At 43.4% G+C, this 57,671-nt stretch carries 53 protein-coding genes and 1 pseudogene (1 of these 54 only partly in view); 4 read left to right on the top strand and 50 right to left on the bottom strand.

What is annotated here, in order from left to right:
- Nucleotides 1–173 precede the first annotated feature (173 nt).
- From M1K46_RS09475 to M1K46_RS09455, 5 genes and pseudogenes are all read right to left on the bottom strand, one after another.
- A complete protein-coding gene (locus tag M1K46_RS09475; RefSeq protein ID WP_256225854.1) occupies nt 174–446 on the bottom strand; it encodes a DUF2277 domain-containing protein in 273 nt (90 codons plus the stop codon).
- A 242-nt stretch (nt 447–688) separates the two neighbouring features.
- On the bottom strand, nt 689–1,036 hold the full coding sequence (locus M1K46_RS09470; RefSeq protein WP_256225825.1) for a VOC family protein: 348 nt from the start codon (nt 1,034–1,036) through the stop codon (nt 689–691).
- 295 nt (nt 1,037–1,331) lie between these two features.
- The gene (locus M1K46_RS09465) at nt 1,332–1,706 is read right to left on the bottom strand and encodes a YciI family protein (RefSeq protein WP_256225824.1); all 375 of its coding nucleotides are present in this window, start codon (nt 1,704–1,706) and stop codon (nt 1,332–1,334) included.
- 88 nt (nt 1,707–1,794) lie between these two features.
- Nucleotides 1,795–3,044 (bottom strand): annotated as a pseudogene (locus tag M1K46_RS09460) (RNA polymerase sigma factor).
- Nucleotides 3,045–3,058: 14 nt separating this feature from the next.
- Complete coding sequence (locus M1K46_RS09455) at nt 3,059–3,466, bottom strand: YciI family protein (RefSeq protein ID WP_256225823.1); 408 nt, start codon at nt 3,464–3,466, stop codon at nt 3,059–3,061.
- 486 nt (nt 3,467–3,952) lie between these two features.
- Here M1K46_RS09455 and M1K46_RS25815 point away from each other — a divergent pair, with 486 nt between their 5' ends.
- Complete coding sequence (locus M1K46_RS25815; protein WP_375162179.1) at nt 3,953–4,129, top strand: hypothetical protein; 177 nt, start codon at nt 3,953–3,955, stop codon at nt 4,127–4,129.
- A 261-nt stretch (nt 4,130–4,390) separates the two neighbouring features.
- Here the strand turns inward: M1K46_RS25815 and M1K46_RS09450 are convergent, their stop codons facing one another.
- The 7 genes from M1K46_RS09450 to spoVK form a co-directional block, all read right to left on the bottom strand.
- A complete protein-coding gene (locus tag M1K46_RS09450; RefSeq protein WP_062231881.1) occupies nt 4,391–4,657 on the bottom strand; it encodes a GlsB/YeaQ/YmgE family stress response membrane protein in 267 nt (88 codons plus the stop codon).
- Nucleotides 4,658–4,973: 316 nt separating this feature from the next.
- Nucleotides 4,974–5,297 carry an antibiotic biosynthesis monooxygenase family protein gene (locus M1K46_RS09445; RefSeq protein WP_256225819.1) on the bottom strand — a complete coding sequence of 108 codons (324 nt, stop codon included), beginning with the start codon at nt 5,295–5,297 and terminating at the stop codon, nt 4,974–4,976.
- A gap of 388 nt (nt 5,298–5,685) precedes the next feature.
- On the bottom strand, nt 5,686–7,020 hold the full coding sequence (glnA, locus tag M1K46_RS09440) for a type I glutamate--ammonia ligase (RefSeq protein WP_091005538.1): 1,335 nt from the start codon (nt 7,018–7,020) through the stop codon (nt 5,686–5,688).
- Between the two features lie 45 nt (nt 7,021–7,065).
- The gene (locus M1K46_RS09435; protein ID WP_053358269.1) at nt 7,066–7,458 is read right to left on the bottom strand and encodes a MerR family transcriptional regulator; all 393 of its coding nucleotides are present in this window, start codon (nt 7,456–7,458) and stop codon (nt 7,066–7,068) included.
- Between the two features lie 126 nt (nt 7,459–7,584).
- Nucleotides 7,585–8,847: an aminotransferase class I/II-fold pyridoxal phosphate-dependent enzyme gene (locus M1K46_RS09430; RefSeq protein ID WP_256225818.1), complete on the bottom strand. Its 1,263-nt coding sequence runs from the start codon at nt 8,845–8,847 to the stop codon at nt 7,585–7,587.
- Between the two features lie 12 nt (nt 8,848–8,859).
- Complete coding sequence (hflX, locus tag M1K46_RS09425) at nt 8,860–10,095, bottom strand: GTPase HflX (RefSeq protein ID WP_091005533.1); 1,236 nt, start codon at nt 10,093–10,095, stop codon at nt 8,860–8,862.
- Nucleotides 10,096–10,135: 40 nt separating this feature from the next.
- On the bottom strand, nt 10,136–11,074 hold the full coding sequence (gene spoVK / locus M1K46_RS09420; protein WP_248254652.1) for a stage V sporulation protein K: 939 nt from the start codon (nt 11,072–11,074) through the stop codon (nt 10,136–10,138).
- A gap of 318 nt (nt 11,075–11,392) precedes the next feature.
- Here spoVK and M1K46_RS09415 point away from each other — a divergent pair, with 318 nt between their 5' ends.
- Nucleotides 11,393–12,004: a YitT family protein gene (locus M1K46_RS09415; protein ID WP_256225817.1), complete on the top strand. Its 612-nt coding sequence runs from the start codon at nt 11,393–11,395 to the stop codon at nt 12,002–12,004.
- A 125-nt stretch (nt 12,005–12,129) separates the two neighbouring features.
- On the opposite strand, the gene M1K46_RS09410 is transcribed toward M1K46_RS09415, so the two are convergent.
- Complete coding sequence (locus M1K46_RS09410) at nt 12,130–12,705, bottom strand: YhcN/YlaJ family sporulation lipoprotein (RefSeq protein WP_256225816.1); 576 nt, start codon at nt 12,703–12,705, stop codon at nt 12,130–12,132.
- Between the two features lie 136 nt (nt 12,706–12,841).
- Between M1K46_RS09410 and M1K46_RS09405 the strand changes: the two genes are divergently transcribed.
- Nucleotides 12,842–13,822, top strand: a complete 981-nt coding sequence (locus M1K46_RS09405; RefSeq protein WP_256225815.1) for a tyrosine-type recombinase/integrase — start codon at nt 12,842–12,844, stop codon at nt 13,820–13,822.
- A gap of 320 nt (nt 13,823–14,142) precedes the next feature.
- Here the strand turns inward: M1K46_RS09405 and hfq are convergent, their stop codons facing one another.
- The 7 genes from hfq to miaB all read right to left on the bottom strand — a co-directional run bounded on the left by hfq (nt 14,143) and on the right by miaB (nt 22,876).
- Nucleotides 14,143–14,370, bottom strand: a complete 228-nt coding sequence (gene hfq, locus M1K46_RS09400; RefSeq protein ID WP_256225814.1) for an RNA chaperone Hfq — start codon at nt 14,368–14,370, stop codon at nt 14,143–14,145.
- A 17-nt stretch (nt 14,371–14,387) separates the two neighbouring features.
- Entirely contained in the window at nt 14,388–15,350 is a 963-nt protein-coding gene (gene miaA / locus M1K46_RS09395; RefSeq protein ID WP_256225813.1) for a tRNA (adenosine(37)-N6)-dimethylallyltransferase MiaA, read from the bottom strand.
- Nucleotides 15,351–15,479: 129 nt separating this feature from the next.
- Nucleotides 15,480–17,378, bottom strand: coding sequence for a DNA mismatch repair endonuclease MutL (mutL, locus tag M1K46_RS09390; protein ID WP_256225812.1), 1,899 nt, complete (start codon nt 17,376–17,378; stop codon nt 15,480–15,482).
- A gap of 13 nt (nt 17,379–17,391) precedes the next feature.
- Nucleotides 17,392–19,965 carry a DNA mismatch repair protein MutS gene (mutS, locus tag M1K46_RS09385; RefSeq protein WP_256225811.1) on the bottom strand — a complete coding sequence of 858 codons (2,574 nt, stop codon included), beginning with the start codon at nt 19,963–19,965 and terminating at the stop codon, nt 17,392–17,394.
- Nucleotides 19,966–20,095: 130 nt separating this feature from the next.
- Nucleotides 20,096–20,668, bottom strand: a complete 573-nt coding sequence (cotE, locus tag M1K46_RS09380; RefSeq protein WP_091005522.1) for an outer spore coat protein CotE — start codon at nt 20,666–20,668, stop codon at nt 20,096–20,098.
- Between the two features lie 256 nt (nt 20,669–20,924).
- Entirely contained in the window at nt 20,925–21,356 is a 432-nt protein-coding gene (locus tag M1K46_RS09375) for a RicAFT regulatory complex protein RicA family protein (protein WP_053354419.1), read from the bottom strand.
- Complete coding sequence (gene miaB / locus M1K46_RS09370) at nt 21,353–22,876, bottom strand: tRNA (N6-isopentenyl adenosine(37)-C2)-methylthiotransferase MiaB (protein ID WP_053354420.1); 1,524 nt, start codon at nt 22,874–22,876, stop codon at nt 21,353–21,355. The genes M1K46_RS09375 and miaB overlap by 4 nt, the downstream gene beginning before the upstream one ends.
- Before the next feature lie 212 nt (nt 22,877–23,088).
- Between miaB and M1K46_RS09365 the strand changes: the two genes are divergently transcribed.
- Nucleotides 23,089–24,282, top strand: a complete 1,194-nt coding sequence (locus M1K46_RS09365) for an MFS transporter (protein WP_256225810.1) — start codon at nt 23,089–23,091, stop codon at nt 24,280–24,282.
- A gap of 31 nt (nt 24,283–24,313) precedes the next feature.
- Here the strand turns inward: M1K46_RS09365 and M1K46_RS09360 are convergent, their stop codons facing one another.
- The 30 genes from M1K46_RS09360 to M1K46_RS09215 form a co-directional block, all read right to left on the bottom strand.
- The gene (locus M1K46_RS09360; protein ID WP_053354422.1) at nt 24,314–25,180 is read right to left on the bottom strand and encodes a 2-oxoacid:ferredoxin oxidoreductase subunit beta; all 867 of its coding nucleotides are present in this window, start codon (nt 25,178–25,180) and stop codon (nt 24,314–24,316) included.
- Nucleotides 25,181–26,917, bottom strand: coding sequence for a 2-oxoacid:acceptor oxidoreductase subunit alpha (locus M1K46_RS09355; protein ID WP_256225809.1), 1,737 nt, complete (start codon nt 26,915–26,917; stop codon nt 25,181–25,183).
- Nucleotides 26,918–27,237: 320 nt separating this feature from the next.
- Complete coding sequence (gene spoVS, locus M1K46_RS09350) at nt 27,238–27,498, bottom strand: stage V sporulation protein SpoVS (protein ID WP_053354424.1); 261 nt, start codon at nt 27,496–27,498, stop codon at nt 27,238–27,240.
- 129 nt (nt 27,499–27,627) lie between these two features.
- Nucleotides 27,628–28,422, bottom strand: coding sequence for a TIGR00282 family metallophosphoesterase (locus M1K46_RS09345; RefSeq protein ID WP_053354425.1), 795 nt, complete (start codon nt 28,420–28,422; stop codon nt 27,628–27,630).
- Nucleotides 28,423–28,479: 57 nt separating this feature from the next.
- Complete coding sequence (rny, locus tag M1K46_RS09340; protein ID WP_053354426.1) at nt 28,480–30,045, bottom strand: ribonuclease Y; 1,566 nt, start codon at nt 30,043–30,045, stop codon at nt 28,480–28,482.
- Between the two features lie 415 nt (nt 30,046–30,460).
- Nucleotides 30,461–31,510 (bottom strand): recombinase RecA, encoded by a 1,050-nt coding sequence (gene recA, locus M1K46_RS09335; RefSeq protein ID WP_062231842.1) that lies wholly within the window; start codon nt 31,508–31,510, stop codon nt 30,461–30,463.
- Between the two features lie 124 nt (nt 31,511–31,634).
- A complete protein-coding gene (locus M1K46_RS09330) occupies nt 31,635–32,876 on the bottom strand; it encodes a competence/damage-inducible protein A (protein ID WP_256225808.1) in 1,242 nt (413 codons plus the stop codon).
- Nucleotides 32,877–32,960: 84 nt separating this feature from the next.
- Nucleotides 32,961–33,539 (bottom strand): CDP-diacylglycerol--glycerol-3-phosphate 3-phosphatidyltransferase, encoded by a 579-nt coding sequence (gene pgsA, locus M1K46_RS09325; protein ID WP_053354429.1) that lies wholly within the window; start codon nt 33,537–33,539, stop codon nt 32,961–32,963.
- A gap of 48 nt (nt 33,540–33,587) precedes the next feature.
- Nucleotides 33,588–34,472: a helix-turn-helix domain-containing protein gene (locus M1K46_RS09320; protein ID WP_256225807.1), complete on the bottom strand. Its 885-nt coding sequence runs from the start codon at nt 34,470–34,472 to the stop codon at nt 33,588–33,590.
- A 25-nt stretch (nt 34,473–34,497) separates the two neighbouring features.
- Entirely contained in the window at nt 34,498–35,271 is a 774-nt protein-coding gene (locus tag M1K46_RS09315) for a DUF3388 domain-containing protein (protein WP_053354431.1), read from the bottom strand.
- A 157-nt stretch (nt 35,272–35,428) separates the two neighbouring features.
- Nucleotides 35,429–35,686 (bottom strand): DUF3243 domain-containing protein, encoded by a 258-nt coding sequence (locus M1K46_RS09310; protein WP_053354432.1) that lies wholly within the window; start codon nt 35,684–35,686, stop codon nt 35,429–35,431.
- A gap of 98 nt (nt 35,687–35,784) precedes the next feature.
- Entirely contained in the window at nt 35,785–36,510 is a 726-nt protein-coding gene (gene ymfI, locus M1K46_RS09305) for an elongation factor P 5-aminopentanone reductase (protein WP_091005505.1), read from the bottom strand.
- Between the two features lie 59 nt (nt 36,511–36,569).
- Nucleotides 36,570–37,859, bottom strand: a complete 1,290-nt coding sequence (gene yfmH / locus M1K46_RS09300; RefSeq protein WP_256225852.1) for an EF-P 5-aminopentanol modification-associated protein YfmH — start codon at nt 37,857–37,859, stop codon at nt 36,570–36,572.
- A 1-nt stretch (nt 37,860) separates the two neighbouring features.
- The gene (gene yfmF, locus M1K46_RS09295; protein ID WP_053354434.1) at nt 37,861–39,144 is read right to left on the bottom strand and encodes an EF-P 5-aminopentanol modification-associated protein YfmF; all 1,284 of its coding nucleotides are present in this window, start codon (nt 39,142–39,144) and stop codon (nt 37,861–37,863) included.
- Nucleotides 39,145–39,272: 128 nt separating this feature from the next.
- Nucleotides 39,273–40,235, bottom strand: a complete 963-nt coding sequence (locus M1K46_RS09290) for an ABC transporter permease (protein WP_256225806.1) — start codon at nt 40,233–40,235, stop codon at nt 39,273–39,275.
- Nucleotides 40,235–41,290, bottom strand: coding sequence for an ABC transporter permease (locus tag M1K46_RS09285; protein ID WP_053354436.1), 1,056 nt, complete (start codon nt 41,288–41,290; stop codon nt 40,235–40,237). Before M1K46_RS09285 ends, M1K46_RS09290 begins: the two co-directional genes overlap by 1 nt.
- Entirely contained in the window at nt 41,287–42,816 is a 1,530-nt protein-coding gene (locus M1K46_RS09280; RefSeq protein ID WP_256225805.1) for an ABC transporter ATP-binding protein, read from the bottom strand. The genes M1K46_RS09285 and M1K46_RS09280 overlap by 4 nt, the downstream gene beginning before the upstream one ends.
- A 133-nt stretch (nt 42,817–42,949) precedes the next feature.
- The gene (locus tag M1K46_RS09275) at nt 42,950–44,020 is read right to left on the bottom strand and encodes a BMP family lipoprotein (RefSeq protein WP_062231830.1); all 1,071 of its coding nucleotides are present in this window, start codon (nt 44,018–44,020) and stop codon (nt 42,950–42,952) included.
- An 89-nt stretch (nt 44,021–44,109) separates the two neighbouring features.
- Nucleotides 44,110–44,835, bottom strand: coding sequence for a GntR family transcriptional regulator (locus M1K46_RS09270; protein WP_256225804.1), 726 nt, complete (start codon nt 44,833–44,835; stop codon nt 44,110–44,112).
- Between the two features lie 214 nt (nt 44,836–45,049).
- Nucleotides 45,050–47,404, bottom strand: a complete 2,355-nt coding sequence (locus M1K46_RS09265) for an FtsK/SpoIIIE family DNA translocase (RefSeq protein ID WP_256225803.1) — start codon at nt 47,402–47,404, stop codon at nt 45,050–45,052.
- 94 nt (nt 47,405–47,498) lie between these two features.
- Nucleotides 47,499–47,729, bottom strand: coding sequence for a YlzJ-like family protein (locus M1K46_RS09260; protein ID WP_053354441.1), 231 nt, complete (start codon nt 47,727–47,729; stop codon nt 47,499–47,501).
- The gene (locus M1K46_RS09255; protein ID WP_256225802.1) at nt 47,726–48,469 is read right to left on the bottom strand and encodes a ClpP family protease; all 744 of its coding nucleotides are present in this window, start codon (nt 48,467–48,469) and stop codon (nt 47,726–47,728) included. Before M1K46_RS09255 ends, M1K46_RS09260 begins: the two co-directional genes overlap by 4 nt.
- A 97-nt stretch (nt 48,470–48,566) precedes the next feature.
- Nucleotides 48,567–50,240, bottom strand: coding sequence for a ribonuclease J (locus tag M1K46_RS09250; RefSeq protein ID WP_256225801.1), 1,674 nt, complete (start codon nt 50,238–50,240; stop codon nt 48,567–48,569).
- A gap of 221 nt (nt 50,241–50,461) precedes the next feature.
- A complete protein-coding gene (gene dapA, locus M1K46_RS09245) occupies nt 50,462–51,334 on the bottom strand; it encodes a 4-hydroxy-tetrahydrodipicolinate synthase (protein WP_256225800.1) in 873 nt (290 codons plus the stop codon).
- Between the two features lie 47 nt (nt 51,335–51,381).
- Complete coding sequence (gene dapG, locus M1K46_RS09240) at nt 51,382–52,632, bottom strand: aspartate kinase (RefSeq protein ID WP_062231818.1); 1,251 nt, start codon at nt 52,630–52,632, stop codon at nt 51,382–51,384.
- Nucleotides 52,633–52,652: 20 nt separating this feature from the next.
- Complete coding sequence (gene asd / locus M1K46_RS09235) at nt 52,653–53,699, bottom strand: aspartate-semialdehyde dehydrogenase (protein ID WP_091005485.1); 1,047 nt, start codon at nt 53,697–53,699, stop codon at nt 52,653–52,655.
- A 195-nt stretch (nt 53,700–53,894) separates the two neighbouring features.
- Nucleotides 53,895–54,482 (bottom strand): dipicolinate synthase subunit B, encoded by a 588-nt coding sequence (gene dpaB / locus M1K46_RS09230; protein WP_256225798.1) that lies wholly within the window; start codon nt 54,480–54,482, stop codon nt 53,895–53,897.
- Nucleotides 54,482–55,381 (bottom strand): dipicolinic acid synthetase subunit A, encoded by a 900-nt coding sequence (gene dpaA / locus M1K46_RS09225; protein WP_256225797.1) that lies wholly within the window; start codon nt 55,379–55,381, stop codon nt 54,482–54,484. Before dpaA ends, dpaB begins: the two co-directional genes overlap by 1 nt.
- 288 nt (nt 55,382–55,669) lie before the next feature.
- Entirely contained in the window at nt 55,670–56,908 is a 1,239-nt protein-coding gene (locus M1K46_RS09220; protein ID WP_091005482.1) for a M16 family metallopeptidase, read from the bottom strand.
- 86 nt (nt 56,909–56,994) lie between these two features.
- A protein-coding gene (locus tag M1K46_RS09215) for a polysaccharide deacetylase family protein (RefSeq protein WP_256225796.1) crosses the window boundary here: on the bottom strand, nt 56,995–57,671 show its 3' portion. 307 nt of this gene lie beyond the right edge of the window; 677 of the gene's 984 nt are visible here — the last part of the coding sequence; the start codon falls outside the window, past its right edge; the stop codon is at nt 56,995–56,997.

Here is a 57,671-nt window from a genome sequence, read left to right as displayed (position 1 = left end):
AATATCTTGTAAAAGGGAACAACATCGTAGTACAGTGAAATGACGAAACTTCATTCAAGTTATTTTATGAAACATTCTAGATGAGCGCTTATCCTTACTCAAGGATAGCGCCCTATTGCAGAAGATCAACAATAACACAATTGCTTTAACTCTTTTCTATTCTTTATTCGTCGCTAACTTGTACCAAACCTTTTAGCTGCTCTGACACGAGCACGCTCAGCTTCGACCTCACGATTGCGAGGTTCTGCACTGGTTTCCAGAGTGTTCAATAGATTCCTAGTAACCATTGCTACTTCATTGACTGCGCGATTAAACGCCTCCTCGTTCGCCTTTGAGGGCTTGTTATAGCCCGTTATCTTTCTGACATACTGAATAGCTGCTGCATGAATCTCTTCATCGGTAGGTGGCGGGTCGAAATTAAATAATGTTTTAATGTTTCGGCACATAAATTTCTCCTTTTTGTTTTCATTTATCCTACATTCCATTCCACAAGGGATCCTTACTATCCTTTTCTACGTAAAAAGCAACTACAATTTTTTTAGAAGCAGAAAAGTGTTCTGGACTACAAGGATTAACTAACAAAGATGTTAATTTAAATGATCCTAGTTTGATAGTCTTAAAACACTTAATCACTTTTCTTGTTGAACTATCGCACCCGTTAGCTCAATAGCAAATGAATTACAACTAGCTATTTCTCCCATAGCTCGACCAGTCGACCTTCTGGGTCTTCAATCCAAATAAACTTTCCAAATTCACTAATCTCTTTTTTCTTTACAAGAGGTACACCAATTTGTTCAAGATGCTTAATAGTCTCGTTTAGATTATGTACTTGGAAATTTAACATCACTTGTTGTTCAGTTGGAAAATACTCGTTATCCTCGGTAAAGAAAGAAAAGATAGTTTCATTTCCCAATTGGGGTTTTATCATAGTCCCATTCCAATTTTCTATTTCAATCTTCAACACTTCACTGTACCATTTTTTTACAACTTCAAGATTCTTAGTTCTCCAAAATATTCCTCCGAAACCTTTTATCATCTTATCTAACTCCTGTCTGTCATCAAATTTTTAGTTAATACCTTGTTCAACAGTCCTGCCCGTTTGTTCAATAAGTTAAATTCAAAAAAAATAGGTGTTAATCCTTCATAAATTAACACACCCAATCGTTGAATATATGCTCACGGGAAATTATCGGAGGTTAAAAGTTTTTTTCGGAAGGAGCAAGCATGAGTCTTACACCTTGCACTTTGATCGCTTACCATTGGTTAGAAAATAGCTTGAAATAAAAAAAGAGGCACCCTCTATCACTAGGAAATGCCTTTTTTATGGTAACTCATTTATCGTTCTTAAAGTAATGAACAGGACGAATTTCTAAGCGCCAGCCAAAATCTTCTCCACTGCTCACTTGTGTTGTCGGATGAAGAGAGGCCAACTGGATCGCTTCATCCATGTCCTCAGCTTCGATAAGGAAGATACTGCCGATCAGCTCTTTCGTTTCTGTAAAAGGACCATCTGTTACGGTTACCTTACCATTCACACGTCGTAAGCTTTTTGTCTCTAGCTCCAGACCGGCATCGATTAACACATTTCCGCTATCATAAAATTTCTCGAGGTGTGGCTGGCATTCACTCATAACTGCCTCAATCTCTGCATTTGGTCGAGCATCCATTTTTTCAGGGATTAAATAACCCATACATAAAAATATCATAATCATCTCCATATTACTCGAATTTTTTTGTATCTATTAATATGTCGATCATCAAACTGTGAAGTCGACAAAACTTTAATATATTTTTTTATTCCATACAAACTTTAGCCTGTTTCAATAGGAATTTCTGTTCCTGTACATTTTGTGTTAACGAAGCAGCACGCTGGAATTCTTCAAATGCTTCCCTCTTTCTCCCTAGCTTTAGGAGAAGATTGCCCTTTACGTCGGAAGCAAATGATAGTTCTTCAACGCCTGATCCAAAAGTAGAGAATCAACAATCTTTAACCCTGCCTCTGGCCCAAATGCCATCAATATAGCAACCCCACGATTCAATTCCACTATGGGAGATGGTGCCACCTGGGCAAGGGCATCGTATAGTGCGGAAATTTCTTGCCAATCCGTTTCCGATGCCGTTCGTGCCTTGGCGTGACAAGCAGCTATACATGCTTGCAGTGAGTACGGACCATAGGCACCGCCGATTTGCTCAATCCGCTTAAGCGCCGAAAAGCCGCGGTGAATCAAAAGATCATCCCAAAGAGCCCGATTCTGATCCTGAAGTAATATCGGCTCTCCCGATGGACCAATGCGAGCTTTGAAACGTGAGGCCTGGATTTCCATGAGAGCAATCAGGCCATGTACTTCCAGTTCCTCAGGGAGAATTTCCGCCAGAATCCGGCCAAAACGAATGGCTTCACTGCACAGCGTTGGACGAATCCAGTTCTCACCACCAGTTGCGGCATATCCTTCATTAAACATGAGATAGATCACATCCAGAACTGATGACATCCGGTGTGAAAGCTCAAGTCCACAGGGAACTTCAAAAGGTACCTTTGAAGCAGAAAGTGTACGCTTAGCTCTGACGATTCGTTGTGCAATGGTTGATTCAGCCACAAGAAAAGCTTGAGCAATTTCATCTGTCTTTAAGCCGCATAACAATTTAAGCGTTAGAGCGACTCGAGCTTCCCTGGAAAGTACCGGATGACAAGTGGTGAAGATGAGACGTAAAAGATCGTCATTGATCTCCTCTTCAATTGAATCATAGTCCGTTTTTATTTTGAATTCCATATTGCGCCCGATTTCCTCATACTTTTGATCACGTAATTTGTTTCGACGCAGATGATCAATCGCCCGACGTTTGGCAACAGTCATGAGCCAGGCTCCCGGTTTTTCCGGTATGCCTGACTCCGGCCATTTTTCAAGTGCAATGGCCAACGCATCTTGCGCTAAATCTTCTGCAATACTGACATCTTGAATAATTCGGGCAACACCGGCTATGATTCTGGCTGATTCGACGGTCCAGATTCCTTCAATGGTACGATGGGTTCTATAGGTTGTCACTATGGTCTTCTTTTCTATGATTTCTCGTGTAATTCAGCTTCTTTTGCCAACATTTCGGTCAGCTCTCGCGCCTCATATACTTGACGCAATTCAATCTGACCTTCCCCATGTCCCATCGGGTCCGGCATCCGCATGGCCCACTCGATGGCTTCTTCCCTCGATTTCACATCAATCAGAATGAACCCGGCAATCAATTCTTTCGTTTCCGTAAATGGGCCATCCGTAACCACCGGCTTTTCCCCTGGTTTAGGATACGAAATACGAATTCCATTTGAACTTGGATGAAGTCCTTTAGCCGCAACCCGCACGCCTGCCTTAACTAATTCCTCATTGTACTTCCTCATGGCTTCATTGAGCTCTGAGCTCGGGCGATTTCTGCCTTCCGAATTCTTCGAGGCTTTGACAATCAGCATAAATAGCATAAAAATTTCCTCCTTTTTTTAGAGGCAAATCCCCTAATTGACCTCTTTATAAATACAACGAACGGGAAACTCCAAAATCGACACAATGAATAAAAATCTTAAAAATTCTTTTCAAAATTATCTATATAGAAATAGGGCAAGTTTGATACATAATAGAATAGCTTTTATTTGACAGAAAAGCTTATAAAGATCATGATGACCTCATTGTGAAACTTTTAGCTAAGATTTATACTGAATTTCGGATCGACGACACAATGTTGCGCTTAGTACAGTTTGGACTATTCTTCTTCCACAATCCTGTTCTATTGTTCAATAAAAAGGTGTAGATCTCCTTCTTAAAGAAACAACCCAAATTTTGAATATATTACATTGTTTCATTTAAATGTATTAATCGATCAGACATTGTGCAGATCTATTAAAAGAAGGTGAAAAAATCATAAAAGGCTTATTTGACGCTTTTTCTGATGACAAATCAACAAAAACAACATGTTACTTCCAGTTGAATTTAGAAATATTATTGAACAAAAAGACCGTATGATAGCAGATTACATATTAGAAATGATGGATTCATTTGCTATACAAGTGTTTCAAAACTTGTATGAAAAAAATTCCCTAGAAGTCATTTATGATGCAAAATACTTCAGTCAATATAATAGAAAATAGTTCTGTCTAAACACAAGGGGCTGTCCAGAAAGTCAGTGTAAACTGACTTTCTGGACAGCCCCTTTTCTATGAAATACATGGTTAGAGTGATTTGTGTTGTCCTCTTGAAAGGACAAAACCCTTTCTCTTAGCTTAGGGACTAAAAGAAAGGGCTGTTAAGGAACTTGAAGGTGTTAGGCTCAAATTTATTTTAACATCTGTGGAAATCAAAAAATAACAAAAAGGGACTTTTTTATAAACTCTTTACAATCATCCCTTCTATTATATATGGGTGCCTGATCTTCTCCTTGTTTTTCTCATAATCCAACTTACAATCAAAACAAAGACGATCGCTCCTAAAATGGCCGGTATAATAGCAAAACCTGCAACAACAGGTCCCCAACTGCCTAAGACTAACCCTCCGAGCCAGGCTCCTACAAAGCCCGCGATGATGTTTCCAATAATACCTCCTGGAACATCACGTCCAATAATGACTTGAGCAAGCCATCCAATAATACCTCCGATAATAAGTGCCCAAATAAAACTCATTATAGGAAAATCCTCCTTTAAATTGATAAGATTTATTAATCGATTCCCAATGGGCATCAAATATAAACATCGGATTAGCTAGAGAGATTGATTTCATCAGAGAATTAAGAGACTTTGGATTTGATGACACTTATTTATGTCCCCATAACCATACAGAAGGCTGGTATATTGAGTCTAGTTAACATAAAGACAGTTTTCGGAAGCAAAAAAACCGATCTTATCAATAGATCGGTTTTGCTCTTCAACTATCGCGCCCGTTTCTTGAGGATTGTTTCTAAGTCCTTATATTAGCTTAAAACATTAGTACAAATGAAATTTAGATACTCGTATAGTCTCTTTCTACTTTACAAATACGTGTTGTATAGCCAGAATACCAATCATTTTTACCTTTCTCTTGAACTTTTTTATGTGAATTATTTTCTTTCCAGTTTTTTATAGCATCTAAAGAATCCCAATAAGAAACAGTAATACCTAATCCATCTTTATCTCTTGAGCTCTCTACGCCTAAAAAGCCCTCTTGCTTAGAAGCCCTATCAACCATTAAATTCGCAGTCCGTTCATATCCTTCATCATCCTTTTCTGTTCTTTGAGAAGTAAAAATAACCGCATAATAAGGTGGTTCAGGTGTATTAGCAAACATTATCTTATCGCCTCCGGATACAGTTTAATGGTTTTTCCATATTCAATATACCATTTTGTAATGAAATTATAGATGTGTTATAAAGTTTTCCTTATTCAAGAAAATGGCCCGATAGTTGAGGAGTCAGTATCCTACTATCTCAAAAAGATAAGCTGCCTGACATATCAGCTATATAATGTAAAACTGTCCGTTAATCCAAAAAAAGTAATTCTTAATTAATATTTAGAAAGTAACCCGTGAATAAATTTTAATAATCAATTTAAAAAACTTAAAACTCTTAAAATTTGGTGGTCAAAATGTGGTCAATGATTATTCCGACAAATAAAACTGATCACTAAAACCACAAACAAAAAACCCTTAACACCAATGGTGTCAAGGGTTTTGGATCTTAATACATGGATAGGTATTGTTCTCTTTCCCAAGGGTGAACTTGTGTGCGGAACATATCCCATTCGATTTCTTTCGCTTCAACAAAGTGCTCAGCCGCATGTTCGCCAAGGGCTTTAATCAGCACTTCGCTTTTCTTTAAGCGGTCAACTGCTTCTTTTAATGTAGCAGGAAGATCTTTAATTCCTTCTGCTTCGCGCTCTTCTTTATCCATCACATAGATGTTGCGGTCAACCGGTTCTGGAGTTTGCAGCTTGTTTTTGATTCCGTCAAGACCAGAAGCCAGCAATACGGCCATCGCAAGGTATGGGTTTGCCGTAGGGTCTACACTACGGACTTCTACACGTGTGCTTAGTCCGCGGGAAGCCGGAATTCGGATAAGCGGGCTGCGGTTTTGCATAGACCACGCTACATAACAAGGAGCTTCATATCCAGGAACTAACCGCTTATATGAGTTAACTGTCGGGTTTGTGATCGCGGTGAAATCTTGTGCGTGCTTTAATATCCCTGCCAGGAACTGCATCGCTGTTTCACTTAGTCCTGTTTCATTGGACGGATTAAAGAACGAATTGTCTCCATCCTTAAACAAGGACATGTTCGCATGCATACCGGAACCGTTCACGCCGAATAGCGGTTTTGCCATAAACGTCGCATGAAGGCCGTGTTTGCGTGCAATGGTTTTAACAACGAGTTTAAACGTCTGGATGTTATCACAAGTAGTGATCGCATCTGCATATTTAAAGTCGATTTCATGTTGTCCTGGAGCTACTTCATGGTGGGAAGCTTCGATTTCAAAGCCCATGTCTTCTAGCTCTAGAACGATGTCACGGCGGCAGTTTTCGCCAAGGTCAGTCGGCGCAAGGTCAAAATATCCGCCTTTATCGTTTAGCTCAAGTGTAGGCTCGCCCTTTTCATCGTTTTTAAAGAGGAAGAATTCCGGTTCTGGCCCAATGTTAAAGTCAGTGAAACCAAGGTCTTCCATTTCTTTTAATACTTTTTTAAGGATTCCGCGAGGGTCTCCGGAAAATGGAGTGCCATCTGGATTGTAGATGTCACAGATCATACGTGCTACTTTCCCTTTTTCAGATGTCCAAGGGAAAACAACCCATGTATCTAGATCAGGATATAAAAGCATATCTGATTCTTCGATACGAACAAATCCTTCAATGGAAGAACCGTCAAACATCATCTTATTGTCTAATGCTTTTTCCAATTGTCCTACAGGAATTTCAACGTTTTTAATGACACCTAATAGATCGGTAAACTGAAGGCGAATGAAACGTACGTTTTCATCTTTAGCGATTTGCATGATGTTTTCTTTAGTAAATTTAGCCACTTGTTACTCCTCCTTAGTAATTGAATACAGCATTCTTTTTTAAGATTAGTGGAAAAAGCGGGATAATTCCCCTTGGATCAATGAAGTTTTGCCAAGACGCCCTGCATGCATAAGCTCCCGTTTTAAACGGCGATGCAGTGCTGCTTCAGACATTTGCTCGTTCTTAACCTCATCTTTCAGTATGTTAACGGCTTGTCGGTTGAGTTCAAAAACTCGTTTGATGCCAGCCAGGTTAACTCCCTGTTCGATCAGAGTTTTGATCTCCAGCAGTATATCCACATCGTTGAAAGAAAACATTCTCCGGTTTCCGTCGGTACGGGCCGGATGAATCAATTCATGTTCTTCGTAATATCGAATTTGCCGGGCAGATAATTCAGTCAGTTTCATAACAATACTGATCGGAAATAAAGGTTGATTCCTTCTCGTATCATCGTTCATCATCATAAGCCCTCCTTCCAACTACTTTTATCTTATGTTACAAAACCTCACATGTCAACCTTATGTCAGAAAAAATAACATAAAAAACATCCGGCATTCGTATACCGGTTATTTTTACCTTTAAAATTAGATTAAATTCTCCTGTATCAAATGGTCTGCAGCGGTTAGTATAGCAATCTTGACATGTTCGTATGTCAGTCCGCCCTGGACAAAAGCAATATATGGCGGACGGATCGGTCCGTCAGCTGTCAGTTCAATGCTTGCTCCCTGTATAAATGTACCAGCTGCCATGATGACATCATCCTCATAGCCCGGCATGTATGCCGGATAAGGAACCGAATGGGCATTCACAGGAGAGACGAGCTGGATCGCCTGGCAAAAAGCGATCATCCGTTTTTTATCTTCTAATTTGACGGATTGGATCAGGTCTGTCCGTTTTGCATCCCATGATGGATTGGTTGACATTCCCAGGCTTTCAAGAAAAGCAGCTGTAAACACCGCACCTTTTAAGGCCTGTGCTGTAACGTGAGGTGCTAAAAAGAATCCTTGGTACATTTCGAGAAGACTGTAAAGGGAAGCACCTGCTTCTGCACCGATGCCAGGCGAAGTCAAACGATAGGAACACCTTTCGACGAGTTCTTTCTTGCCGGTGATATACCCGCCTGTTTTGGCGAGTCCGCCTCCAGGGTTTTTAATGAGTGAACCTGCGATCAGATCAGCCCCGACTTCGCATGGTTCTTTTTCTTCTACAAATTCACCATAGCAATTATCAACAAACACGATGACATCTGGTTTGATCTCCTTCACATAGGAAATTATTTCACCGATTTCTTCTATAGTAAATGACGGCCTGTCTGCGTAACCTTTTGAGCGCTGAATGCCGATCATTTTCGTTTTGCTGTGAATGGCTTTTGAGATGGCGTTGAAGTCAGGTCTTCCCGTTGGAGTAAGTTCTGTATGGGAATAGGTAATGCCATACTCTTTAAGCGACCCTGTCCCTTTTCCGCGTATCCCTACGATTTCTTCAAGTGTATCGTATGGTTTTCCTGTGATGTACAGCAGTTCATCACCAGGAAGCAGCACACCGAACAATGAAAGAGAAATGGCATGTGTTCCTGAAATGATCTGTGGCCTTACGAGGGCTGCTTCCGCGCCAAACACTTGAGCAAACACCTTTTCGAGCGTATCGCGGCCAGCATCATCATAGCCATACCCTGTTGACGGGGTAAAATGAAAATCACTTACCTGATGATCACGAAAGCTTTTTAATACTTTTAACTGATTAAATTCAGCTCTCTGTTGAATGCTGTCATGCTGGGACCGGATCTTTTTCTCCGTCTCTTGTGCTAATTTTTGTAGTCGATCTCCGTTTTGAAACTGTGAAAACATAAGGTGCTCCTTTTATTGTAATTTCATGGACGGCAGGGCATAGCCTCTGCATTCGTAGCTTTGTGTATCTTCAATGAAAACCTGTTCCAGCAGGATGGTGCTGTTTTTCAGCATCGACAGTTTTCTTCCTTCTGCTGCCGGAACAAAAATATGATAGTATTCCAGCTGCTTCTTCACTTCGGTTTCGATCACATCTTTTAAAAGAAGCAGATCCTCTTGTTGAAAAGCCGAGATGGAGAAGGAAGCTGTTGTGGGTATGAAACCTTCTTTAAACTGATCTTTTTTATTGTAGACTGTAATCATCGGGATGGAGGCAGCGTCAAGATCCTTCAAAATGGAAAGCACTGTGGATTCATGCTGATCACGGTCTTCGCTTGAGCCGTCAATGACATGGATGAGAACGTCTGCTTCCTTTACCTCTTCAAGCGTTGATCGAAATGCGGCAATCAGGGATGTGGGAAGGTCTTGAATAAAGCCGACCGTATCTGTCACAAGCACCTGGAGACCTGCTGGCAGCCTCATTTTTCTTGTCAGCGGATCCAATGTGGCAAACAGTAAATTTTCTTCATAGCTGTCTGCAGAGGTTAGCCCATTGAAAATGGTAGACTTGCCTGCATTCGTATAGCCGACCAGCGCTGCCTGGATCGCCTGATTTTCTTTTCTTCTTTCTCTATACCGTCCACGATGGCTGACGATATCTTCGAGCTGGCGTTTAATCTCAGTGATCCTGGAACGGATGTGCCTTCTGTCTTTTTCAAGTTTGGTTTCCCCGGGACCTCTTGTACCTATACCTGCTCCAAGTCGTGACAAAGAAACCCCGATACCCGCCAGCCTAGGAAGAATATATTGCAGCTGTGCAAGTTCAACCTGAAGTTTCCCTTCTCTTGACCGTGCGCGTGTTGCAAAAATATCAAGGATGAGCTGAGTTCGGTCAATGATCCTTGCGTCAAAAAAGCGGGAGAGATTTCTGTTCTGTGCAGGTGTCAGTTCGTCATTAAAAATAATCAGATCCGGCTCCAGTTCCTCTACGAGTGCCAGTATCTCTTCAATTTTACCTTTACCTATAAATGTAGCAGAATCATACCGCTCCCGCTTCTGGGTGACAGAAACGATAGCTTGTCCCTGAGCCGTTTTTGTCAACGACTCCAGCTCTTCCATTGAATAAAAAAATCGCTCGTCGGTTTGCCCTGGTAACTGGCAGCCAACGAGGATGGCTTTCTCTAAATGAGAATGCTTGATTTCTTCCAAATAACCTACCTGCTTTCCTATTCATTATATAGCTATCATATCAAATTCCATGTTTTTCTTCCAGATGAAGGTCATCAGCGATCAGACTCATCAATGACTTCTTATCTGTCCTCTCTTCTCTCAGTAAACGAACTGATTGTTTCCTGACGGCTTTTTCAATGATATTCCGGATATATCTGCCGTTGCTGAAGGATTTCTCTCCAGCTGCACAAACCCGCTGAAGATGCTGCCGGAGCTTCCATTCTGAATCTTTCGCCATGATATATTGACGCTCAGCTACCATCTTTCTTGAGATTTCCATAAGTTCATCGACGGAATAGTCGGGAAAGGAAACCATAATGGGAAATCTTGACGGCAGACCTGGATTCAATTTAAGAAAACGGTCCATTTCCCCTGAATACCCCGCAAGGATAAGAATAAAATCATGCTGCTGATCCTCCATTGCTTTGACAAGCGTATCAATGGCTTCTTTCCCGAAATCTTTTTCTCCGCCGCGTGCCAGTGAATAGGCTTCATCAATAAAAAGGATGCCCCCCATAGCTTTCTTTAGGAGCTCTCGTGTTTTTTGCGCAGTGTGGCCGATATATTCTCCCACAAGATCCGCTCGCTCTACTTCAATCAGATGTCCTTTTGACAAAACATTCATCTCATGAAAAAGGTTTCCGAGCATCCGTGCAACCGTCGTTTTCCCGGTGCCTGGATTTCCTTTAAACATCATATGAAGCACTTGTTTTTCCACTTTCAGTCCTTGTTCCGCTCTGCATTTATTCACATAAAGCCAGGCATAAATTTCTTTAATAAAGCCTTTTAACTCTTCCATTCCAACGAGCGATGCCATTTCCTGCTCCATCTTCTTTAATGGAAGGTGCTTTTCAAGCTGTCTTTCTTTCGCAGAAGGACTCGCTTCTTCTTCAACACGATCTCTTTCATTATTTTGGTTCAGAATAATATTAATTTGCGTCTTCTTTTTAAATGTCATGGAATCATGCAAGAGATTCACCTCTCTTTAGCTGTCTAGGATTATTATACTCATGACATTATTTATGGTGACAAATGCCCATCGTTTAGCCCTCATTCTAATGTATTCTCAAGAGTTTCAATTATACGGGCTTACTCTCGGGTTGAAATATTAATCTTTATTAACCAATATGAATATTTATTCAAAATAGTTATCTAAATCATCTAATAAATCATATTTTCAGAATATTTAATGTATATTTAATCAAATTTATGTATTGACTATTTTTTCTTGCTGCCTTATTCTTGAAAATAGCTGCATAAAAAAGGAACGATGAATATGTATTTTTTGAAAAAAGCCCTTTTAGTTCTTATGGGGCTGTTCTTAACTGCTCTCGGAACTAAACTTCTTACCGTTTCCCACCTGACATTTGGTGGAACAGCGGGGATTTCCACCCTGCTGACCTTCTCGACCGGTGTTTCATGGGGTGTCTGGTTTTTCGTGATCAATCTCCCTTTCTTTATTTTATCTGTAAAAAGGCTTGGGATTTCCTTTTCGGTGTATACACTTCTCTGTATCTCGCTGATTTCATTGATCAATGAATTTCTTAAGATTGCTCCCTCGCCTGGAATGCATCCTCTTCTCATTGCGATTGTATCAGGACTGATTATCGGAACAGGAGTCGTGCTCGTGTTGAACAATGGTGCATCACTTGGCGGCATTCACATTTTGGCTGTCTATATGGATCAGCATCTTTCAATCAACCGCGGGAAAACATTATTTCTGACCGACTTTATTATTGTTATTTCTGCAAGCTTAATGGTCGGCTTTGTACACGCACTCTACTCCATCGTTACAATTACGATCGCAAGTTACCTTGCCGGCAAGTTCAAACCGCAAGTAACGAAAAATGATGATGAAAACGATCTGACGATCGAAGCTCAGGCATAAATAACGCAAAAAACCACTCATTCGATAATGGGTGGTTTTTTTAGGTTCTGTGTTTTCGAACGATCTGCAGATATGCAATAATCAAGCGGTTTTTTGTCAGTTCCTGCGCTTATCCGGGAAATAATCTATTCGTAGATTTGCCTGCCCATATTATTTTGCTTCGTCCGGTCGAGGTCTTTCTGATAATTCCGTTTCGCCTGATTTGAAACTGGAGTAATTTTACCAATCAGTATTCCTAATTTATTATAAACATCATCCGTATAAAGATTGTCACCTGCGTCGATCTTTCTTTGAATCGCCCTCATTTCCCTGATCAAGGAAGGGGCGGTCGTGATGGCTGCGTTCTTTCCATGTTCATTTCCTTTAATGGTCTGATAAACCCTCAACCTCAGATGATCACTTTTTCCCTTTGTAAGGTGATGATCCGGTGTGATGCCTACCAGCGTATAAATCCCGCTCACAATTACATCTGCATTTTTGACCCCAGGTACCGTCTCTGCCAAATCCGAAATTTCTTTTGCATTTTTTGATTCATAATTTTTTTCATTTACGTTCGGGGCATCATTCTGGGAGTTGGGTAAGTTCTTCATGTTGACTTTCGTAGGAGCTTTATAGCTCTTATCTTTATCGAGATCCAGTTCGTTCTGCGAACAGCCGGATATCCAAAGTACAGCCGCTGCAGCCAGTACATATCGTTTCATGGAAATAACCCTCTCTTTTTATCATCGATAAGGTTAGTGTTCAAACTTAACGGTCCAAATATTCATTTGGATTTAAAAGTGCTTCTCTAGGAGGAAGTTGGTATAATTAAACAAAAACGCCAAACGGAGGTAACCCATGTTTCCGCTAATCGATTCCTTGCCCAGCTATTCGGCAGTGTATTTAGAGACCTTGGAGAAGAAAGGCAGACAGGAAAGTACCATCAGGCGCTATTTTTACGATCTGAACGACTTTTTAGCGTGGATGAGAGTCGTTAAAGAGGAGGACAGCTTTTCTGTATTCCAATCTCTGCGAACAGAAGACTATCAGTCCTATTTTGACTTTTTGATACATGAAAGAAATTATTCGCTTCGAACATTGCGCCGGGTATTGACGGTGTTAAAACAGCTTGTACAGTTTCAGATTACGATCGGCAAACTTGCCTACAATCCGGTAAACGGAGTGGATCTTGGGATTGGGGAGGAAACTGAATTTACAGATGAGGACTTTATTTCTTCCGAGGAATTGGACAAACTCTTTGAGGTCATTAAATCGTATGAAGGACTGACGGAGAACCAACAAAAATACCGGCATCTTCTGATCAGCCGCAACCTTTCCATCGTCATTCTTCTTTCTCGTTATGGCCTGACATTACTTGAATTGACATCCTTGAAGATGAGACACATCAATTTTACAAAGGGAATCATACAAGTACCTTCTGAAACGAGCCTCCCCCGAAAAATAAAGATAGAACGAGAGGATCAAGCGTTTCTTTATTCTTATTACGAAACGATCCCTGCTGCGGTTCGTCCTGCCTGGCATTCCAATGATTCGTTCTTTGCCGCCTTTGATTACCAGCGTGGAACCTACCGCTGGGTCTACAAGACCAATTCACCCAAACCGCTGACTGAGATCGCTGTACAAAAAATGATCCGTCTCGAAATCAAAAGGTCTGGGTTGCGAAAAGGCATCTCCGCACAGCACATGAGACGAACTTGCATCCTTCGTGAACTTCAAACGGAGAAAGAACCCGAACAGATCAAAGAAAAATTTGGGTTCAAGTCCTCTTTAAGCCTCGAACGCTATTATAAATATCTGCAATCTATTTCGAAGACATAAGAGAAAAACCTTGCTGAGTGAACCCAGCAAGGTTTTTCGTTTACGAAAGTAAAAAAAGTAAAAAATTTCAGCTTCATTGATGTACTGTCTAGCTCCAGTGCCCAAGGCTGAAAACGAACTTCAGTTTTCAGCATAAAGGATGAAATATGAATCTTATTTCATCCCTGGTCCTCGGAGGACGAATTGAAAAACACAATTCGTCTTTGGTCGCTTCGCTCTTCCCCCTCAACACAAAAAGCATGTTGCTGGGGAAGAACTCCAGCGCTTGTCGGACCAAACACGGGCGCTTGCGCTTTTCTTGTTCCCAACAAACCTATGTATTAATTTTCAGCCGGCAGCTCGACCGGACGATGAGGCGTAAAAGTTGAGATGGCATGCTTGTATATTAAGTGCTGCTTCCCATCTGATTCCAGGATGACCGTAAAATTATCGAACCCTTTCACCATTCCTTTTAATTGAAAGCCATTCAGTAAATATACAGTCACATAGATGTTTTCACGTCGTAATTGGTTTAAATACTGATCCTGGATATTGATCGCTTGCTTCATGTATACAGTCCTCCTCATTAGCCATTAGAATAATCATTCGACAGGTTCTTTAATTTTCCTTCTACAAATAATCTGATTTCTTTAAAATTATCATAAAAGTTTTGTGAGGACATATCAAACCATTCGATGTCCATCTGATTTCTGAACCAGGTATACTGCCGCTTGGCATATCGCCTGGAGTTCCGCTTAAGAAGTTCGACCGCTTCATCCAACGTCAGCCTGCCCTCAAGATACTCGTAAATTTCTTTATACCCGATGGCTTGGACGGATTGGCAATCACGCACTCCCTCTGAATATAAACGATGGGCCTCTTCCACCAATCCTGATGCTACCATCTCATCCACCCTCTGATTGATCCGCTCATACAGAAGTTCACGATCCATCGATAATCCAATCAAAACAAGTTCGTAAGGTGATTCCTCGTGTGTTTGCTGTTCTGCGAGCGTATCAGACATCGTCTTGCCAGTGCTATGATAGATTTCAAGAGCCCGGATTACTCTTCTTATATTATTAGGGTGAATTTTTTCTGCACTTTTAGGGTCGTTCTTTTCGAGGAGAGCATGAACATGCACCTCGCCTTTCTCCCTTGCAAGCTCCTCCAGTTCCTGGCGGTAGCCTTCATCCCCGGGAGCCGATGAGAATTCATACTGATGTGTGACCGAACGGATATATAATCCGGTACCGCCAACGATAATCGGTACTTTTCCTCTTTTGTTAATATCAGAAATGCTTGTTCTGGCCAGCTCCTGAAACTCAGCTGCTGAAAATGAATCACAAGGATCTTTAATATCAATCAGATGATGAGGAATTCCTTCCATTTCCTCTTTTGAGATTTTTGCTGTGCCTATGTCCATACTGCGATAGATCTGCATGGAATCACCGCTGATGATCTCACCATCAAACGCTTTGGCGAGTTCGATACCTGTTTTCGTTTTGCCGACAGCCGTCGGACCGACAATCACGAATAATCTTTCTTTCATAAAAACTCCTATCATACCGTTTGTTTTATTTTTCAATTGATATCTTTATCATAACGCGAACATGAGGAAAAATCCAAAAAGGGAAGGAATAAAAAACGGCGGCCTTCTAAAAGGACACCGTTTTTACGATCACATAACTCTTTTAAACATCTTTTCCATCTCATACGTCGAAAAATGGACGATGATCGGCCGGCCATGGGGGCAGGTGTAAGGATCTTCGCTTTTTCTAAGTGTTTCAAGCAGCATGAAGATCTCATCGCTGCGCAAATGATGGTTAGCTTTAATCGATCCTTTGCACGACATCATAATGGCGGCTTTTTCTCTTAACTTTTTGATATCAGCCTGCTTTTCTGCCAATACCTGTTCTATGATTTCTTCGATGCTTTCTTTCTCATGCCCTGTTGGAAACCATTGAGGATGTGCTTTCACGATATACGTTGTTTGGCCGAACGGCTCGAGAAAGACCCCTACCTTTTCCAGTACTTCAAGATTTTCATTAATGATTAAGGCTTCCTTATTTGTAAACTGGAATGTAATAGGAACAAACAGCTCCTGAAGCTCTGAAGCTACCTGTCCTACCTTTTCTCTGAAGAATTCGTATTTAATTCGTTCCTGTGCTGCATGCTGATCGATCAAATACATGCCCTCTTCATTTTGAGCGATGATATATGTGCCATGCATCTGGCCAATCGGATACATCACAGGAATTTTGCTGGGATCCTCTTCCGGGAGTTCCTTATTTTCAGGAGAAAGCGCCGGATTCAGAGAAAACGGCTCATCCTCCATAAAATGCTGGTCCTCTTTTATTTGATCTGGAAGCTCTGTTTCCTCCTCTAAAATCCTCTCAGTAAACATAGGATCCGCAGAGATTTTTTCAGTTGGAGGCATTATCTTCTTATGATCATCCATCACATTTTCCATAGCTTTCTTCTCAGTACGCTGAGATGGCTGCGTTCCATGATTAAACGTGAAGGTTCTTTGTTCTGAACGGTCTTTCTCCAGTTTCCTTACAGCAGCTGAAGACGAAGGTTCGGGAATCAGCCTCAGCTTCCGCAGCACGTACCTTACTTCTTCTTCCACTAAAGAGTTGAGTTCCGGCTCCTTGCTCAGCCTTGCTTCTAGTTTTGATGGATGGACATTCACATCGATGATAGACGGATCCATCGTGATCGACAGGACGACAAGCGGGTATCTGCCGATGGGAAGAAGCGTGTGGAACGCCTGCTGAACAGCACGCTGGACCGCGTAATTCTTGATATATCTTCCGTTCATGAACAATGAAACGTAATTTCTTGATGCTCTCGTAATCTCAGGTTTTGAGATATATCCTTCAATTTCATAATCGAGGGACCTGGCAGTTACAGGAACCATATTCCTGGCCACACTCATTCCATATACAGCAGCAATGACATTGAGCACGTTTCCGCTTCCGTTTGTGTTTAATAGATCCCGTCCATTATGCCTGAGCCGGAAAGAGATTTCAGGATGGCCCAGTGCCAGCCGGTTGATAACGTCAGTTATATTGCCGAGCTCGGTGTTGATCGTCTTCATGTGCTTCAATCTTGCAGGTGTATTGTAAAACAGGTGGCGAACTGTGATATCGGTGCCTTTTCTGGAATTTGTTGAAGATACGGATTGAATCTGCCCGTTCATGATCGTCAGAGCAGTACCCGGGCCTGAGCCTGTCCCTGTTTTCATTTCCATCTGGGAAACCGAAGCGATCGAGGGGAGCGCCTCCCCCCGAAAACCCATTGTTCGGATTTGAAACAGATCCTGCTCTTCTTTTATTTTACTCGTTGCATGCCGGCTGAATGCCAATTGACAATCATCAGGTTCGATCCCGTCTCCATTATCAATGATCCGAATTAAAGACAGGCCCCCCTCTTCAAGCTCGATCTCGATTCGGCTGGAATGAGCATCGATGGAATTCTCAACAAGTTCCTTGACCACAGAGGCCGGCCGTTCTACTACCTCGCCGGCAGCGATTTTATTAGATAGGTGATCGTCCAGTTGGATTATCTTTCCCACTTGATCGTCTCCTTTATTTCACTTTTTTTTGCAGATGAAACAGAGCGTTCATTGCATCCAGTGGTGTCATTTCCAAGAGGTTCATCGTTTTCAAAAACTCTTCCACTTCCGATTTTTCATGTTTCCTTTTTGATATGTTGTCTGCAGCGTTTTCTTCTATAAATAGACTCAGCTGGGTATCAGCCTCGATCGCTGCCTTTTTTGGAGAACGCTCGTCCGATTCAAATTCCTCTAAAATGAACTTAGCCCTCTCGATTACTGCTGAAGGAAGCTCTGCAAGCTGTGCAACATGTATCCCAAAGCTCTTGTCAGCTTGTCCGTCGATCACCTTATGAAGAAACACAAGCCTTCCTTGTTCTTCAATCGCTGATACATAAACATTTTTCAACGAGTTGAGCTGCGTCTCCAGGACCGTTAACTCATGATAATGCGTCGAAAAGAGCGTCTTTGCTCCGATATGGTCATGAATAAACTCTACGATGGACTGAGCGAGCGCCATTCCGTCATAAGTAGATGTTCCCCTCCCGATTTCATCGAGCAAAATCAGACTTTGGTCTGTTGCTTTATTTAAGGCATACCTTGTTTCGAGCATCTCAACCATAAATGTACTCTGCCCGCCGACAAGGTCATCCGCGGCTCCAATTCGGGTAAAGATCTGATCAAAAAGCGGAAGTTCTGCATCATCTGCCGGCACGAAACAGCCAATCTGCATCATGACAGAAGTGAGTGCAAGCTGCCGCATGTATGTGCTCTTACCGGCCATGTTCGGACCTGTGATCAGAAGCATCGACCGCTCATTATTCAAATAGATATCATTTGGAACATACTCCTGGGCATCCATCACCTTTTCCACGACGGGATGACGGCCGTTAGCAATAGCCACGCGGTTATCAGAAGAGATGACAGGCTTCACATATCTTTGTTCCTCACTGACCACAGCAAATGCCTGAAGTACGTCGATCTCGCTGAGCTGCTTAGCCAGTTGCTGCAGCGATTGAATATAGCTCTTCACATGCTCCCTTACCTGCAAAAACAGCTCGTATTCGAGCGAGACCATTTTTTCCTCAGCCTCTAGGATTAGCCTTTCTTTTTCTTTAAGTTCAGGGGTTACAAACCGTTCGGCGTTAGCCAGTGTCTGCTTTCTTTCATAGCGTCCCTCGGGGATCAGAGAAAGGTTCGAGCGGGTAACTTCAATATAATAGCCAAAAATCCGGTTATAACCGATCTTTAACGATTTTATGCCGGTCTCACTTCTTTCTCTTTGTTCAAGCGACGCGATCCATGCTTTACCGTTCACACTGGCATCCCGGTATGTATCAAGTTCGTCATGATACCCATCCTTGATCAGTCCGCCTTCTTTTATAGAAAGAGGAGGATCGTCATGCAGAGAGCTCTCAAGATAGTGATACAGTTCTTCATGGCTGTCCATCTTGTCTGCCAGATCTCTGCTGTACGGGTTGGATAACTGAGAGAGGGTCTGTTTGATGCCCGGTACGCTTCCCAGTGTCTGTTTTAATTGGATGAGGTCACGGGCTGTAATATTGCCAAACGAAACTTTACCCGCCAGCCTTTCCAGATCATACACCCTTTTTAATTTGTCACGCAGTTCCTCGCGCACAAAAAATTCCTTGATCAGCTCATCCACAACATTCAGCCGCTGTTCAATCAGCGCAGTGACGAGAAGAGGCTGCTCAATCCATTGTTTCAGTCTTCTGCTTCCCATACCAGTCACTGTCCGGTCGAGGAGCCATAGAAGTGATCCTTTTTTTCCTTTTGAACGGTTTGTTTCAACAAGCTCCAGATTCCGCTTGGAAAAGCTGTCGAGCTTCATGAATTCGTTAATATGCTGGATGCTTAAAGGCTGCAGATGCTCCAATGATCGTTTTTGTGTATGGAGCAAATAATGAAAGAGACGTCCGCATGCTTTCTTCAGCAGCTTTCTTTCGTTTTCTTGGACTAAATGCTGAAAAGGATCTGGCACCTCACTCTGGTCCTGAATGGAACTGACGATCTGATATCTCATTCGAACAATTTCAGCAATCTGTTCATAAAGTTCAGACGACATGATGACTTCTCTTGCATGCATGGCCTGAAGCTCCTGTATGAGCATAGATGTATCACCTTTATAAACGTATCCTTTTAATTCCCCGGTAGAAAGATCGTTCAGTACGATGCTGTATTCTTCATCGTTATATGAAACGGCTGCAATAAAATTATTCTCGGTTTCTTTAAGCAGGTTATGGTCCATCACGGTTCCTGGAGTAATGATCTGGATGACTTCCCGCTTCACGACCCCTTTTGCGGATTTAGGGTCTTCTACCTGCTCGCAGATTGCCACCTTGTGACCGGACTCAACGAGCTGTTTAATATAATTGGCAGCGGAATGGTGAGGTACCCCGCACATCGGTATGCGTTCAGAAGTTCCACCTTCCCTGCTCGTCAGTGTAATTTCAAGCAGCTGGGATGCTCTTGTCGCATCCTCAAAAAACATTTCATAAAAATCACCGAGCCTGAAAAATAAAAAAGCGTCACGGTGAGCCGATTTTATTTTTAAATATTGCTGGATCATGGGTGTGTATTGTGCCATGCCTTTCACCTAACTTCTAAGTTCTTTTTTCAATAGTTCATTATAGCATAGGATGCAGATTTGGATTCAAGAAAACAATACCCCTAAAACATAAAAAAGCAAGGAAGAAGATATCTTCTTCCTTGTTTCGTTATTCATCCAGCTCACCCATGAAGAATTGGTCAATATCTTCAACATCTTGATCATCCAGTCCGTAGTCCCAGTCTTTTTGTTCCCAATCATCAAGCGCACCGTCAGGGTTCACATATACACATACTTTGGTCTCCCCGATTACGTCACAGGTGAATTCACGTTCACATTGAATGACCATGCGGCTGCCATTTGGAGAGATCGTTGCTTCTAAAGTGTTTGGAGCCTGAATGCATCTGGCAGATATTTCAAGATCTTTTCCTGTCGCATGCTCATCTCTTGTACTAAGTACGATCGAATCCTTATACCCTACTGTTTCCGTAACAACTTCGGTCTTTGTGTTATTGTTGTATGAATACCAGACGTTAATATCATAATGGCCTTCCACTTCAACCGTGTCATCACTTTGTCTGGAAGCTTTATATGAATGATTGATGATCCAGCTTCCAAGGATACTCGTAGGTCTATGGCTTGGAGTGATCGTATGTGTTGACTGAGAGAATTTCCGCCCCTTGCCGCATACTGCTTTGCAAATTATCTCTCTGTAATTCAGATCTTGATCTATGTTTGACATAGACTTAATCCCTCCTCTTCCAATCTTCATTTCATCCTATGCAGGGCAAATGACTAGTGTGCTAAAAAACTTTTTATGATTCCGTTAATACAGTTTATGTAAGATGCCCAGATGGTGACCTATTTTTAAAAATTTTTATTAATAAAATACGGTACGTGAAATTACAAAGACGGTTAACTGTATTACTTTCTTTTATACTGTTGGTTTTCAAACAAAAAAAGATCAGAAGAATGTTAGATTCTCCTGATCTTTCCTATTAATGACAGCCGCAGCTTCCGGTTGAACATCCGTCCGCAGAGCCTGTTGTTCCTTTTAAAAGGTCTCCGCCTGTAGACTCGATGATCTCATCGGTGACTGTATTAGAAATCGTATGGGAAACCATCTGCAAAATATCGTTCACATCAGCCTGAGATTGTTTGAACTCCAGGACTACCGGAATACTGTCCATTTCCTTCATCAGGTTATCGATCGTTTCTTCGACTTCTTTGTGGGCTTCCTGCTTGCCGTAATGCTGAAGGTTGACCGCTTCTTTCTGCAGCTTTTTAATCTGTGCGATCAAGAAGGAAACGGTGCCGTTTTCGTTGATCTGCTGCTCCGCCTTTTTGAAAAAATCAACTTCCTCTGTTTGTGCAATCATTTCTGCCAGCTCTTTTGCTTTGTCTAAAATATCACTTTTTGTATAAGTCATCCCTCTAACACTCCCGCCTTTTCTTCTAGTAGATCCCCGCTTAACGTCCACGTTTTCGCATCTTTAATATGAACCTTTACAATCTTTCCGATGAGATGTTTCGGCCCTTTAAAGTTCACCACTTTATTCGTTGTGGTATGCCCTGATAATACATCTGGATTCTTCTTGCTTTCCCCTTCAACGAGCACGTCAACGACCGTGTCGAGGTAAGCTTGGTTCTTGCTCAGCGAAATATCGTTTAAGATTGAATTCAAACGCTGCAGTCTTTCTTTTTTCGTTTCTAAAGGCACATTATCAGCCATCTTGGCGGCTGGTGTTCCTTCCCGCGGTGAATAAATAAAGGTATAGGCAGCATCGTACTCGACTTCTTTTACGAGCGACAGCGTTTCCTCAAACTGCTCTTCTGTCTCGTTCGGGAAACCAACGATGATATCTGTCGTCAAAGCGGCATTTGGAATGGCCTTCTTAATTTTTCCAACGAGCTCAAGATAGTGATCACGCGTATACTTTCTCGCCATAAGCTTTAAAATGTCACTGTTGCCGTGCTGGACAGGAAGGTGGATATGTTCGACCAAGTTTCCGCCCTTCGCGAGTACTTCAATCAGATGATCATCAAAATCCCGCGGATGACTTGTCGTAAAGCGGATCCTTGGAATGTCAATCTTACGGATCTCATCCATCAGGTCACCGAGACCGAATTTAATATCTTCAAAGTCTTTTCCGTAAGCGTTCACGTTTTGCCCCAAGAGAGTTACTTCCTGATAGCCGTTGCGGGCAAGGTGCCTTACTTCTTCAATGATATCTTCCGGACGGCGGCTTCTTTCCTTCCCTCGCGTATAAGGAACGATACAGTATGTACAGAACTTGTCGCAGCCGTACATGATGTTGACCCATCCCTGAATGTTGCCTTTTCGCACACGCGGAAGATTCTCAACGATATCTCCCTCTTTGGACCATACTTCAACGACTCGTTCTTTTGAAAGATAAGCTTCTTTCACGATCTGCGGAAGTCTGTGGATGTTATGGGTACCGAATATCATATCCACCTGATTATAGGTTTTCAACAATTTATTGACAACAGATTCTTCTTGAGACATGCAGCCGCAGACCCCGATCAATAGATCAGGTTTGTCCACTTTCAGCGGCTTGAGATGTCCCAGTTCACCGAAAACCTTATTCTCGGCGTTCTCTCGGATGGCACATGTATTAAGCAGGATTAGATCGGCATCCATCACTTCTGTCGTAGCTTCATAGCCCATGTCTCCGAGAATTCCGGCCATGATTTCCGTATCATGCTCATTCATTTGGCAGCCATAGGTCCTGATATAAAATTTCTTGCCATTTCCAATTCTTCGTAAATCCTCATCAATTACAAAATCTTTTACAATCTTAATTTCTTCTTTTCCGCGTTTTTTAGCGTCCTTTAAGGAAGGCGGCTGGTACGTAGTTTGAAAATAGCTGGCGTAATCCTTAGAGGTTTTATTTTTATCTTTCACAGGATTCGATCCCTGTTGGTTCATTGCAATTTCCTCCCTTGCAAACAGCGAAACTCTAGAGGTGTTTTTCTCTGATAACTTCAATATTATAACAGACTTCGATTGTAAAAGGAATGATTGGTGTCCCTTCAAAATATCAATAATACTTAATAATTAAGAATACTTAAATTTCACTTTATTAAATGATAGGAGTAAAATAAAAGGCAGAAACCGTATATGAAAGAGATGATGCTGCAATGTATTGGAAACGATCACTTTGGATTCTTTGGCCGGCCAATTTTCTGATCGCCGCAGGAATGAGCTTGATCATCCCCTTTTTGCCACTATATATTGAAAAACTTGGTGTTTCAAATATTCAAAGTGTTGAACATTGGACAGGTTGGATTTTTTCTGCTCAGTTTATCACTTCTTTTTTATTTCAGCCGCTATGGGGCTCACTTGCTGACCGATATGGACGAAAGGTCATGCTCATCCGTTCTGCTATAGGGATGGGAACTGTCACAGCGTTAATGGGGCTTGTGACAGGGCCGGAACAGCTTCTCGTATTGCGTCTGATCAATGGTCTGTTCTCCGGTTTTATCTCCATGTCCATCTCCCTCCAGGCTTCCGTCACACCAGACAAAGATGCAGGAAGGTCCCTCGGCACACTGCAGACCGGCCAGATTGTCGGCACACTGATCGGTCCTCTAATCGGAGGCTTCCTGTCTGAGATCTTTGGGTTTGAAGGTGTCTTTTTTGTCACAGGAGGACTTATTTTGATCGCAGGGATGGTCGTCATGTTCTTTATTAAAGAAGATGTAGCTGTTAATAAGGAAAGAAGCATCAAAAAGAAAAACGAATGGGGAGCACTTAAACCCCTGTTTCCTGTATTTATCGCGGCTGCCGTCACCCAGCTGGCAATGATGAGTATCCAGCCGATCATCACCCTTTACACCAGGACCATTTACCATGGCAGCCATTTGACTTTAGTCGTAGGGCTGATCAGTGCCGTAACGGGTATTGCTAACCTGATCGGGTCACCGATCCTTGGAAGAATCGGCGACCGCTATGGACAGCGGAAAGTTCTCATTTTCTCTTTGATCATGGCTGCATTTGCTTTTCTGCCTCAAGTTCTGGCTACCGATGTAAAGGTCCTGTTAGCAGGCAGATTTTTATTAGGCCTATTTATCGGAGGAATGATACCTTCACTGAATGTTCTCGTAAAAAAACTGGCACCTCCAAACCTGCAGGCTACCGCTTTTGGAATTAGCTCTTCTGCCCGTTTTCTCGGGAACCTGTTCGGCCCATTGCTGGGAACCTTTGTAGCTGCGGCCTATAACATTAAAGATATCTTTTATATCACGATGATTTTCCTGCTCATCAATATGGTCTCCATTGTCAGAAACAAAAAACTTGAACTTGCGCTGCGCAATCATAAAAAGGCATCCTGAACATGAATGTTCAGGATGCCTTTTTTATTTATTACATAAATTCAGCAAGTAAGCCGTTAAATTTCTCTTCATCCATCTTCAAGTCCGCTTTGGATAATGCATCCTTGCTGTATCCGTGGGCAAGGTCCTGATAGGAAGGTTTTACTGTATTCTGATAGATGATGCCTTTGACGAGTCCGTCGTTTTCCATCAGAGTCTGCATCGCCATCATCCGATTGGAAGGATCATAGCCTTCGATCGTATCAAGGCTTGTTAGGTGTTCTTTGAACCAGTCATATGTGTTTACCTTATTATAGGTTACACAGGGAGAGAACACATTGATCAATGAGAAGCCTTTATGTTCAATCCCTTTTTGTATGATCGCAGTCAGTTCTTTCAGGTCGCTTGAAAAGCTTTGCGCAACGAACGTTGCACCTGCTGTAAGAGCAAGTTCCATCACTCCGATAGCGGACTCTACAGAACCTTCCGGCGTACTTTTCGTTTTAAACCCTTCAGCAGAGCGGGGAGAAGTCTGCCCCTTCGTTAATCCGTAGATTTGGTTGTCCATTACAATATAGGTTACGTCAATATTTCTTCGGATCGCATGAACGGTATGGCCCATTCCGATAGCGAATCCATCACCGTCTCCTCCAGAGGCAATAACTGTCAGATCACGGTTGGCCATTTTCACGCCTTGGGCGATTGGAAGAACACGGCCGTGAATGCCATGGAAGCCATAGGATTTAATATAACCGGAGATACGCCCGGAACAGCCGATCCCCGAGATCACTGCTAGGTCGTTCGGTTCCAGCCCGACGTTTGCTGCCGCCCGCTGTATGGATGCCTGCACGGAAAAGTCGCCGCAGCCAGGGCACCAGTTCGGTTTTACTGAATTTCTGAAGTCTTTAAACGTCGCCATTTAAACCAGCTCCTTGCATTTATTGAAAATTTCAGAAGGAAGAAATGGATTACCGTCATATTTTAAGATGCTCTCAATCTTGTGATGAGAACCCAGGTTCATTTTCAGGATATTGGCCAGCTGTCCAGTAGCATTATTCTCAATGACCGCTACCTTTTTCGCTGAATCAATTAAAGTATTCATCTCTTCAACCGGGAATGGATGAATCAAACGTAGATGTGCATGGTTTACTTTGATTCCTTCCGCTTCCAGACGAGGAATAACCTCCTCAATCACGCCTCTTGTGGAGTTGAACCCGACAAGCAGAAGATCAGCCTCTTCATTCGGGGTATATTTTACGACCGGCGTGTTGAATTTCAGGTTCTTCAGTTTTCGGAGACGCTTATCCATCTGCTTCAAGCGGTTTGCAGCAACTTCTGACGGCTTGCCCGTTTCGTCGTGCTCGACGCCTGTCACGTGATGAATGCCGTTTTTCATGCCCGGGATGACACGAGGAGATACTCCGGAATCCGTCAGTTCATAGCGTTTATAGTAGCCGCCTTCTTCTTCAGGAAGCTCTGCATTCAAATCCAGGGTGCCGCGGCGGATTTCAACTTTGCTGAAATCAAGCGGTTCTACGGATTGCTTGCCTAGAGAAAGCTGAAGATCAGTCAGTAAAATAACCGGGCATTGGTACTCTTCTGCAATATTCAATGCTTCTACAGCATCATAGAAAGCTTCTTCAGCTGTGCTTGGCGCCATGACGACCTTTGGAATCTCACCATGTGTACCGTAGATCATCGCCATTAAATCCGACTGTTCCTGTTTGGTCGGAAGCCCTGTACTTGGACCGCCGCGCTGTGTATCAACGACGACGAGCGGTGTTTCTGTCATTCCTGCAAGGCCGATGGATTCCATCATGAGGGATAAACCAGGACCCGCAGAAGAAGTCACAGTACGTACACCAGCATAGTTAGCGCCGATGGCCATTGTACAAGCTGCGATCTCATCTTCAGTCTGGATAACGGTTCCGCCAAACTGAGGAAGTTTTTTAATGAGGTATTCCATAATCTCAGAGGCCGGAGTGATCGGATAAGCCGCCATGAAGCGGACACCGCCAGCTACAAATCCAAGAGCGATGGCATCATTGCCGATCATAAACATACGTTTTTTTCCGTCAGCTTTATTCAGCTGGAACCCCTCGAGCGGACCGCCTGCTGCTTCATTAAAGAACTCAGCGCCTTTGCGGATTGCATCCATATTCTTTTCTACGACTTTAGCGCCTTTTCTTGAAAAGATTTCCTCAACCACATCTATGTACGATTCAGCCGGCAGATCGAGCACTGCACTCGTAGCGCCGATGGCCACCATATTCTTCATCAAGGAAGTGCCAAGCTCATTCGCTATTTCCGTGAACGGGACTGAAAAGAGCCTTACTTTTGAGCCTTCCGGAACAACTGGATTAAACTTCGCGTCGCCGATGACGACTCCTCCGTCCCGCATCTCATGAATATTTACATCAATGGTTTCCTGGTCAAACGCGATTAAAATATCAAGATCATCCGAGATCGACCTTGTTTGTTTCGTGCTGACACGAATCTTGTTGTTCGTATGTCCGCCTTTAATACGTGAAGAAAAGTGCCGATAACTGTAGAGATAGTATCCAAGACGATTTAAGGCCATTGCAAAAATTTCTCCGGTACTGTCTATCCCTTCCCCTTGCTGTCCGCCAACTTTCCAGGAAAGTTGATCAATCATGAACTCCACCCCTTCTATGCTTATCATTCTATATACTCACCAATTGCGTTTTCTGGAGAAAACATAAGTCTCCATGTATAAAAATACGCTATTTTCCGAAAGAAAATAAGCGCGCTGATCACTAAGATGGGTATAAAGATGGTTGTTAAAAAATATGTACTAAACGTTTACAATTCTAGACCTAACTTCACAAAAAAGCAAGTATTCATTGAAAAATTAATAGGTGGCGTCAGTGAATTTTAGTATGCTCTCACCCACATTTATGCACTCAAAAAAACCTGTTTGCGCAAAAAGGCAAACAGGCAGCTTACTGTTTTTAGTTAACGTGGCTCGACAATCAGCTTAATCCCAGTTCTTTCTTCTCCATCAATCAAAATATCGGTAAACGCAGGAATACAAATGAGGTCAACTCCGCTAGGCGCTACAAATCCTCGTGCGATTGCTACTGCCTTAACGGCTTGGTTTAATGCACCGGCCCCAATTGCTTGAATTTCAGCTCCTCCTCTTTCACGAAGAACTCCGGCGAGTGCACCAGCTACAGAATTAGGGTTGGATTTTGCTGAAACTTTTAATATTTCCATTAATTTGTACCTCCTTAGAGATATGATACCAATTCTACTATATTCATTGGTAAGAGCCCGTATTCCTGCAGTATGGAAAAGTTTACAACAATATGCTGGCAAGCGTAAATTGTTATACCAAAAGTACTCTTATTCAAAAAACGGGTGGTCGTCGTTAATCAAAATGGTCTTGATCGTTTTCGCTTTTCCAGTTGCAGGATCACACTCTATTAAGACGCCACTTAACTGTTCCCTTCCGGAAGAAACTTCAAACCTTACCGGTAAACTGGTAAGAAACTTTTTCAAAACAGCTTCCCGATCCATCCCTAATATCCCGTCATACGGGCCGGTCATCCCTACATCTGTCAAGTAAGCGGTTCCTTGTGGAAGAATTCGCTGATCCGCAGTCTGGACATGGGTATGCGTGCCAACGACCGCTGTTACTTTGCCGTCGAGGAACCAGCCCATCGCTTGCTTTTCACTTGTTGCTTCTGCATGAAAATCGACAAAGATAATCGGCGTCCGCTTCCGCAACTCTTCAACCAGTTGTTCAGCCTTTTCAAAAGGGCAGTCGAGAGGAGGGAGAAATGTCCTTCCTTGTAAATTAATGATGCCGATTTCAAGCTGGTTCATCTTAATGAGAGCTGATCCGTTGCCTGGTGTCCCAACAGGAAAATTGGCTGGCCTAACCAATTGGGGAGTAGTGTCGATGATCTCAAAAATCTCTCTATTGTCCCACGCGTGATTTCCGAGCGTGATGGCCTGTGCCCCCGCTTCAAAAATCCCCTTTACGATCTTTCCGGTAATCCCCCTGCCATGGGCAGCGTTTTCACCGTTCACAATCGTAATAAGCGGCTGATATTTTCGTTTTAATTTAGGCAAATACGTGTCGATCATCTTTCTACCTGGAGATCCAACGACGTCCCCTACAAATAAAATCTTCATGAAGAACTCCTTTTACTGCATTCTGTATAAAAACAAAATAAAGTGGTATACACCACTTTATTTTGCGTACTCAACAGCTCTTGTTTCCCGAATGACTGTTACTTTAATATGTCCTGGATAATCCAGTTCATTTTCAATTTTTTTCGTAATATCCCGTGCTAAACGGTAAGAAGCCAAATCATCGACTAAATCTGGTTTAACCATGATTCTGATTTCTCTTCCGGCCTGGATCGCAAATGATTTTTCCACGCCGTCAAACGACTCGGAAATCTCTTCGAGTTTTTCCAGACGTCTGATATAGGTTTCCAACGTTTCACGTCTAGCTCCAGGTCTTGCTGCTGACAATGCATCAGCGGCGGCAACAAGAGTAGCGATAATTGAAGTAGGTTCAGTATCTCCGTGATGGGAAGCAATTGAATTGATAACTACTGGATGTTCCTTATACTTGGTTGCCAATTCCACACCGATATCGACGTGGCTGCCTTCTACTTCATGATCAATCGCTTTCCCAATGTCATGAAGCAAACCAGCACGGCGGGCCAAATGAACATCTTCTCCAATTTCTGCTGCCATCAAACCGGCGAGGTACGCTACTTCCATTGAATGTTTCAATACATTTTGGCCGTAGCTTGTACGGTACTTCAAACGCCCTAAGATCTTAATCAAATCAGGATGAAGTCCATGAACTCCTACTTCAAAAGTAGTCTGCTCACCTACTTCTCTGATATACTCATCCACTTCACGGCGAGATTTTTCAACCATCTCTTCGATTCTGGCAGGATGAATTCTGCCATCTTGAACGAGCTTGTCAAGCGCCATACGGGCAATCTCCCTGCGGATTGGGTCAAAACCAGAAAGAATGACGGCTTCAGGCGTATCATCAATAATCAAATCAATGCCTGTTAGCGTTTCCAACGTACGGATATTTCGTCCTTCACGCCCGATAATTCGGCCCTTCATCTCATCATTTGGCAAGTTCACGACAGAAACTGTCGTTTCAGCAACGTGGTCAGCCGCGCATCGCTGGATAGCAAGAGAAAGAATCTCTTTTGCTTTTTTATCCGCTTCTTCTTTAGCGCGATTTTCCATATCCTTCACCATCATAGCCATTTCATGAGAAACTTCGTTTTCTACCTCGCCCATGATGATCAGCTTGGCTTCTTCACGCGTAAAGCCGGATATACGTTCCAGTTCTCTTTGCTGCTCTCTGAGCAGCTCCTCCACTTTGCTTTCAATCTCTTCAATTTGTCGTTGTTTTTTGGTGAGAGACTCCTCACGTTTCTCCAATGATTCCTCTTTTTTATCAAGAGTCTCACTTTTCCGGTCAAGAATCTCTTCTTTTTGTACCAATCGTTGTTCTTGTCTCTGAAGCTCATTTCTGCGTTCACGAATGTCGCGCTCTGCTTCTGTTCTTAGCTTATGGATTTCATCCTTTGCTTCAAGCAGGGCTTCCTTCTTGCTCGCTTCCCCATCTCGCTTTGCTTCTTCAACGATCTGAGCAGCAGCATTTTCCGCGCTTGAAATTTTTGCTTCGGCAATTTTTTTCCTAACAAGATATCCGACAACTGCACCGACACCTGCTGAGACAAGCAAACTGGAGATGAAGACAATAATGTTTTCCATGTTTCCACCTCCTCTTGCTATCTACTTTTTTTACTGGGTCATAAGCATCATTCGTGTAACAAAGTGTTGTGCACAAGTCATGCCATTCTCATTTCAGGTTATATCTTTTAATTTCAAATGAAATCAAAGTATATCTCCATTTTATAAAGGACAGCACGTTATGTCAAGAGATGTCAAATTATCTATGATAAATCTTCCTTTCAAAATTGGCAAGTTTTATTTATATCCAATCAAAGGAAATTATCGGACCATGAGCAGACAGGGCAGTGCCCCTGTCCGGCCGCGGCCGCCAAGCGTGAACCGCAGCTTTTTGCAGATATTACGCAATCTATTTATCCCACAAATCCCTTTAAAACTAATACTTTCCTATCCTTCTAAAAAAACCGTACATAGCAGGTATGTACGGTCTAAAATGTTATTCGGATAATTCAAACTCCTCTGTTTCTTCCTTTGTTGCAGGTTCTGGAGTGTTGGCTTCTTCACCGAGGCGATAGTAGCTTCTGATCTGTGTAATGATCTCTTCTGCTACTTCCTTGTTCTCTTTCAGGAATTGTTTGGAATTCTCTCTTCCCTGGCCAAGGCGGTCTCCTTCAAAGGAATACCAGGCACCGCTTTTTTGAACGACGTCAATATCGGAACCGATATCAAGGATTTCACCTTCTCTTGAAATCCCTTCACCGTACATGATGTCTACTTCCGCCGTCTTGAATGGAGGAGCCACTTTATTCTTAACCACTTTAATTCTTGTTTTGTTCCCTACCATATCCGTGCCCTGTTTCAATGTTTCAGCACGGCGTACTTCCAAACGGACGGAAGAATAGAACTTTAATGCACGGCCCCCAGGTGTAGTTTCCGGGTTCCCGAACATCACGCCGACTTTTTCACGGATCTGGTTAATGAATACCGCGATGGTTTTTGATTTGCTGATCGCTCCGGAAAGTTTTCTTAATGCCTGAGACATCAGTCTTGCCTGAAGACCTACGTGGGAATCTCCCATTTCTCCTTCGATCTCTGCTTTAGGAACCAAAGCCGCAACCGAGTCAATGATCAGAATATCCACTGCTCCGCTTCGGACAAGGGCTTCCGCGATCTCAAGAGCCTGTTCGCCAGTATCCGGCTGAGATAAAAGAAGCTCATCAATGTTTACGCCGAGCTTTTGGGCATAGACAGGATCAAGCGCATGTTCTGCATCAATGAACGCAGCTTGTCCGCCGTTTCTCTGCACTTCTGCAATCGCATGCAGAGCAACTGTTGTCTTACCGGATGATTCAGGTCCGTATACTTCGATGATCCGCCCTCTTGGATATCCGCCTACGCCAAGTGCGATATCAAGCGCAAGAGATCCGCTGGAGATGGTGGAAACTCTCTGTTCAGCCTGCTCGCCAAGTTTCATGATGGATCCTTTTCCGAATTGTTTTTCAATCTGGCGCAAGGCCATTTCCAATGCCGCTTTGCGGTCGCTCATGTAATCACTCCTCAAATTTATATCATTGCACATGTAAGTACATTGTGATGTCATTTCCTATAGCTTTATTTTACTTCTTTTTTCACCGTTTGCCAATCTTTTTGCGAACATTTATTCGATTTTTTTATTGTCCTTTTTTGACCTTTGATAATAAGTAAAACAATCCGTACATCACAGACCTCTCTCTGACAGCGGTCCTCGAACCGGATAATGCCAGCGGGTACACCTCGGTGCCTGTTTCATCCGCCAGTCCGATAAAGACCGTGCCGGCTTCTTTGTTTTCACTTGGTCCCGGTCCTGCAACCCCGGTAAAACTGATGCCGATATCCGAGCCGGTCAGGTTTCTTACCTTTTCCGCCATCTGTTTCGCGCAGTTCTCGCTGACCGCTCCCTCGGACACAAGCAGCTCATGAGAAACACCGAGCAGCTGCTCTTTTATCTCATTCGTATAACAAACAACTGAACCTTTGAATATTTCCGAACTGCCCGGCATGTCGGTTATCTGCTTTCCAAACCATCCGCCTGTCAGACTCTCGGCAGAAGAAACGGTCAGCTTTTTATCTTTCAGCTGTTCTGCTGCTGCTTTTTGCAAGGAATCATCTCCGTATCCGTATAGGAACTCTCCTACCCGCTCACGGATTTTTCCTTCCAGCACGTCCAGCTGCTCTTGGGCAATCTTGTTGTCCAGAAATTTTGCCGAGAGCCTAAGGGTAACTTCATGGTTTCCAGCGAGAGGCGCCACAGTCGGATTACTCTGCTGATCGATAATGTCCTGAAGTGTCGCTTCAAGCAGTGATTCTCCAATCCCGAAGAAACGAAGAACCCGTGAGACGATCGGCTCTTTTCCAGGCAGTCTTCCTGAAAGATAAGGAACCGCAAAGCTTCTGAACATCGGCTGCATTTCTTTGGGAGGACCCGGGAGAAGAATATAGGACAGTCCGTCTTCATGCAGCGCCATTCCCGGAGCCATGCCGTGTTTGTTCGGCAAAATCTCAGAACCTTCAAGAACAAGTGCCTGCTTTCTATTGTTCTCAGACATGACCCTGCCTGTTCTTTTGTAGTACATTTCAATATGATCCATCGCTTCTTGGTCATAGACCAGGTTCTTTACCAGAACAGTGGCGATGGTTTCTTTAGTGAGATCATCTTTCGTCGGTCCGAGACCTCCGGTAAAGATGAGAAGATTTGAACGGCTCTGTGCTGTTTTTATGACAGATTCCAGCCGTTTCGGATTATCGCCCACGACGGAATGATAGAAAACATTGATCCCTAAGTCTGCCAATTCAGCAGAGATAAATTTAGCATTTGTGTTTGCAATCTGTCCCAACAAGAGCTCGCTTCCAACGGCAATGATTTCTGCATTCATTTGCGTATTCCCCCGTATTGTACGTTTTTAAACGAAGATTTTTCTGATAAAAAAAACAGGAGATCTTCTCTCCTGTTCCTGCTGTTATTTTGATTTTAGCATAACTTCTTTGTTTTGAATAAAATATTCCCAGCCTGAATATAGAGTGATGAGTGTAGCTGCCCACAGGCTGATCTGAGCGAATGGGATACCTATCCATTCAAATGGTATGTTGTGCAGCAGCAATGCAGAAATGGCAATGATCTGGATCCATGTTTTCAGCTTGCCCATCTGGCTTGCTGCAATTACTGCACCTTCAGCTGCTGCTACAAGGCGTATGCCAGTCACCGCGAACTCCCTGCTCAGGATAATGATGACCATCCATGCCGGTGCATAGCCTACTTCAACAAGGGCAACAAACGCAGCGGTAACCAGCAGTTTATCCGCAAGAGGGTCTAAAAACTTCCCAAAGTTTGTAACAAGGTTGAGCTTTCTCGCATAATATCCGTCTACCCAGTCTGTACAGGATGCAATGATGAAAATCAGGGCGGCAGCCAAATGGGTGACTGGAATATCAACATCCAGCCATGTTACCTTTCCCCAATCAAAGGGGGCAAGAAGAACGATCATGAATACAGGAATAAGTAAGATCCTTGAAATTGTAATTTTATTAGGCAAGTTCATTTTTATTTCCTCCAATTTTGACAATCATTACACGGCGCTCTACGTAAGTTATTGTTTGCCGGAAGCCGTGTTTTTAATGACGATCCTTTGGTGAATTCCCCTCTTAACAGGCGGAATCGGATATGAGAACGGTTTTTCATTGATCGTCATTTTTGCAAAATTGGCGGCACCAATATTAAGTTCAACATCTTTCTCACCTGATAAGTCATAGCTGGCTGTATCACCTTTTTTAAACATCTTGCCAGCCAATGTCTTGCTGCCTGTTTTCACTTCGAGATATACCGGCCCGTCCATCTTAAAGGCGATTTTAAAGTCATCCGCCTGGCTTAGCTCATATGTAGTGGTAATTCCCTGTGTAGCCTGCTTGGTCAGAGTAAATTCTTTTTTCTTCGGTTCTGCCGGTTTCTTTGGTGAATCACTATTCGCGGGCTTCTCCGGTTTTTTATCTTTGGCCTTGTTTGTATTCTCAGCCTTCTTGCTCTTATCAAGCTGAACACTGGCAGGTTTATTTGAGTCCTTTGAATCAGCGCCGTCATTCCCTCTGTTGGCAAGGTAGGCCCAAACGCCGATCAGAAGTGCCAGAACGAAAGCAAAAATCAGTACTTTAGGCAGCCAGCTTGATAATACAGAGTCCTTTGCATCCAGGGTCTGCTTATTCCGTTCTGATCGGGGAACAAATTCTGTCGGTTCTTTTTCGGCTTTTGGAATTTCGTTTTCAAATTGGGTAAAGACTTCTTCAAAATTGAGTCCTACTGTTTCGCTGTAATTTTTTATAAACGCTCTGGCATAGAAAGAACCTGGTAGAATCTCGTATCGTCCATCTTCAATCGCCTGCAGATAACGTTTTTGTATTTTTGTTTCGGTTTGAAGCTGTTCAAGAGAAAGACCTTTTTCTTCCCTTTTTTCTCTTAAATAATTTCCTAATTCAGTCAAATTTACCACCTTCCACTAATTGAAGTTATTCAAATGCGGAAAATCCTACATCTGTCTCTATTACTTCATATGTAATTTCTTCATTCGGATCGTTTCTAAGCTCGATAATATAATCAAAATCGTCAATGCTGTATTCGGTCTGCTGAACGAAAACATCTGGATGCTCGATGACCTTCGCAGATGGAAGACGCATGATTTCCCTGACCAGCTGCCAGTGCCTTTCATTTGAACGCCTCGATGACACGATGCCGTCAATAATATAAACATTATCTGTGCTGTATTCATCATCCGCAAGCTGTGTCCGAATGGTTTGCTTGAGCAGCGTAGAAGATATAAATACCCATTTTTTGCTCGCGCAAACACTCGATGCTACGATCGATTCAGTCTTTCCGACCCTTGGCATACCCCGGATGCCGATCAGTTTATGGCCCTCGACTTTATACAGTTCGGCTAAAAAGTCAACGAGAAGCCCAAGTTCGTCTCTTACAAATCTGAATGTTTTTTTATCGTCTGCGTCCCGTTGTATGTAACGTCCATGCCGGACGGCGAGAATATCTCGTAATTTGGGTTTACGGAATTTCGTGACTGTAATATTATCCATCGATTGTAAAATGGAGCGAAGGCGGTCTACCTTCTCTTGTTTGTCGACAATTAACAGCAATCCTCTTCTCTCATTGTCTACTCCATTGATCGTCACGATATTTATTCCAAGCATCCCGAGAAGAGATGAAATATCACCAAGAAGTCCGGGGCGGTTTTTATTTATCTCGTATTCCAAATACCAATCCTGATCGCCCATTCTTCATCTCTCCTTCCTTTTTCTGTTGCTTATCATTAATTTCCCGCTTCATTAATTAATAATATCTGATTTCAATTTATTATGAAAGAAAAAATAAAGGGATGTTAAGAAAAATCCTTAACATCCCTGTTAAGAAAAATCCTTAACATCCTAATATTTACTGTGCGTTGTCATTCTGGACTAATTTAACCATCATATTGGCAATCGCGTGTTTTTCATCGTCGCTGGCAACCTTCCAAAGGTCAGCAAGCACTTTTTCTTCGGAATTCTTAGGATCTACATGAGAAGCAAGATATCCTCCGATTTCAGTTGCTAAATTGGAAACGGTTGATTGGTCCATTCCCTGGCCTTCTGCATGTTCAAGACGGTCAGAGAGAAAATTCTTCCACTGTCCAAAATTATCTAATACTGACATTTAATTTCCTCCTTAAAATATGGTACATACTATAATATTTCTAGAAGGAACATGAATTATGCATGGGATTTGACATTTTCCTCTGCGCTTTCCTGCGATTAATTATGCCAGCCGCCTGTTGCAGAAATAATATGCCCATTGATATAAGATGAGCGGTCTGACAAAAGGAACATAACGATTTCCGCCATTTCTTCCGTCCGGCCTAGCCGGCCTTCTGGAATCTGGTCTTTCAGCGAGTTCAATTCTTCCTCAGTAAAATCCTCCATCATCCGTGTCTCGACCGCGCCGGGAGCGATGCCGTTCACCCTGATGCGGTTGGGGGCTGCCTCTTTGGCTAATGCTTTGACGAATGTATTCAGGCCGCCTTTTACGGCAGAATAAACGACCTCACACGAAGCCCCTACTGATCCCCACACAGATGAGATGACTATGATGTTTCCTTTTCCTCTCTTCATCATAGCTGGCAGAAGATGTTTCGTGATCAAGATCGGACTTGTCAAATTCAGCTGTACCATTTTCTGCACCGTCTCGCTGTCCATATCTGTCAGCAGTCCGTAATAAGCACCAGCACTATTATGTATAACGGCATCAACCGGCATAAAGAGTGATGACAGCAATTTATCAGTTCCGGCAGGATCTGATAAGTCTGCCTGCACCAATAAGGTTTCAACACCGTATGCAGTTACCTCTTGCTGGAGATCTCTTGCTTGCCGGCTGCTCAGATGGTAATGGAGAATAAGGTTGAAGCCATTTTTCGCAAGCGCCCGGCAGATGCTCGAACCGATCCCGCCGCTTGCCCCTGTCACTAAAACCCAGCCTGACATATTATTTTCACCCGCTTAAAAACATCCCTGCTTATGAGCAGGGATGTTTTTTTTCTTCATTATGACTGTTTTTTCTTAACCTGGCAAATGGTCAGTTGACTATCCTGAAAATGGTCACTCAGCGCTTTTTCAAGGCGTGCAGCCGTTAAATCTTCAAACGTCGGGATCACGTCAAAAAGATTCATTCCGTTAAATTCATACCTGGTGAATTGATTCGCGATAAACTCGGGCGAGTTCAGCGCTCTTAAAAAAGAACCGATTTTCTTTTTTCTTGCTCTCTCCAGGTCCTCTTGGTTGATATCCGTTTTCTTGAAATCCTCTACCATACGCGAAATGGTATCAGCGAAAGCATCAGGATCAGATGTATCGCCTCCGATCATGGAGAAACCGTAGCCTTGCTCTTCTGTATAGTCAAAAGAAAAAGAAGGGTCGATCAGCCCATCATTATAAAGCTTCTCGTAATTTTTGGTGCTCTTTCCAAACATCATCTCCAGCAGCAAATTGACGGAGAGTTCCCGGAGAAGCAATTCTTTCCCTTGCCTTTCGGGACGTTTCTCTTTATATCCCATATAGCACTTCGGTGTTTGAACCGGCATGTTCAACACTTCTTTTCTTTTGGCGGGCTGAGCTGGTTCCTCATCAAAAAAGCGCTCGATCGGCGGCTTGTCTTTATAGTCCTTGCCGGCCTGGTTCTTCTCGACAAGATCCATGATCTTTTCTGCATCAACCGGCCCTACAATAAAGAGGAGCATGTTGCTCGGATGGTAGAAGGTCTCATAGCATTCATACAGATCATCTTTTGTAATTTTGGCAATCGATTCAACCGTTCCCGCAATGTCGATGGACACTGGATGGTTTTGATACATGTTGGCGATCAAACCGAAATACACGCGCCAATCCGGGTTGTCATCGTACATTCTGATCTCCTGTCCAATGATTCCCTTTTCTTTCTCCACCGTCTTTTCGGTAAAATAGGGTGCCTGAACGAAATCGATCAACGTCGTCAGGTTCTTTTCAACATCACCGGTCGTTGAAAACAAATAAGCGGTCCGTTTAAAGGTAGTAAAAGCATTGGCCGATGCTCCCTGTTTACTGAAATCCTGAAAAACGTCACCGTGCTCTTTTTCAAAAAGCTTATGCTCCAGGAAATGGGCGATTCCATCCGGCACCTTGACTGGTTCGTTCTTTCCAAGCGGAACAAAATGATTATCCACGGATCCATAATTAGTCGTAAACGTTGCATAGGTTTTATTGAAATCCTTTTTTTCTAAAATGAATACTTTCAGTCCGTTTTCAAGGGTCTTGCAGTTTAGGGTCTCTTTGAGCTGCTTAAAATGAATTTGTTCCATATTATTCATCGCCCCTCCCTCTTAAGAAATAGATCGTATCAAGTTCAATCTTTTTTGAAACACCGATCACTTGCTCTTTCGTAACATTCTCGATGCCTTCGAGCCATTCCTCAATACTCCGTTTATGCCGGGAGACTACTTCGTGATAAAGTACCTCCACCAAACCTGTAGAATCATCCACCGTCTCAAGGATTTGGTTTCGGATCATCGCTTTCGTCTGCTCCAGTTCACCGTCTGAAATGTTGCCGTTTTGAATTTCTTTTAGCTGTTCATTAATGATTTTTACTGTTTTTTCATAATTATTGGTTTCAATCCCTGACATAACAAAAATAATCCCTTTATGACTCTCAAAACGAGAAGCGGCATAATAGGCCAGACTCTCTTTCTCACGGACGTTCATGAACAGTTTGGAATGCGAAAAACCGCCGAAGACGCCATTGAATACTTGAAGAGGAAGATATTCGGGATCGCAGTACGTAATGTAGGTACGGTATCCCATATGGAGCTTTCCTTGCTGCACTTCCTGCTCTTCAAATATCTCTTTCACTTCATCCACTCTTCGTTTTCCTGAGGAAGCTACTCGTTTCGGCTCTGCTTTAGCATTTGGAAACACAAAATGCTTTGCCGTAAAATCCTTGAGAATTTCTTTGGAAACATCTCCCACGACATACAAATGGACCTCGTCTTCCTGGATGACTTTCTTATAATAATCATATAAAATCTCAGGAGTGATGGAATCGACTTCCTTTTCGCTTCCGTATACATTGAAACGATAAGGCTCGTCTTCGAACATCTCCTCGATCAGGCGCTTGTTGGCATACCTCATCTTATCATCGTATATGGATTCAATCTGCTGCTTTAACGACCGTTTTTCTTTCTGGACGATATCGGATAAAAAGGCATTCCCCTGTTTTGCCGGCTTGAGCAGTACATCGGAGAGCAGTTCAAACGCCTTGTCGAGCAAAGGTGTATTATCCGATAGAAATTTTTCATTCGCTACATCAATTCTCAGGGTGATAACCTGATATTCTCCTTTTTTAGAGAGATCCGCCCCCAAGGTTGCTCCATAAAGGCTGTCCAGCGCTTCACGGAGCTCTTTACTGCTAGGAAATCTCTCTGTCCCGCTCTGCAAAACATAGGGAAGCAGGGCACGTTTAGTAACTTCCTCCTCCACGATCGGACTTTTCAGCTGAAGAATTAACGAAGTGGTCTTATATTTAGTGGTTTCGACTGTATGTAAGGTAATACCGGGCAAGTCAGCCACATGATGGTCTACGAGTGTCATTTCGCTTCCTCCCTTTTTAAATAGGTTGTTGATCATACTTTCTAGTGTACCCACATTCCATAGTAATCATGACTTTTCCTGCTTTAAACAAAAAAACCTGCTTCAATAACTGAAGCAGGTCCTGTCTATTATCGTTTTCCTTTTTCGTAAGGCTGTCCGGATGCTTTGGGAGCATCTGCACGGCCAACAAATCCTGCTAGTGCAAGAATCGTAAGCACATAAGGCGCGATCAGCAGATAAACATCAGGAATATCCTTGAGAAGAGGGATCTGTTCCCCTGTGATGCTTAAGCTTTGAGCAAGCCCGAAGAACAAGGCCGCTCCCATCGCTCCAAGCGGATGCCATTTTCCAAAAATCATCGCAGCAAGAGCCATGAAGCCTTGTCCTGAGATCGTTGACTGTGTGAAGTTTCCAGCGATGGAAGCCACATAGATGGCTCCGCCTAGACCAGCGAACGCACCCCCGATGATAACAGAAATATAACGGGTTTTATTAACATTGATCCCCATCGTATCAGCAGCCATCGGATGTTCACCGACAGAACGAAGACGAAGGCCGAACGGCGTTTTGTAGATGATGTACCATACCACAAAAGCCAGGAAAATCGCTACAAAAGAAGTTGAGTATGCATTGGAGAAGAACAGGTCTCCGATAACCGGAATCTTGGACAGCACCGGGATATCTCCTTTGCCGATCCGTTCCTGAATATCAGGAGTCTGGCCTGCATCAAAAAGTTTCTTCGTCAAAAAGATGGACAGTCCCGCTGCAAGGAAGTTAAGAGCAACACCGCTGACGACTTGATCGGCTTTCAGCGAAATGCTTGCCACTGCATGTGGAACAGCAAAGAGTCCACCCCCAACGATAGCTACTGCAAAACTCATCCATGGAGAAGCAGCGCCTAACCCCCATTGTTCACCATAGTGGGTAAAGATCGCCCCTAAAAAGGCGCCGAACATCATAAGTCCTTCAAGTCCAATATTAACAACACCAGAACGTTCACTGAAAACTCCGCCCAAAGCAGTAAGGATAAGGGGAGCTGCTGAAACGATCGCAGCAGGCACAATAAGGGCAAGGATATCGAAGAAGTCCATTAAAGTTTACCCCCTTTAGTAAATCGGTTGGTCAGCCAGCGGATAAGGTAACTGGACGCCACAAAGAAAATGATCAATGCGATGACGATTCCAATGAGTTCAGTGGGAACTCCTGCTGTAGACTGCATAGTAAGAGCACCGATTTTCAGTCCTCCAAACAAAAGGGCGGCGACAATGATCCCTACCGATCCATTGGCTCCGAGCAAGGAAACGGCGATTCCATCGAATCCTACCCCTGTAAACGCGTTATTGATCGTCATATATTGATAGGTTCCAAGGCCTTCCATCGTTCCCGCAGCACCCGCAAAGGCACCTGATATAGCCATGGCTAGGATAATATTTTTCGATACGCTTATTCCCGCATACTGTGAAGCATGCTGGTTGAAGCCGACTGCTCTTAATTCATAGCCGGTTGTTGTTTTCCATAATACAAACCACATAATAAGTGCACCAATAATTGCTACAACAATTCCGTAATGAAGACGAGAAAAATCAGTCAGCTGCTGAAGCCAAGGAGAAGCCAGGGATGCTGATTCTTTAATATCCTTCGTCCTCTCTCCAGGTGCCAGCATATAGGCACGAATAATGGCATTTGTTACATATAGCGCGATGTAGTTCATCATGATGGTAGTAATAACTTCGTGAACTTTAAAACGCGCTTTCAGAATACCTGGAAGCACTCCCCAGATTGCTCCAGCTAGAGCACCTGCGATAACCGCTAGCGGCAGGTGGATGATCTTAGGGAGATCAAAGTTGATCCCGACATAGACCGATGCTAGCCAGCCGACAAGCAGCTGCCCTTCCACACCAATGTTAAAAAGTCCCGTGCGAAACGCAAAAGCCACGGCTAATCCCGAAAGAATGAGCGGTGAAGCCGCACGGATCGTTTCACCCATATTGTATCCATTTCCGAAAATGCCCTCAATTAAAGCAGAGTAGGCTTTGATGGGATCATAATCTGAGACCAGCATGATGATACCGCCGATCAAAAGTCCCAATAGCACGGATATGGCCGGGACAAGAATATGGAATAAACGGCCTTTAATTACATTCATTGCAAATCACCTGCTTTTTGTTTCTTGCCGCCCGCCATGAGCAGTCCAAGTTCCTGTTCAGTCGTTTGTTTTGGATCTACGACTGCAACAATTTTCCCTTCATATATAACCGCGATGCGGTCGCTTACATTCATTACTTCATCCAGTTCAAACGAGAGAAGAAGGACTGCCTTTCCTTTATCACGTTCCTGAATAAGTTTGGAATGAATAAACTCAATTGCACCAACATCAAGACCGCGTGTAGGCTGTGCTGCAATAAGGAAATCGGGACTTCTGTCCACTTCCCTTGCAATGATCGCTTTCTGCTGGTTGCCTCCTGATAATGCACGTGCCAGCGTATGTTCACTCGGCGTTCTCACATCAAATTCTTTAATAAGATTATTGGCCTTATCAAAAATTGCGGGAAATTTAAGAATTTTATGTTTGGAAAACGGCTGTTGGTAATACGTTTGAAGCACCATATTCGTACCGATCGAAAAATCAAGGACCAGGCCGTGTTTGTGTCGGTCCTGAGGGATATGCCCCACTCCGGATTCCGTTACCTTTCTCGGCTTAAGGTTCGTAATGTCCTTGCCGTTAAGCTGGATGGTGCCGCTGGTTGCTTTCCTTAAACCGGTGATCGCTTCGAGAAGTTCAGTCTGTCCGTTTCCGTCCACTCCGGCGATGCCGAGGATTTCTCCTGCTTTGATCTCAAGGGTCAGCCCGTCAACGACCGGCACTTTTCTTGAATCTTCAACGACCAGGTCATTGATCTGCAGTACAGGCCCTTTTGGCACAGCATCTTCTTTATCAACCTTGAAATTTACCTCGCGCCCGACCATCATCGCCGCCAGTTTATCAGGGTTGGTTTCAACAACGTCGACCGTGCCGATTCCCCGGCCTCGGCGAATAACCGTACAGCGGTCACAAGCTTCCATGATCTCCTTCAGCTTATGGGTGATCAGTATAATTGATTTTCCTTCTGCCACTAGCTTTTTCATGATCTCCATAAGTTCATGAATCTCCTGAGGAGTTAATACAGCTGTCGGCTCATCAAAGATTAAAATTTCAGCTCCGCGATAGAGCGTTTTCAAAATTTCCACACGCTGCTGCATTCCGACGGAAATATCCTCAATTTTCGCATTTGGATCTACTCGCAAGCCATAACGGTCAGATAAGGCTTTTACTTCTTTCGCTGCTTTTTTCAAATCCACTCTGCCCGCTGTTGTTATCTCTTTGCCAAGAATAATATTTTCTGTTACGGTGAAGTTTTCAACCAGCATAAAATGCTGATGCACCATTCCGATTCCAAGACGGTTAGCAACGTTCGGATCAGAGATCGAAATCTTCTGGCCTTTAACGTGGATCTCTCCCTCTTCCGGCTGATACAATCCGAAGAGAATATTCATGAGCGTTGATTTTCCCGCACCATTCTCACCGAGAAGAGCATGAATCTCGCCTTTCCTTACTTGCAATGTGACATTGTCATTGGCAACGATGCCAGGGAATTCCTTGCGGATGTTCCTCATTTCAATGACATACTCCATTGTGTTCACCCCTTATGACAAACTATAAACCTTTCAATCTTGTTTCTTCATCCTGGAGAGGGAGTCAGAAGTCTAACCTTTCACTGCGTAAATAAAGGCCAGTAAACGAATACCAGCCTTTACTTTTTACCATTTATTTTTTCATATCTGCTTCAAACTTTTTGAACTCTTTATCCGTTTTAGGAACCATAAGGCTTCCGTCCTGGATTTTCTTTTTGTACTCATCAACTTTTGCCAATGCTTCTTTCGTTACATTGTCTTTGTGAGGAGCAATTCCTACACCGTCTTCATTAAGACCGAATTCAACTACTTTTCCGCCAGGGAATTTTCCATCCATCGTATCCTTTGAAACTTGTTCAACAGCTTTGTCTACACGCTTGACCATTGAAGTCAATGTTACATCCTCAGGCATACCTTCTTCGTGCTGATCGCGGTCAACACCGATAACCCAAACTTTTTCACCATTCTTAGCTCGGTTCTTCGCTTCGGTAAATACACCTTTACCTGTTCCGCCAGCTGCATGGTAGATAATGTCTGCGCCTTTTCCGTAGAACGTGTTAGCGATCGCTTGGCCTTTTTCAGCTTTGTTAAAGTCACCAGCGTATTGAACAAAGATTTCGGCTTTTGGATTTGCCGTCTTTACTCCGGCTTTAAATCCGTTTTCAAACTTTTTGATTAATTCACTGTCCACGCCGCCGACAAAACCGACTTTGTTCGTTTTTGTCTGCATTCCAGCAATTAGGCCGACAAGGAATGAACCTTCGTTCTCTTTAAAAGTGATGCTCGCAACGTTCTTTTCAGGAACAACCATATCAACAAGTGCAAGGTGTCCGTTCGGCTGCTGCTTTGCCACTTTTTGGATATCCTGTGCCATCAAGAATCCGATTCCGTAAACAAGATCAAATTTTTCCCTAACTAATGAATTCAGGTTGGGAGCGTAATCACTTGCAGAGGATGATTGAAGATATTTGAAGTCTGTACCTTTTTTAAGATCGTTATCTTTACCGAACTTTTGAAGCCCTTCCCAAGCAGATTGGTTAAAGGACTTATCGTCAACACCGCCAGTGTCTGTTACCATCGCCACTTTAAATGCATCTTTTTTGCCGCCGCCAGTTGACTTTTCGCCTTCATCCTTACCACAGGCAGAAAGCAATGTGCCGGCTGCTAAAGCTAGACTTAATAAAACTCCAGTTCTCTTTTTCAATTCTTTTTCCCCCTATTTTTTTATGCGAATAACACTTGTAACACATTGAACAACGGTGTTGCACATCACCCCCTAAAAATGATAGACAGCTATAAGCGCTTTCTTACGACTGTAAAGTTAAATTTATCAGCTCTAAAGTAATTACAGGAATAAAGAACAGGCTCATCATTCTGATCATAGTGCATCTGTTTTAAAACGAGAAGAGCCGCTTCCTCAGGACATTCCAGGATCTCCGAAATCCGCTCATGGAAGCCTAGGGGTTCAATGTTTGTTACCGCATACATTACACGCTTGCCGGCTTCTTTTTCAAGCATTTCAAGCATGGAGAGGTACTTATGCTGTGATTCAGATGGCATATAAACTGCGGGTATATGGTCGATGCAATAAACAACAGGTTCACCATCAGCCGTTCTTACCCTTTCAACAACATTGATTTCTTGGTCTTCTGCAAGATTAAACTTATTCTTCAAGTCATCAGCTGCTGGAATGACGACGGAGGAGACGAAGACGGTGGAAGCCTTCTTGCCTGCTCGCTCAATCATGTCCGTCACACTGAAGAGTTCTTCAATACCAGAGGAAAAGAGTGCTCTGGTCCTGACGAAGGTTCCCACTCCATGTTTTCTGATCAGAACATTTTCGTCTTCAAGAATGCGGAGCGCTTCTCTTAATGTAGCTCTGCTGATGCCCAGCTGTTTAGAAAGCTCAAATTCTGACGGGAGTTTCTCGCCTTCTTCGTAAGTGCCGTTCTCAATGTCGGCTTTCAGTTTCTCAATAACTTTTAAATACAGCAGACGATGATCCGTCTTAATGGACACGTTGTTATTCACCTCTATGACAACCAAAACCAATAACAATTTACTGTTTTTCAGTGTAATGTTTATTTGACAAATATTTAAAATAATCGACATAAATATATCATTTTTATCTGTAGAAATAAATACTATTTTTAGAGATTTTTTTAAAACCAAGAATAAACGCATTATTCAGATAAATAAGCATAAAAAAACAGAACCCTTTTTAAGGGTTCTGTTAAGAGTTTGATGCTTGATTCTGTTCGGGAAGTGAGGTAAGCAGAACCTCTCTCGGCTTGCTGCCCTCATAAGGCCCGATGATACCTTTTGCCTCCATCGCATCCACCAGCCGGGCGGCACGAGAGTACCCGATACGAAAGCGTCTCTGCAGCATAGAAACGGATGCTGTCTGCATGTCGACGACTAGCTTTACGGCTTCAGGAAACAGATCATCCTCCACTTCCATGGTAACTTGTGCTTCTTCAGTTGGAATCATCTCTTTTTGGTATTGCGCTTTTTGCTGTGATATTACAAACTCGACAATCTTTTCTACTTCTTGATCCGAAAGAAAAGCTCCCTGAATCCTGGTCGGTTTGGATGCACCTGAAGGCAGGAAGAGCATGTCGCCTCGGCCCAGCAGCTTTTCAGCGCCGCCCATATCCAATATGGTCCTAGAATCAGTCTGTGAAGAGACACTGAAAGCGATGCGTGAAGGAATATTCGCTTTAATGATTCCTGTGATAACATCAACAGAAGGTCTCTGCGTAGCAATGATCAGGTGGATTCCTGCAGCACGAGCCATCTGGGCAAGGCGGATGATCGCATCCTCGACATCTCCTGAAGCAACCATCATCAAATCTGCCAGCTCGTCCACAATGACTACGATATAAGGCAAGGAAGGCTGTTTTGCCCCGCTCTCATTGTTCTGTCTTTTAATACTGTCGTTGTACCCTTCTATGTTTCGTGTACCGCTATGGGAGAACAGTTCATAACGCCTTTCCATCTCACTTACGACCCTTTTTAAAGCTTGTGCAGCTTTTTTCGGCTCTGTAACAACAGGGGCCAGCAAATGAGGGACGCCATTGTACACGTTCAGTTCTACCATCTTTGGATCGATCATCATCATCTTGACTTCATGAGGCTTCGCCCGCATCAAGATGCTTGTTATAATACCGTTGATACATACGCTTTTCCCGCTTCCTGTTGCTCCTGCAACAAGAAGATGGGGCATTCTCGAAAGCTCTGCGAAAATCGGTTCGCCCGAGATATCACGCCCGAGACCAATCGCCAGTCTGGAGGTTTGTTTCTGATACTGGCTGGATTCAAGTACTTCTCTTAAAGTAACAGTAGCTACTTCTTGGTTGGGAACCTCGATACCAACAGCTGACTTTCCAGGTATCGGTGCCTCAATCCTAATGTCTTTAGCAGCAAGGGCTAGGGCTATATCGTCCGCCAAGTTGACGATTTTGCTGACTTTCACGCCCACATCAGGATATACTTCATACTTCGTAACAGCAGGACCAAGATGGACTTTCAGCACTCTTGCTTTTACCCCGAAGCTCTCAAATGTCTTCTCAAGTTTTTTAGCATTGCTTTTACTTGCTGCGTACTGCCTTTCTTTATGCTGGCCAGTAGCAGCTGGCCGGACTAAGAGGTCCATGGAAGGAAGTGCATAGTTTTCATTATGTTCTTCTTCTGTCTGTTCAAAGCTTGCTTGCAATCCTGCCGGTAAAGAATCTTCTTGTTTTTTTTCTGTCTTCTCATTTTTCTCTTCATGAAACCCTTTTGAGCCAAATTTCAGCTGTACGGCAGAACTCTCGTCGCGGTCCAAGTTCCTGGTAAAATCCTCAATGATCGGCTCATAATCTTCGTCTGCAGGCTTATGTTCTCCTTGCTGCTCATCAATTTTAGGCGCTTCTTTTTTAGATGTTCGTTTTTCGCTTTTCCTCTGGTTGTTTTTTAATTCTTGTGTTTTAGTCTGCAGAGATTCGTATGTATGAGAAAAAAAGTTGCCGGCTGCCTCTACGATTTTTGAAATGACACCTGACAGTGATTTTCCTGTGATGAGAATCAGAGAAATAATCATAACAAAGACAAGAATGACGCCAGAGCCCTGTACTCCGAACAAAAAGTGAAACATTGCAAAACCGACTGATCCGATCATTCCGCCTCCGAGATCTGCCTCTGGCGTGTTCCCTGACAGCTGTGACCAATAGATCTCCCAAGTATTCCTGATGACAGACGTATCTGCCCATCTCCCCTGCTTTGAAAGTAGAGAAAATAATTTCAGATGGCTAAGAATGAGCATCGATATGTAGAACAAATAAAATCCCGCAAGCCTTTTTCCCCAAACCGGCGGAGTCTTGCGTTTCCAGATTAAATAGACTGACACGGCCAGCGTTCCGACGAGAAGCACTCCGTACCATTCGCCACTGAAGAATCTGAGAAACTGTACAAAAGCCAGTCCTACTTTTCCCATTCGGGCCAAAGCAAGCATCGTTAAAGCAAGCAAAAGAAGGCCTGCAAGTTCATAGCTTAATTGTTCTTTCCAAGCTGACGTTTTTTTCGAAGCTTTTTTATTCCTTTTCGCCATTCTTTCACCTCTTAACTAAACCAAGTAAAGCAGCCGCTTGAGGGCTGCTTTTGTTCTTTATTATATCACAGGACCTAGCCTGTTTACTATCGCTTTAGAAATGGCCTGCTCTTAGAATTTGGCCCGGGCAGCAGTCGGCATTCATAAAATGGGCAGGATCAGTGCTGATCACCCGTACCACTTTATATTCCATTGGGGAGATCTGCTCCACAAGTACCGGAATATCGTTATAAAGCATGGTGGATTGAACGCTGTTTTCCGCTGATTGCCCTTCCTGTCCTTCAGGAAACATAAGTTCATGGGGCATGAGTGTATACCAGGTCATTGGATCACCTCAAGTCCTTCATCCGGTTTTTCTCGGTGCTGCTCCATCAGTTCGTTCAGCTTCGCGATCGCCTGGCCGACACCGCCGACTTCATTGATTAGTCCATCATTGACAGCATCTTTTCCAATCACATTCGTTCCGATATCCCTGGTTAAGTTTCCTTTAGAAAACATGAGTTCTTTAAATTTTTCTTCGGTTATTTCTGAATGTGAGGTAACGAAATTGATGACCCTTTCCTGCATCTTATCGAGATATTCAAACGTTTGAGGCACCCCGATAACCAGCCCGGTTAGCCTGACAGGATGAATTGTCATCGTTGCGGTTTTTGCAATGAAGGAATAATTTGCTGAAACAGCTATCGGCACTCCAATCGAATGCCCACCTCCAAGAACGAGTGAAACGGAAGGCTTGGAAAGCGAGGCGATCATTTCAGAGATGGCAAGACCTGCTTCAACGTCCCCTCCCACCGTATTTAAGATAATCAGCAGCCCTTCAATCTTCGGGTTTTGCTCGATTGCAACCAATTGAGGGATCAGATGCTCATACTTCGTTGTTTTGTTGTTCGGCGGAAGCTGAACATGTCCTTCTATCTGGCCTACAATCGTAAGGCAGTGGATACTTGAGCCTTCCATCTGCGGAACGTTTGTTTGTCCGAGTGACTGCAGTTTATTTACGAGACTGTTCTGATCCGGATTGTTGTCAGGCAATGACGGCTGTTTTGGTTCTTGTTCCTGATTCATACGAATAACCCCCTTATGCTTGTTCAGCATTTTCTTTTAGTATGAACGCTGGGGTTATTTTCATTCTGCATAAAAAAATGCCTGCAGACTGCAGGCATCAGATTTCCATAATAATCGGCATAATCATCGGCCGACGGCGTGTTTTATCAAATAAATAATGACTCAGTGAGTCGCGCATGTTTGATTTTAATGAGGACCAGTCCTTCACTTTCTCCTGCATGCATTTATCGAGCACTTCTGTAACGAGTTTATTGGCTTCCTTAAGCAGTTCCTCACTCTCACGAACGTATACGAATCCGCGGGAAATGATTTCAGGACCTGAGATGATCTGATTGGATGCCCTGCTGATCGTAACGACAACAACCAATATTCCGTCCTGAGACAAAAGCTTTCGGTCACGGAGCACAATGTTTCCGATATCTCCTACACCAAGACCATCTACAAGAACATTCCCAGCAGGAACTTTTCCTGTGCGTTTAGCAAGACCATCCGCAAATTCAACTACTTCCCCTTTTTCAAGGATAAAAATATTTTCAGCTTCAACGCCAACTTGAAGGGCAAGATTTTGATGCGCTTTTTGCATTTTATATTCACCATGTACAGGGATAAAATATTTCGGCTTCATCAAGCTAAGCATCAATTTTAATTCTTCCTGACTGCCATGTCCGGAAACGTGAACTTTGCGCTGCCCGAAAATTACATCGGCGCCCGTACGCATCAATAAGTCTACAATTCGCGCTACAGAGCGCTCGTTGCCCGGAATCGGAGTGGCTGCAATCACCACAGTATCTGTATGGCGGATCGCAATCTGTTTATGGGCTTTATGCGCCATGCGCGACAAAGCTGCCATCTGTTCTCCTTGACTGCCCGTTGTTAAAATAACAATACGGTCTTCCGCATAGTTATTCATCTGATCAATAGAAATGACACTGTCTTTCTCGATTTTCAGATACCCTAGATCAGAAGCGATATCAACAACCTTTACCATGCTTCTGCCGGTAATCACAATTTTCTTGTTGGTTTTGGCAGCTGCAGTAAAGATCTGCTGGATCCGGTGGACATTGGATGCAAAGGAAGCAATGATGATTCGGCCTTTTGCTTCGGCAAACACATTATCGATCTCATAACCGACCGATTTTTCAGAGCCGGTCATTCCAGGCCTTTCCGCATTTGTGCTGTCTGAAAGCATACATAATACACCTTTGCTGCTCAGCTCAGCGATTTTGCCAAAATCCGTATGCTTTCCATCAATCGGAGACTGGTCAATTTTAAAGTCTCCTGTATTCACGATGACTCCCTGCGGCGTGTGAACGGCAATGCCGACGGAATCAGGAATACTGTGGTTCGTGCCAAAGAAAGTAACTTTATACTCTCCAAAGTCAAGGACGGATTCTGAACTTACTAAGTGGGTTTGAGTGCTCTTATGAAGTCCAGCTTCTTTCAGCTTTGCTTCTACAAGCCCAAGGGTAAGCTTCGTTCCGTAAACAGGAACAGGAAGCTGCTTTAAAATAAAAGGAAGGCCGCCGATGTGGTCTTCGTGTGCATGGGTCAGAAAAATCCCCTTCACCCTGTCCTTATTCTGGACAAGATAGGTAATATCAGGGATCACGATATCGATGCCAAGCATCTCCTCCTGAGGAAACATTAATCCTGCATCCAGGACAAAGATATCTTCACCCGCTTCGACCACATACATGTTTTTGCCTATTTCGCCAATACCGCCCAGGGCAAAAACTTTAATCTTTTCGCTATTTTGTTGTTTCGTTGTCAATGTAATAATCCTCCTAGTTGATGTGTTTATGTATTCTCCGTTCACGTCACTTGAATTCATTATAGCTTATGTTCGAAAGCGAATACAAGATAAAGAAGGCAAGGCTTATGTTTTTATCAGTCGATGTTTCACTTATGTACGGCGTGAAATGTGCTGGAACTCCCTATGTGATTGAAAATCAACAAAAAGACAAAAAAACAAGCGGCACTCTGGCCGCTTGCTTACAATGAGGAATGCATGATACGGGATAACGATTCCCGCTGCTCCTGGTTCAATGGCAATAAAGGAAGACGAACGCTTCCGACATCGAGGCCCTTTAGCTGAAGAGCTGTTTTAACAGGAGCAGGGCTTGGCGCTTTGAACATCTCATCCATTATCGGGAGAAGCTTTCTATGAAGCTTTGCCGCTTCCTGCACATTGCCTTCTTTAAAAGCCGAAATCATTTCCTGCATTTCGTTTCCGATCACATGGGAAGCGACAGAAATGATTCCTGCCCCTCCAATGGAAAGCACAGGTAGTGTGATTCCGTCATCGCCGCTGAAAAGCAGGAATTCTTCAGATGTTTCTTCAATGATCCGGCTCATCTCACCCAAGTCGCCGCCAGCATCTTTTATAGCAACAACGTTTGGAATCTTTGAAAGCTCAATAACAGTATCAGCTGCAATACTAACGACCGTACGGCCTGGAACATTATAAACCAAAATCGGGAGGCTGGTTTCTGCTGCAATGGCTTTAAAATGGGCGATGATGCCATCCTGGCTCGGTTTATTATAATAAGGTGCCACGATCATAATGGCATCGACTCCGGCTTGTTCTGCCTTTTTTGTCAGATCGATGGACGCTTTTGTATTATTGCTTCCTGTACCTGCAATGACAGGTACCCTTTTATCAACAACTTTTACGACGTGCCTGAACAGGGCGATCTTTTCTTCAGTTGATAATGTCGGTGACTCCCCTGTTGTACCTGCCACAACGAGGCTTTCTGTTCCGTTCTGAATTAAATAATTGACCAGCTTTGTCGTTTTGCTGAAATCAATATTTCCTTTACTGTCGAACGGGGTAACCATGGCTGTACTAATATTTCCAAAATGCATCTCGATCAGCTCCTTAAATCTTGCAATGTCCACTAAGTATCTTTTTTTTAATGATTTGGCGAGTTTAATCCCTTGGAATGGATTTTATCTAATTCAAATGCTCTATGCAAAGCATTTACCGCCTTAACCATGTCATCCTGTCTGACGAGCACCCAAATGGTTGTATGCGAGTCGGCTGACTGCAGAATCTGAATGTTTTCATCTACCAGCGCTTCTACGATCTTAGCCGTGACGCCGGGAACCCCTGACATCCCCGCCCCTACTGCAGAAACTTTAGCGCAGCTCCTTGTGATCTCCGGAGAATAACCGAGATCGTTCAGGACTTTCTCCGCATGTTCAGCCATATTTTCCATTACAGTATACACTACACCTTTAGGGCTGATATTGAAAAAGTCTACTGAAATTTGTTCTTTGGCCATCGCTTTAAAGACCTTTGTATGGTGGTCATATTGTGAGTCTTTAGCTAATACTTTGATTTGCGTAACACCGGGAACATGCGCGATCCCGGTGATCACATGATCCTGAACATCCCGTCCTTCTGCTCCTTTTGATGTAGCTGAGGTGACCAGGGTACCCGGAAGATCCGAATACGTCGAGCGGATCCGTAATGGAACCTTTGCCTGCATAGCGATCTCCACCGCACGAGGATGGATGACTTTTGCTCCCTGATAGGCCATGTTGCAAATTTCATTGTACGTGACAACAGAAAGAGGCACAGCTTCTTTTACAATCCGAGGATCAGCTGTCATTACTCCTTCAACATCAGTAAAAATATCAATATATTCAGCTCCGAGTGCAGCACCAAGCGCGGATGCGGATGTATCACTGCCTCCTCGTCCGAGCGTTGTTACATCACCTGAGGCAGATTCTCCTTGAAATCCAGCCACAACGACAGCATCATGTGAATCAAGCATGGACCGCAGCCTGTCACATTGCATATCTGTAATCCTTGCATTCTTATGTTCATCATTTGTCCTGAAGCCCGCCTGTGATCCTGTCAAGGCAGCAGAGGAGATTTCTTTTGTTTTTAAAAGGTTGGAAAATACAACAGAAGAGATGATTTCTCCACAAGAAAGAAGCAGATCATACTCTCTGCTTTCCACTTGGTGACCAGTAGCCCCTATCAGGCTTAGAAGTGTATCCGTTGCATACGGATCACCTGAACGCCCCATCGCCGATACGACACAGACGACCTTATATCCGTCAGCAACTGCCCTTTTGACATGTTCGGCCGCAAGTTCCCTGCCGGTATTGTCTTTTAAGGATGTGCCGCCAAATTTTTGTATGATTATCTTCATGAAGTTAGCACCTTCTTTGATTAGTTCAGCAATTCAAGCTTAATAAGGCTTTCTGCAATCTGCACTGAGTTCCAGGCTGCTCCTTTTAAGAGGTTGTCAGAAACAATCCACAGATGGAATGCGTTATTGCGGTCTAAGTCTCTTCTGATTCTTCCGACAAAAACGTCATTTTTGCCTACACAATGAGCAGGCATAGGATAGATTTGATTTTGAGGATCGTCTTGCAGCGTTATGCCTTCTGAGGAAGCCATCAGATCCTTGATCTCTTCGAGTGATGATACGTTTTCCCCTAATTCAACATAAACCGATTCAGAGTGGCCCGTCTCAACCGGGAGCCTGACACAAGTGGCAGCCACTTCTAGTTGAGGCATATGCATAATTTTTTTCGTTTCATTGATCATTTTCATTTCTTCAAAGGTATAGCCATTTTCCTGAAACTTATCAATCTGCGGCACAGCATTAAACGCGATCTGATAGTGCTTTTCATCACTGGCACACGGCAGAATTTCTGGAGTGAACTCTTTACCGTCCAGGATATCCTGTGATTGCGACTTTAATTCTTCAATCGCTTTTGCACCTGCTCCAGAAACTGCCTGATAAGTAGATACGATGACTTTGTTCAAGCCATACTTCTCATGAAGCGGCTTTAAAGCAACAACCATCTGGATGGTCGAGCAGTTTGGATTGGCAATGATACCATTATGGTTGCGAATATCTTCTTCATTGACTTCCGGTACGACCAATGGAACATTCTCATCCATCCGGTATGCACTGGTATTGTCGATGACAACGGCTCCGCGTTTCACTGCTTCAGGAGCCAATGCTTTAGATATAGAGCCGCCTGCTGAAAACAAAGCGATGTCAACTCCTTCAAAGGCTTCCGGGAGCGCTTCTTGAATGATGACTTCTTCACCTTTATACACTGCTGTTTTGCCGGCAGACCTGCTGCTTGCAAGAAGTGATAGTTTTGCAATCGGAAAGTTTCTTTCTTCAAGCGTTTTAAGCATTTGTTGCCCAACGGCACCCGTGGCACCGACTACCGCTACATTAAATCCATTCTGAGTCATTTGACTGTATCTCCTTTTTTGTTTAATCCATAATCATTGTCATGACAGAAGGAGAAACACGAATGTTTCTCCTTTAAGTGAAACATCTTGGTTTCCCTCATTCTGATTTTAAGAGAGAATCATTTTAACAATACACATTTTATTTCACATTTTAACATACTTCCTGCTATTAGAAAGCTATTTTTAACGATTTGCTCAGCTATTCGTCCGCAGGACAGGCTGCAGCTGTTTTCCCTCTAGTGCTGCTTCAACCGTTTCTAGGAGGTAATCCATATGCGCGACGAGCGAATTTTGCTTGTGCACAGGGTCATCCTGGCCGAACGGTACAAAATAGATGTTCTTAGCCGCCATCAGCTTCATAATATTAACACCATTTAAACCGAGACCATCATTTGTAGAAATGCCGAGGACGACAGGAGATTGATTGCGCATCGTGGCTTTCGCTGCCATCAGGACCGGAGAATCGGTCATCGCATTGGCAAACTTGCTGATGGAATTGCCGGTCAAGGGAGCGATAATCATACAATCCAGCGGCGTGTTCGGACCGAAGGGCTCTGCTTTAACAATAGAATTCACGGGTTCGATTCCGGTAAGCTCTGTTATTTTTTGCAGCCATTCTTCACCCTCACCAAACCGGGTGTCTGTACTATGAACCGTATAAGTAACAAAAGGAGTTACCTTCGCCCCTTCGTCAATCAGCCTCTTGATCTGAGGAAAAACCACCTCATACGTACAATGAGAACCAGTTAAGCCAAAACCGATATGTTTTCCATTGACTTTCATCAAGCTTTCCCCTTTCGATTAACCATTTCTACCTGCATTAATTGGGAAAGGACATTTCCAAGAATCTGTCCTGCCGTCTTAGGTGCAACAATACCCGGCAATCCAGGAGCAAGGAGGGCTTTTATGCCCCTTTTTTCGGCATATTTAAAATCTGTTCCGCCGGGCTTGGAAGCCAGATCTATAATCAGCGTATGGGTTGGCATTTTTGAGATAATATCTGACGTCACAATCTGAAAAGGTATCGTATTAATGCAAACATCCGTGTCGATTACTTCTTTTTTTAAATGATCGAGATGAAAAGGTATAAAACCCATTTCACTGATCCTTGCTATATGTTCCGGTTTTCTAGCCCCCACTTTTACTTTTGCTCCAAGAGCCGCAAACACTCTTGCGACACTCATTCCGACTCTGCCGAAACCTAAGACAACCGTATTTGATTTATGAATGGTCGTGTCGGTGTTCTGAATCACCATCATAAGCGTGCCTTCCACTGTCGGAATACTGTTGTAGATGGCTACATCATCTCTTTCGAAGAGCTGAGTATGCCCCCGTCCGCTTTCTGCAATAATGCCATTCAGATAAGCATTCGTTATACCTGAATACACATGGCAATGCTTCGGGGTCTTCTTTAAATGTGCGGAAGTAAGTACAATACTTTTATTTGAGAAAATGGTATCAATTTCACCATTTGGACCTGTGCCATTGACCGGCAGTACGATACAATCCAGTCTGGAAAAATCAACTTCTCCAATATCCATTTTCGAGGCTCCGGTAAACCCGTGATCCAGCTGATCAAACCCAACCAGTACAAGGTTGGCGCCTTGTTCAGTCAGTTTGCGGATCACCTCCAGCTGTCTGGCATCACCGCCAAATATGGCAATTTGCAAGTCAGTTAACATGCTTCCTCCCCTTTCTCTGTTGCTCCGCAAAAACAGGGGAAATCCTTGTTCATGTTCGCAACACCATCATATGAACGCATTGCCCAGATGGTGACTCTACTCACTCGGATGCAACAGTATTCAAACCATTTATTATTCAGCCTTCATTCGCCATGCTTCTCATTTACCTCAACAGTATATTCAGAAATAAAAATTGGGATTGATTAGACAACCTAATGACAAGCCCGAATTTAAGAGATTCCTTTGGAAAACGACGTAAAAAAACCTGCAGCATATGCTGCAGGCCTATTATTGCAATCCTTTTGGGAGTTCACCTGTCGGGCTGACTAACGATGCGGAACATTCATTGCTGAAGATCCGATGAATCAATGTGTCCACGCTTTCTTTTGAAACAGCATCGATCAGCTGCACCATTTCATCAAGAGAACGGTGATAGTTTAAGATCAGTTCATTCTTGCCGTTCCTGCTCATTCTGCTGTTCGTACTTTCGAGGCTGAGCATGAGGCTTCCTTTGATCTGTTCCTTCGAGTTCAATAGCTCTTTATCTGTTATACCTTTATCTTTAAGATCATCAACGATCATCAGGACTGTATTGTACAGCTCATCAAGCTGTGCCGGAGCGGTTCCTCCATAAATGGTAAACAGTCCATTGTCCCTGTATGCGGAGTGGTATGAAAAGACAGAATAAGCGAGGCCTCGCTGCTCACGGACTTCCTGGAATAGCCTGCTGCTCATGCTGGAACCGAAAATATTGTTCAAAACGATCAGCGAGAACGTATTCGGATCTTTCAAAGACAGACCCGGAAAGCCCAGGCACAGATGTGCTTGTTCTGTTTCTTTTTTTCTTGCCAGCTTTTCACTATGGAAAAACGGTGCCTGTATGTTCGAATCGGCTGGAGTGCCGGAATAACCGCCGAACAAGTTTTCGACCTCTTTAATAAAACTTTCGTCAACGTTGCCTGCTACAGAGACCACAACGTTTTCCGGTGTATAGTAATCAGCCATATAATCGCGGAGCGTTTTACCATTAAATGTATTCAAGGTATTCTCTGTCCCGAGGATCGGATACCCTAGTGAATGCTGGTGAAAGCTCGCTCTGCTTAATAGGTCATGCACGATATCATCCGGAGTATCTTCATACATTTTTATCTCTTCAAGAACGACGTTTTTCTCTTTTAAAAGTTCCTGTTCGTCGAATGTAGAGTTGAAGAACATGTCAGACAGGACATTAAGAGCCCTGGGTGCATGGGTATCGAGAACTTTGGCATAGTAACATGTATATTCTTTTGATGTAAACGCATTGACTTGGCCGCCGATGCTGTCAAATGCTTCTGCGATCTCCCTCGCACTGCGGGTTGTTGTCCCCTTGAAGAACATATGCTCCAAAAAGTGGGAAACCCCATTGTTTTCGGGAACTTCAAACCGTGATCCGGTACCGATCCAAACACCGATGGCAACGGAACGTACGGTTGGAATCTTTTCCAAGACGACTCTCACACCGTTTGGACACGAATGTCTAATAATCAAACTTATTTCCTCCTAGCTGTATTCCATCTCGATCAACCGTTCTCATAGGAACAATATACCATTAACATAACCATCATACAACAATGTTATTTTACTGGAGGTTTGGCTATCATCCGCTGTTCATTCATCAGTTCTGATACGGTTCCGATCGAATAACCTTTGGCTTTAATGCCTCCTATTATCCGTTTCAGGCCATCTGCCGTGGAAGACGTCGGATGCATGAGCACCATTGCACCAGGGTGCACTTTTTTGACTACAGATTCCGCCATCCTGCCAGGATCCGGGTTCCTCCAATCAACAGTGTCTACGGTCCAAAGAATGGTTTTCATCTTCTGCTCTGCAGCGATCTTCACGACATCATCTCTGTAGCTTCCGCTAGGCGGAGCAAACCACTTCGGTATTCTTTTTTTTCCAAGCGTTGCCTCTATCACACGGTTTGTGCTCGAGAGCTCTTCCCTGATTCGTTCATTGGTCATTTTCTTCAAATCCGGGTGGGTATACGCATGATTTCCGATCTCATGGCCTTCATCCAGGATCATTTTTGCTAGACTAGGGTTTTTCTTCACCCAGGATCCATCAAGAAAGAACGTAGAATGGACATGAGCTTCCTTCATCGTCTTCAGCAGTTTCGGCAAATATTCGTTACCCCAAGCCACATTGACCAGCAGGCTCACCATGGGCTTTTCAGGATTTCCCTTGTATATAGGGGATGGCGGCAGATCGTTCAGTTTTACTTTTGGAGGAATCTGCTTAAAAACGAGTT

The organism is Fictibacillus sp. WQ 8-8, assembly GCF_024494405.1.
GTDB lineage: Bacteria > Bacillota > Bacilli > Bacillales > Fictibacillaceae > Fictibacillus_C > Fictibacillus_C marinisediminis.
This window is presented reverse-complemented; position numbering and strand designations above follow the sequence as displayed.

Excerpts from the sequence above, each read along its gene's own strand:
- M1K46_RS09475 (WP_256225854.1), bottom strand. The coding sequence starts at position 446 with ATGTGCCGAAACATTAAAACATTATTTAATTTCGACCCGCCACCTACC.
- M1K46_RS09470 (WP_256225825.1), bottom strand. The coding sequence starts at position 1,036 with ATGATAAAAGGTTTCGGAGGAATATTTTGGAGAACTAAGAATCTTGAA.
- M1K46_RS09465 (WP_256225824.1), bottom strand. The coding sequence starts at position 1,706 with ATGATATTTTTATGTATGGGTTATTTAATCCCTGAAAAAATGGATGCT.
- M1K46_RS09455 (WP_256225823.1), bottom strand. The coding sequence starts at position 3,466 with ATGCTATTTATGCTGATTGTCAAAGCCTCGAAGAATTCGGAAGGCAGA.
- M1K46_RS25815 (WP_375162179.1), top strand. The coding sequence starts at position 3,953 with ATGTTACTTCCAGTTGAATTTAGAAATATTATTGAACAAAAAGACCGT.
- M1K46_RS09450 (WP_062231881.1), bottom strand. The coding sequence starts at position 4,657 with ATGAGTTTTATTTGGGCACTTATTATCGGAGGTATTATTGGATGGCTT.
- M1K46_RS09445 (WP_256225819.1), bottom strand. The coding sequence starts at position 5,297 with ATGTTTGCTAATACACCTGAACCACCTTATTATGCGGTTATTTTTACT.
- M1K46_RS09435 (WP_053358269.1), bottom strand. The coding sequence starts at position 7,458 with ATGAACGATGATACGAGAAGGAATCAACCTTTATTTCCGATCAGTATT.
- M1K46_RS09430 (WP_256225818.1), bottom strand. The coding sequence starts at position 8,847 with ATGTTTTCACAGTTTCAAAACGGAGATCGACTACAAAAATTAGCACAA.
- spoVK (WP_248254652.1), bottom strand. The coding sequence starts at position 11,074 with ATGACATTTAAAAAGAAGACGCAAATTAATATTATTCTGAACCAAAAT.
- M1K46_RS09415 (WP_256225817.1), top strand. The coding sequence starts at position 11,393 with ATGTATTTTTTGAAAAAAGCCCTTTTAGTTCTTATGGGGCTGTTCTTA.
- M1K46_RS09410 (WP_256225816.1), bottom strand. The coding sequence starts at position 12,705 with ATGAAACGATATGTACTGGCTGCAGCGGCTGTACTTTGGATATCCGGC.
- M1K46_RS09405 (WP_256225815.1), top strand. The coding sequence starts at position 12,842 with ATGTTTCCGCTAATCGATTCCTTGCCCAGCTATTCGGCAGTGTATTTA.
- hfq (WP_256225814.1), bottom strand. The coding sequence starts at position 14,370 with ATGAAGCAAGCGATCAATATCCAGGATCAGTATTTAAACCAATTACGA.
- miaA (WP_256225813.1), bottom strand. The coding sequence starts at position 15,350 with ATGAAAGAAAGATTATTCGTGATTGTCGGTCCGACGGCTGTCGGCAAA.
- mutS (WP_256225811.1), bottom strand. The coding sequence starts at position 19,965 with ATGGCACAATACACACCCATGATCCAGCAATATTTAAAAATAAAATCG.
- cotE (WP_091005522.1), bottom strand. The coding sequence starts at position 20,668 with ATGTCAAACATAGATCAAGATCTGAATTACAGAGAGATAATTTGCAAA.
- M1K46_RS09375 (WP_053354419.1), bottom strand. The coding sequence starts at position 21,356 with ATGACTTATACAAAAAGTGATATTTTAGACAAAGCAAAAGAGCTGGCA.
- miaB (WP_053354420.1), bottom strand. The coding sequence starts at position 22,876 with ATGAACCAACAGGGATCGAATCCTGTGAAAGATAAAAATAAAACCTCT.
- M1K46_RS09365 (WP_256225810.1), top strand. The coding sequence starts at position 23,089 with ATGTATTGGAAACGATCACTTTGGATTCTTTGGCCGGCCAATTTTCTG.
- M1K46_RS09360 (WP_053354422.1), bottom strand. The coding sequence starts at position 25,180 with ATGGCGACGTTTAAAGACTTCAGAAATTCAGTAAAACCGAACTGGTGC.
- M1K46_RS09355 (WP_256225809.1), bottom strand. The coding sequence starts at position 26,917 with ATGATTGATCAACTTTCCTGGAAAGTTGGCGGACAGCAAGGGGAAGGG.
- spoVS (WP_053354424.1), bottom strand. The coding sequence starts at position 27,498 with ATGGAAATATTAAAAGTTTCAGCAAAATCCAACCCTAATTCTGTAGCT.
- M1K46_RS09345 (WP_053354425.1), bottom strand. The coding sequence starts at position 28,422 with ATGAAGATTTTATTTGTAGGGGACGTCGTTGGATCTCCAGGTAGAAAG.
- rny (WP_053354426.1), bottom strand. The coding sequence starts at position 30,045 with ATGGAAAACATTATTGTCTTCATCTCCAGTTTGCTTGTCTCAGCAGGT.
- recA (WP_062231842.1), bottom strand. The coding sequence starts at position 31,510 with ATGAGCGACCGCAAAGCGGCATTGGAAATGGCCTTGCGCCAGATTGAA.
- M1K46_RS09330 (WP_256225808.1), bottom strand. The coding sequence starts at position 32,876 with ATGAATGCAGAAATCATTGCCGTTGGAAGCGAGCTCTTGTTGGGACAG.
- pgsA (WP_053354429.1), bottom strand. The coding sequence starts at position 33,539 with ATGAACTTGCCTAATAAAATTACAATTTCAAGGATCTTACTTATTCCT.
- M1K46_RS09315 (WP_053354431.1), bottom strand. The coding sequence starts at position 35,271 with ATGGGCGATCAGGATTGGTATTTGGAATACGAGATAAATAAAAACCGC.
- M1K46_RS09310 (WP_053354432.1), bottom strand. The coding sequence starts at position 35,686 with ATGTCAGTATTAGATAATTTTGGACAGTGGAAGAATTTTCTCTCTGAC.
- ymfI (WP_091005505.1), bottom strand. The coding sequence starts at position 36,510 with ATGTCAGGCTGGGTTTTAGTGACAGGGGCAAGCGGCGGGATCGGTTCG.
- yfmH (WP_256225852.1), bottom strand. The coding sequence starts at position 37,859 with ATGGAACAAATTCATTTTAAGCAGCTCAAAGAGACCCTAAACTGCAAG.
- yfmF (WP_053354434.1), bottom strand. The coding sequence starts at position 39,144 with ATGACACTCGTAGACCATCATGTGGCTGACTTGCCCGGTATTACCTTA.
- M1K46_RS09290 (WP_256225806.1), bottom strand. The coding sequence starts at position 40,235 with ATGGACTTCTTCGATATCCTTGCCCTTATTGTGCCTGCTGCGATCGTT.
- M1K46_RS09285 (WP_053354436.1), bottom strand. The coding sequence starts at position 41,290 with ATGAATGTAATTAAAGGCCGTTTATTCCATATTCTTGTCCCGGCCATA.
- M1K46_RS09280 (WP_256225805.1), bottom strand. The coding sequence starts at position 42,816 with ATGGAGTATGTCATTGAAATGAGGAACATCCGCAAGGAATTCCCTGGC.
- M1K46_RS09265 (WP_256225803.1), bottom strand. The coding sequence starts at position 47,404 with ATGGCGAAAAGGAATAAAAAAGCTTCGAAAAAAACGTCAGCTTGGAAA.
- M1K46_RS09260 (WP_053354441.1), bottom strand. The coding sequence starts at position 47,729 with ATGACCTGGTATACACTCATGCCCCATGAACTTATGTTTCCTGAAGGA.
- M1K46_RS09255 (WP_256225802.1), bottom strand. The coding sequence starts at position 48,469 with ATGAATCAGGAACAAGAACCAAAACAGCCGTCATTGCCTGACAACAAT.
- dapA (WP_256225800.1), bottom strand. The coding sequence starts at position 51,334 with ATGCATTTTGGAAATATTAGTACAGCCATGGTTACCCCGTTCGACAGT.
- dapG (WP_062231818.1), bottom strand. The coding sequence starts at position 52,632 with ATGAAGATAATCATACAAAAATTTGGCGGCACATCCTTAAAAGACAAT.
- asd (WP_091005485.1), bottom strand. The coding sequence starts at position 53,699 with ATGACTCAGAATGGATTTAATGTAGCGGTAGTCGGTGCCACGGGTGCC.
- dpaB (WP_256225798.1), bottom strand. The coding sequence starts at position 54,482 with ATGAAAGTCAATGGAAAACATATCGGTTTTGGCTTAACTGGTTCTCAT.
- dpaA (WP_256225797.1), bottom strand. The coding sequence starts at position 55,381 with ATGTTAACTGACTTGCAAATTGCCATATTTGGCGGTGATGCCAGACAG.